A 52,493-nucleotide genomic window follows, 5' to 3' on the forward strand; every position below is an offset into this window, starting at 1 on the left:
TGCATCGCCCCATACCCCGTGGCTCCCCCCTCCTCCTTTCTTTTGTCCGCGGGGGCCTCGCCGAGCCGTGAGGCGGTCAGCCCTTGCGGGTCTTGACCTCCTCGGTCAGGGCGGGGACGACGTCGAAGAGGTCGCCGACGACGCCGTAGTCGACCAGCTCGAAGATCGGGGCCTCGGCGTCCTTGTTGATGGCCACGATGGTCTTCGAGGTCTGCATGCCGGCCCGGTGCTGGATCGCGCCGGAGATGCCGGAGGCGATGTACAGCTGCGGGGAGACCGACTTGCCGGTCTGGCCGACCTGGTTGGTGTGCGGGTACCAGCCGGCGTCCACCGCGGCACGCGAGGCGCCGACCGCCGCGCCGAGGGAGTCGGCGAGCGCCTCGATGATCGCGAAGTTCTCCGCGCCGTTGACGCCGCGGCCACCGGAGACCACGATCGCGGCCTCGGTCAGCTCCGGACGCCCGGTCGACTCACGCGGGGTGCGGCTGGTGACCTTGGTGCCGGTCGCCTTGTCGGAGAAGGACACGTTCAGGGCCTCGACCTCACCGGCGGCCGGGGCGGCCTCTACGGCCGCGCTGTTGGGCTTGACCGTGATGACCGGGGTGCCCTTGGAGACACGGGACTTGGTGGTGAAGGAGGCGGCGAACACCGACTGGGTGGCCACCGGGCCCTCGTCGCCGGCCTCCAGGTCGACGGCGTCGGTGATGATGCCGGAGCCGATGCGCAGCGCCAGGCGGGAGGCGATCTCCTTGCCCTCCGCGGAGGACGGGATCAGCACGGCGGCCGGGGAGACGGCCTCGACGGCGGCCTGCAGGGCGTCGACCTTCGGCACGACCAGGTAGTCGGCGTACTCGGACGCCTCGTGGGTGAGGACCTTGGCGGCGCCGTGCTCGGCCAGGGCGGCGGCGGTGTCACCGGCGCCGCCTCCCAGCGCGACGGCGACCGGCTCGCCGATGCGGCGGGCGAGCGTCAGCAGCTCCAGGGTGGGCTTGCGGACGGCACCGTCCACGTGGTCGACGTAGACGAGAACTTCAGCCATGGGAAGAAAACTCCTTGCGGATGTGCGAAGTCTGAGGGGCGGTGAGCGAGTTGAGCCGCGCGGCTCAGATGAACTTCTGGCTCGCGAGGAACTCAGCGAGCTGCTTGCCGCCCTCGCCCTCGTCCTTGACGATCGTGCCCGCGGTCCGGGCCGGACGCTGGTTCGCGGCCTCGACCTTGGTCCAGGCACCCTCGAGACCGATCTCCTCGGCCTCGATCTCCAGGTCGGACAGGTCCCAGGACTCCACCGGCTTCTTCTTCGCCGCCATGATGCCCTTGAAGGACGGGTAACGCGCCTCGCCCGACTGGTCGGTGACGGACACGACGGCCGGCAGCGAGGCCTCCAGCTGCTCGGTGGCGGTGTCGCCGTCGCGGCGGCCCTTGACGGTGCCGTCCTCGACGCTGACCTCGGACAGCAGCGTCACCTGCGGCACGCCCAGACGCTCGGCGACCAGCGCCGGCACGACACCCATGGTGCCGTCGGTGGAGGCCATGCCGGAGACGACCAGGTCGTAGCCCGCCTTCTCGATCGCCTTGGCCAGCACCAGCGAGGTACCGATCGCGTCGGTGCCGTGCAGGTCGTCGTCCTCGACGTGGATGGCCTTGTCCGCACCCATCGACAGCGCCTTGCGCAGCGCGTCCTTGGCGTCCTCGGGGCCGATGGTCAGGACGGTGATCTCCACGTCGTCGTCCGAGTTCTCGGAGATCTGCAGCGCCTGCTCGACCGCGTACTCGTCGAGCTCGGAGAGCAGACCGTCCACGTCGTCCCGGTCGACGGTCAGGTCATCGGCGAAGTGCCGGTCGCCAGTGGCGTCGGGCACGTACTTAACAGTGACAACGATCCTCAAGCTCACGCCGGCTCTCCTACTGCAATCGTCATTTCGGTGCTGTCCAGTTTCAGGCAGCATAGGCGCCTCAAGCGGCCGATCCCGATCGGGGCGGCCCGCGCTCCGAGCGAAATATTACTCGTCAGTACACCCAGAACGTTCCCGCTAAGCAAGCGCTTTGAACTGTGACCTTTGCAACGCAGCGTAATCGGGATTCGACCACTTCGCAGCGGAGCCGGGGCGTGATCAGTCCCGCAGAGCGTTGAAGCTGCCTTGGTGGTAGAGGAGCGGGCGGCCGGGACCGGTCGGGTCACCGAGGACGACCTCGGCCAGCACGATGCGCTGGTCCGCCGCGGGCACCCGGCCGACGACCCGGCACACCAGCCAGGCCGGGACGTCGTCCAGGACGGGCACGCCCTCGGGGCCCTCGCGCCAGTTGGTGGGCGCCCCGAAGCGGTCGGCGCCGCTGCGGGCGAAGGTGGTGGCCAGCTCCCTCTGGTGCTCGCCGAGTATGTGGACGCCTATGTGCCCGGCCGCGGAGATCGCCGGCCAGCTGGAGGCGCCGGTGCTGATGCCGAAGGAGATCAGCGGGGGCTCGGCGGAGACGGAGGTGAGGGACGTGGCGGTGAAGCCGACCGGCCCGGCGTTCCCGCGCGCGGTGATCACGGCGACGCCCGCGGCGTGCCGCCGGAAGACGGAGCGCAGCAGGTCGGGCGAGGCGAGCTGAGGGGTTCGGGTGCCGAGATCGGGCGTTGCCGTCATGGAGTTGTCCTTCTGGGGAGAGGGGCGAACCGGTCCGTGGCTGCTCAACAGCCCGGACAGCACGCGCTCGCGGTACGCGCCAGATCGACGTGGGCCCGCCCGTAGAGAAGGAGTTCCGAAGGCATACGGTCAGGCTGACGATACGTGGTGCGCACAGTCAAGTACGTTCCGGCATCTGGGAGATGCCTCACCCCGCGGCCACGGACCGTCAGACCGCCTCCCCCAGTGCGGCGATGACGTCGGCCTTGCGCGGCTGGCCGGTGGCCCGCCGGACGACCCGGCCCTCGGCGTCGAGGACCAGCACGGTCGGCGTCTTGAGGATGTCGAGTTCGCGTACGAGGTCCAGGTGGTCCTCCGCGTCGATCTCGACGTGGGTCACGCCCTGGACCAGGCCGGCCACCTCGCCGAGCACGCGCCGCGTGGCCCGGCAGGGGGCGCAGAACGCGCTGGAGAACTGCACCAGCGTGGCCCGCTCACCGAGCTCGCCGCCCAGCTCGGCCGCGCCGAGCCGCTTCCCGTCGTCGCGCCCACGCACGCGTACCCTCCCGCTTCGCCGCCGATGGAGCACTCCGTAGGCGCTCGCCACCACGAGCACCACCGCACACACCACAAGTCCGGTCATCACCTGCACAAGCATTCATGAGACTGCAAAGATTCCCGCCTCCCCACAGCATTTCCGTTGCGGAATGCTTGATTCATGGACATCGATGTGAGGGGCCCCCGGTTCGGGGCCGCCGTGACGACCGTCGTTCTCGCGGTCGTGCTGATCACCGGGAGTGCCTGGCTGCTGGCCTGGCAGACGCTGGCCTTCGCGCTGGGCGCGGCGGGCGGGGTCGGGAAATCGCCGTACGGCTGGCTGTTCCGCAAGGCCGTACGGCCGCGGATCGGGCCGCCGAGCGAGTTCGAGCCGCCGGAGCCGCCGCGCTTCGCCCAGGCGGTGGGACTGGTCTTCGCGGGCGTGGGGCTGGCCGGCTTCGCGCTGGGAGTGACCTGGCTGGGGCTCGCGGCGACCGCGGCGGCGCTGGCGGCGGCTTTCCTCAACGCGGTGTTCGGGTACTGCCTGGGGTGCGAGATGTACCTGGTGGTACGGCGGCTCACTACGTGATGAGTATCTCGCCACTCTCCGGCACCAGGACTGGCCACCCACTCGTTAGTTGGGGCACGATCTGCGCAATGCCGTAAACCTACGGCTGCGTAACTTCCGCGCCGGGAGAACCCTTCCCAGGCAGAGAGAAGGGGCCCGACCCATCCATGGCTGAGCTTGTCTACCGTCCCGTCATCGGCCTTGCCAAAACGATGTTCAAGGCCTGGGACCTCAAGATCGACTGCAAGGGGTCGGAGAACATCCCGCGCTCGGGTGGCGCCGTACTGGTGAGCAACCACATCAGCTACCTGGACTTCATCTTCGACGGGCTCGCGGCCCTGCCGCAGAAGCGCCTGGTCCGCTTCATGGCCAAGGAGTCCGTCTTCCGCCACAAGATCTCGGGCCCGCTGATGCGCGGCATGAAGCACATCCCGGTCGACCGCAAGCAGGGCGAGACGGCGTACGCCCACGCGCTGCAGTCGCTGCGCTCCGGCGAGATCGTGGGCGTCTTCCCCGAGGCCACGATCTCCCAGTCCTTCACCCTGAAGAGCTTCAAGTCGGGTGCCGCGCGCATGGCCCAGGAGGCCGGCGTCCCGCTCATCCCGATGGCGCTGTGGGGCACGCAGCGGCTGTGGACCAAGGGCCACCCGCGCAACTTCAAGCGCAGCCACACCCCGATCACCATCCGGGTCGGTGAGCCGGTGGAGGCGCCGCAGGACCAGTACGCCGGCGCCATCACCCGCCGCCTGCGCGAGCGCGTCCAGGAGCTCCTGGAGGCCGCACAGCGCGCCTACCCCGTCCGCCCCAAGGGCCCGGACGACACCTGGTGGATGCCGGCCCACCTCGGCGGCACGGCCCCGACCCCGGAACAGGTGAAGGCGGCGGAGGCCGGCTGAATCGTCGCGCCCCACCGCCTCACAGCGCGGTGGGGAGCGAGCGCCACAGGTGCTCGCGGTCGTCGGCCGCCCGCAGAGCGTTCAGTACCGCCGGGTGGGGTGCTGCGTACAGGAGCGGGTGGTCCAGCTCGCCGGAATCCGCGTCCGGGGTGAAGGCCAGGCGCTCGCCGTCCAGGGAGAACCGGGCGTCCACGCCCGGTTTGTTGCCGCGCGGGTCCTGGCGGTGCCAGGCGCCGTTGAAGCGCACGGCGACCAGGCCGTGCAGCACGTCGAACTTCTGGTAGCACAGGGCCGTAGGAATGTCCTCGGCGCGCAGCAGGGCCGCGAGCGCGTGCGCCTTGGCGTAGCAGATGCCGGTGCGCTGCTCCAGAACGTCGGAGGCGCGCCAGGTGACCCGCGGATCACCGGAGTCCTGCGAGTGCGGGATGGTGTCGCGTACGAACTCGAACGCCAGACGTGCATAGGCATACGAGTCCGCCGCGTCCTTGGCCAGCTCTGCGGCCGTCTTGCGTACCAGCGGGTGGTCGTGGTCGATGACCTCGTCGGCGGCCAGATAGGCGGACAGGTCGGGGTTGTGCTGGATCAGCTCCATGCCCGCAGAGCATAAGAATGCGATCACTCGGCAGTCAATGACTTTTCGAGCGATCGCATACTTATGCATACTGCGGATCTAGTGCCGCGCCATCTCCTCCTTGAGCGCGGCGACGAACGCGTCCACGTCGTCCTCGGTCGTGTCGAAGGCGCACATCCAGCGCACGACGCCGGCCGCCTCGTCCCAGAAGTAGAACCGGAACCGCTTCTGCAGCCGCTCGCCGACCTCGTGCGGGAGCTTGGCGAAGACGCCGTTGGCCTGCACCGGGTAGAGGATCTCGACCCCGTGCACGGCCCGCACGCCCTCGGCCAGCCGCTGGGCCATCTCGTTGGAGTGGCGGGCGTTGCGCAGCCAGAGGTCCTTGGCCAGCAGCGCCTCCAGCTGCACCGACACGAAGCGCATCTTGGAGGCGAGCTGCATCGACAGCTTGCGCAGGTGCTTCATGTGGCTGACGGCGTCCTGGTTGATGACGACGACCGCCTCGCCGAAGATCGCGCCGTTCTTCGTCCCGCCCAGGGAGAGGATGTCGACGCCGACCGCGTTGGTGAACGTCCGCATCGGGACGTCGAGCGACGCGGCCGCGTTGGCTATCCGGGAGCCGTCCAGGTGCACCTTCATGCCACGCGCGTGGGCGTGGTCGCAGATCGCCCGGATCTCGTCCGGGGTGTAGAGCGTGCCGAGCTCCGTGCTCTGGGTGATCGAGACGGCCTGGGGCATGGCACGGTGCTCGTCGTCCCAGCCGTACGCCTGCCGGTCGATCAGTTCCGGGGTGAGCTTGCCGTCGGGGGTGGGCACGGTGAGCAGCTTCAGGCCGCCCATGCGCTCCGGCGCGCCGCCCTCGTCGACGTTGATGTGCGCGCTCTCGGCGCAGATCACCGCGCCCCAGCGGTCGGTGACCGCCTGGAGCGCGACGACGTTCGCGCCGGTGCCGTTGAAGACCGGGAACGCCTCAGCCGTGGGGCCGAAGTGGCTGCGGACCAGGTTCTGGAGGTTCCCGGTGTAGTCGTCCTCGCCGTACGCGACCTGGTGCCCGCCGTTGGCCAGGGCCAGCGCGGCGAGCACCTCCGGGTGGGCCCCGGCGTAGTTGTCACTGGCGAAACCGCGGACCTGCGGGTCGTGATGGCGACGTGCGTCGGTCTTCGGGGGGTTCACGGCTTCTCGGTCAGCCACAGACGCTTTCCGTTCACATCGGCGGCGGACTTGCTCCAGACCTCGACGATGGCCTCGGCCAGGTCGTCGACGTCCGTGAAGCCCGCGAACTTCGCGTTGGGGCGCTCGGCGCGCATGGCCTCGTGCACCAACGCCTTCACCACCAGGATCGCAGCCGCCGACGTCGGTCCGTCGGCGCCTCCCGCCTTGCGGAAGAAGTCGGCCAGGGCGAGCGTCCACGCCTCGGCGGCGGCCTTGGCGGCGGCGTACGCGGCGTTCCCGGCGGTCGGCCTGGTGGCGCCGGCGGCGCTGATCAGGACGTAGCGTCCGCGATCGCTGCGCTGGAGCGCCTCGGAGAAGGCCAGGGAGGTGTGCTGCACCGTGCGGATGAGCAGCAGCTCCAGGAAGTCCCAGTCGTCGAGGCTGGTCTTGATGAAGGTCTCGCTGCCGCGCCAGCCGCCGACGAGGTGGACCAGGCCGTCGATACGGCCGAACTCCTTCTCGATGTGCTGGGCCCACTCCTTGGTGGCCTCCAGGTCCAGCAGGTCCACGGGCTCGCCGGTGACGGTCGCGCCGCCGGAGGCGTACCGGGCCGCGTCCACGGCCTCCGCGAGCCGTACGGGATCGTTGTCGGCCGCGACCACGGTCGCCCCCGACTCGGCCAGGCGGAGCAGTGCCGCGCGCCCGGCGGGCCCGCCTCCGCCCGCGACCGCGATCACCGCACCGCTGAGAGCTCCGTTCCCCGCCATGGTCTTCGCCTCCTGAGCCACGTTCTCGGTGGTGCGGTCGCTCACGCGGCGACCTGCCCCGCGCTCTCCGCGGTGATGCCCTTCGTGGAGGCAATCACGTTCTTCAGCTTCTTGGAGAGGGCTTCATAGAACATGCTCAGCGGAAACTCGTCAGGAAGCACGTCATCGACGAGCTTTCGCGGCGGCAGCGTCAGATCCAGGGCGTCGGGACCCTTGGCCCAGCGCGATCCGGGGTGCGGGGCCAGGTAGGTGGAGACCAGCTCGTATCCGGCGAACCAGTGCACGAGCTTCGGGCGGTCGATGCCGTCGCGGTAGAGCTTCTCGATGTCGGCGCACAGCTGGTTGGTGACCTGCGGGGCGCGCTGCCAGTCGATGAACAGCTTGTTGTCGGTCCAGCGGACGACGTCGTGCTTGTGCAGGTAGGCGAAGAGCAGCTGGCCGCCCAGGCCGTCGTAGTTGCGCACGCGCTCGCCGGTGACCGGGAAGCGGAACATGCGGTCGAAGAGCACCGCGTACTGCACGTCACGGGCCTGCGGGACGCCGTCGGCCTCCAGTTTCACGGCCTCCTTGAAGGCGGTGAGGTCGCAGCGCAGCTCCTCCAGGCCGTACATCCAGAACGGCTGCCGCTGCTTGATCATGAACGGGTCGAAGGGCAGGTCGCCGTGGCTGTGGGTGCGGTCGTGGACCATGTCCCACAGCACGAAGGCCTCCTCGCAGCGCTTCTGGTCGTGGACCATCGCGGCGACGTCCTCGGGCAGCTCGATGCCCAGGATGTCGACGGCGGCGTCGGTGACCCGGCGGAAGCGGGCGGCCTCGCGGTCGCAGAAGATGCCACCCCAGGAGAATCGTTCCGGCGCCTCGCGCACGGCGATGGTCTCGGGGAAGAGGACGGCCGAGTTCGTGTCGTAGCCGGCCGTGAAGTCCTCGAAGGTGATCCCGCAGAACAGCGGGTTGTCGTAGCGGGTGCGCTCCAGCTCGGCCAGCCACTCGGGCCACACCATGCGCAGCACGACCGCCTCGAGGTTGCGGTCGGGGTTGCCGTTCTGCGTGTACATCGGGAAGACGACCAGGTGCTGCAGGCCGTCCGCGCGGTGCGCGGCGGGCTGGAAGGCCAGCAGGGAGTCGAGGAAGTCGGGTATCTCGAAGCCGCCCTCGGCCCACCGGTCCAGGTCCTTGGCCAGGGCCTCGTGGTAGTCGCTGTCGTGCGGGAGCAGCGGGGAGAGCTCACGCACGGCCTCGACGACACGCCGTACGGCGTCCTCGGCCTCCGCGCGCCCGGGGGCGCCCTTGGCCTCGAAGTCGATCGACCCGTCCTTGGACTGCCATGGCCGGATCAGCTCCACGGCATCCTTGAGCACCGGCCACGCCGGGTGCTCGACCACCCTGGTCGCGGGAGAAACCTGCTCCCCCATAGCCGCCTGCACAAGAATTTCCGTCATGTCCCATCCTCCACGGGAGAAGCTCGCGTATCGAGACCGTATACATACGAGCTTCCTTCCAGCAAGAGGAGCCTCGGGAGATTATCCTGTGCAACCGCATGGTCACCGAAGTTTTTTCTGTCTGACGCGGTGAAGGCCACCGTTCCGGGTATACGTGCCCGCCCCGCGGGTAAGAGCCTGAGGTCAATGTCACGAGGACTCGCCCACCCCAGGGTGACGGCGTGCGCCGGCACGGGCCGGATTCGCCCCGTACGCCACGCCAATCCCCTGTGTACGAGCGGGTTCATCGCGAGACGGGGCCGTTAGGCTGCGGCTCTGCCCGTGTGGCCGTCCGCTCCGGTCCGCGCGCATGCCGAGCCGCCGTCGACGGAAGCGAGTTGAACCTTGAACTTCCTTACCATCGGTCACCGCGGAGTCATGGGTGTCGAACCCGAGAACACCCTCCGTTCCTTCGTCGCCGCCCAGCACGCCGGGCTCGACGTGATCGAACTCGATCTGCATCTGAGCAAGGACGGCGCCCTCGTCGTCATGCACGACACCGACGTGGACCGTACGACCGACGGCACCGGCCCGATCGCCGAGAAGACCCTCGCCGAGCTGCGCGCCCTGGACGCGGGCCGCGGGGAGCACGTGCCGGTCTTCGAGGAGGTCCTGGAGGCGGTCAGGTCGCCGCTCCAGGCCGAGATCAAGGACGTGCAGGCGGCCCGGGCGCTCTCCGAGGTCATGCTCCGGCGGGACCTGGTCTCCAGGGTGGAGGTGTCCTCCTTCCACGACGAGGCGATCACCGAGATCGCCCGGCTGGTGCCCGGCGTGCGGACCGCGCTGATCGGCAGCCGCTACGGCACCGACATCGTGGAGCGCGCCGTCGAGTCCGGCGCCTCGACCGTCTGCCTCAACATCCGCCGGCTGACGCTGGAGATCGTCGAGATGGCCCGCAAGGCCGACCTCAAGATCATCGGCTGGGTGGTGAACACGCAGGACCACCTCCGTCTGGTACGGGCCCTGCAGCTGGACGGCGCGACCACCGATTACCCGGAGATCAAACGCACCGGCCGCTTCACCGCGTGAGGCGCCGCCCGAGGCTCACGCCAGCTCCTTGACCAGCAGCTCGAACTGCAGGTCGGCGCGCTGCGGGATGCCGAAGCGCTCGTCGCCGTACGGGAACGGCGTCATCCTTCCCGTACGGCGGTAGCCGCGCCGCTCGTACCAGGCGATGAGGTCCTCGCGCACGGAGATCACGGTCATGTGCATCTCGCGCACACCCCACGTCTCGCGCGCCGCCCGCTCCGCCTCCGCGATGATCACCTTGCCGAGACCGGCGCCCTGCAGCCGCGGGCTGACGGCGAACATCCCGAAGTAGGCGTAGGCGCCCCGGTGTTCGAGCTGGCAGCAGGCGATCACGGTGCCGTCCCGCTCGACCGTCAGCAACCGGCTGTCGGGCGACTTGATGACGGCGAGGACGCCCTCCGCGTCGGTGCGCTGCCCCTCCAGGATGTCCGCCTCGGTGGTCCAGCCGGTCCGGCTCGAGTCCCCGCGGTAGGCCGACTCGATCAGCGCGACCAGGGCGTCCACGTCGGCGTCGACGGCGTCACGGAACGTCAGTCCGGTGGCGGCGGTGTCCATGGTGCGGCTCTCCGATCTCTGGCGCGGCGCGGGCACCGAAGAGCCTAACGCCGACAGTAGGCTCCGGATGCATGGTGCATGTGCTGAGCAGCAGGACCCTCCTCCAGCCCCGCGACCCCGAGCGCTCGCGGCGGTTCTACGGCGAGCAGCTGGGGCTGGCCGTCTACCGCGAGTTCGGCACGGGACCCGAGCGCGGCACCGTGTACTTCCTGGGCGGGGGCTTCCTGGAGGTCTCCGGACGGTCGCAGGCGGGATCCTCCCCGGCCGTGCGGCTGTGGCTGCAGGTCGCGGACGCGGCAGCCGCGCACGAGGAGCTGCTGGCCAAGGGGGTCGAGATCGTGCGGCCGCCGGTGAAGGAGCCCTGGGGGCTGGTGGAGATGTGGATCGAGGATCCGGACGGGACGCGGATCGTGCTCGTCGAGGTGCCGGAGGACCACCCGATCCGCTACCGGCCCGGCATCTGATGCCGCCACCGGCGGTCGGTACGGGTCAGCTCCCGGAATCCGGCGTCGATCAGCCGGTCGACCTCTGCCGTATCGCCGGCCGACGCGTAGGCGAGGAGACGGTCGACGCCGCACAGGCGGAGCCAGTCGGCCGCCTGGGCGAGAAGGTGCCGTTCCAGGCCCGCCGCCGGTGAGGCGGGGTCGACGTGCAGGTTGCCGATGTCGGCGAGGCCGGTCGCGCGGACGTGCCTCTCGGGCCGGCCCAGCGCCGTGTCGACCTCGATGAAGCCGAGGGCGGCGCCGGTGTCGTCGTACGCCGTGAAGCGGGTGCCGCACTCCCCCACCGTGCGCGTGCGGCTCACGCCCGTGAGGGGTTCGGGCGCCGGCAGGTCCGCGACGCGCGCGATCAGGACGACCTCGGTGTCGCCGATGTGCCGGAAGCCGGAACGCTCGTAGAGGCCGCGTACGTGGGGCCAGTTGCGCGGCAGGCCGTAGACGCCCGGGGCCGGGAGGGCGCCGTCCGCGTACCCGCCCCCGACGTCCCAGCGGGCGAACTGCGCCAGGCAGGCGGCCATCAGCCCCTCGGCAGCTGCCTCGGAGTCCGGCCTGAAGGACGCGGGCGGCCAGTGCACGAACCAGTCGATCTCCGCGGTGTCCCGGTAGGTCGCGCCGACCTCCTCGCCCGCGCGGTAGCGCAGCAGGTGGGCGGCGGCCACGACGGCTCGGCGCTGCTCGGCGACGAGCGTCACGCGCTCGCCGACCCAGGGGTCGGTGATGGCTTCGCCGGGCCGCCGCTCCAGTTCGCTGAGGACGGTGTTGACCGAGACGGAGACGCCGGGCACGACGGCGGCGACGTGCGCGTTGATCAGGTCGGTGAGCTGGTCGCGGTCGTCGCGGCGGAAGGGGCGCACCGTGAACGCGGGCATGCGGGAACCTCCGGGGCAAGGGGGTGGGCTGGAGGCCGCCATGCGGTGCGGTACGGGGCGAGCGTACGGCGGCCGCCCCCGAGTGCGCGAGCGGGTATCGCCGTCAGCGGTGCAGCCGGACGGTCATCTGGACCGTGACCTCGTCCCCGGCCGTGATCTGCCGCGGGCGGCGGACAGCGGCCTTCAGCGGCAGCAGGTAGCCGCCGTCCTTGGGGAAGAGCGAGGTCTCGAAGTCGACGTCGCCGATCCGCGCGGCGACCGGGATCACGCCCCAGCCGTAGGTGGCCGTCGAGGCGACCTCGCGGATGTCAGCCGACTCCTCGTCGGACACGGGCAGGTAGTAGTAGGGTGCCGGGCCGCGCCACTCGATCACCCGGCCGGCGAACGTGAACTGCACGGTCCCCTCCCCCTGTTCGGCACGTCTGTCCCCGTCACGATAGGCCCCCTGGGGCGAGTGGTGTCACCGTGACCTGGTCGACGACCGGGGCGTACGCCGAGCGCTGCCCGTACGCGTTACGGCTCCTGCCGTCGAAGCCGGGGAGTTCGTCGGCGGTGAAGGTCATCGTGTTGGCGCCCTCCTCCAGAGTGACCGGCACCGACAGGTTCCAGAAGTTGTTGAAGTGCAGGGTGGCGGGGAACAGGACGCGATGCGGGGCGCCTCCGGCGACGGTGATGTCCGCGTGGCGGCAGACCGGGTCGGGGTTGTAGTGGGTCGCGGGCGCCTGCTCGCCGTTGGAGTAGCGGATCGTGAGGGCGTGGCGTCCGGCGTGCCGGGCGGTCACGGTCAGGGTGAGCGCGTTGCCGGGGCCCGCGCCGATGCCGTCGACCGCCTTGCCTCCGGTGGCGTTGGAGCGGCCCGTCACGCGTGCGGTGCCGGTCAGGACGCCTTCCTCGGCGGCGGCGACGGACGTGGGCAGCAGCCCGCGGGACGGGCCGACGCGCAGCCGGTCCACGACCAGGCTCTCCGAAGTCCCGGTCACCGTCACCTTGTTGACGCCCCCGGCCAGGAACAGGGGGACGGCCCCCCGTGGCACGCGCCCGAGTTCCTCGCCGTTGACCGTGAGCAGGCCCTCGCCGGCGCCGAGCAGGGCCACGGTGACCGTGGCCTCGCCGTCGTCCGCGGCGTGCACCCAGAAGGTGACGGTGCCGCCGCGCGGGGCGACGACCGCACCGGGGCCGGAGGCTCCTGGCTGGGCGTACGTGGCCCGCGCGCCCCCACCGAGCTCCGCGTACTCGGCCTCGTACACGTCCTCGCGCTCCTCCCGCTGCGCGCGCGGGACCAGGTCCAGCTTGTCGACGACCGCGTCTCCCCTGGTCGTGCCGAGGTCGGGGTCCTGTGCGGCGAGGGTGATGCGGTGCGGGCCCGCGGTCAGCCGGGCCTCGGTGTCGGTGTGGCCCCACACCGCCCACTGGTGGCCGAGCGGCAGCCGCAGCTCGCGAGGGTCGTCGCCGTCGATGCGCAGGAAGACGTTGGTGGGACCGTGCTCGCGCACGGGCTCGGCCAGGTTGTGGGAGTTGGCGAACACCCGGATGTCGTACGTCCCGTCGTGCGGGGCCTCGACGTCGAAGGCGAGCACGACGTCGGAGCCGGTGCGCAGACCCCCGACGTGATGGGTGCCGGAGGTCGCGAACTTGTCGACGGCGGACGGGGATCCCTCGGGGCCGTTCCTCGTGCAGCCGCCGGTGCAGGTCGCGTCCTCGGCCAGGTACGTACGCCGCCGGGCGGCCGGGGGCGGCCCGAGCGTGGCGCCGTTGCCGCCGGGCGCGATGGTCAGCTGGTAGGCGGACATCTCGTCGAGTCCGGTCACCGGCAGCACCACCCGGCCCCCGGTGACCGGCAGTTCGCGGTCGAGGAGTCGCAACGGCTGCTCGCACGCGCCGACTTGGCCGCTCCAGCGGATCTCCTCGAGCCGCACGTGGACGACGCCGCCGAAGACGTCCGCGTCGACCCCTGTGAAGGCGAGGTCCACGGCGCCCCCCGCGCCGCCGAACAGCAGCCGGGCCTGCCGCTTGGGCCGGTCGAGCGTGGCGACGCCCTGGAGCGTGTACTGCACGTTGGGATGGGGCGGGGTGACGCGGACCGTGTGGCCGCTCATCCGGCCGTAGGCGTTGAACAGCCACCACTGGCCGTTGCCCTTGTTGGCCTCCACCGCCGAGTCGTTGAGGTTTCCGGCGATGTTCCAGTACGCCATGTCGGCGTCGACCTTGGACTCCTCGACGGCGGCGATCCACTGGATCATCTGCCCGGGTACGGACAGGTGGTAGTTGTGCGCGTACTCGTTGAGGTTGACGGGCAGCGGGCCGATGCCCAACTCCCGCTCCAGCGCCCGGTACCTGGCGACGTTCGTGCGGACCTCGTCGGGTGAGGACAGTTCGTGCCAGGTGATCACGTCGGGGAGCACGCCGTGGTCCCGCGCGAACTCCAGGAAACCGCGCACCTCGGGGTACAGGACGCAGGTGTTGGGGCCGGCGACGCGCGCCGCGGGGTCGAGGCCCTTGATGAGGCGGTACGTCTCCTGCCAGGCCGCGAAGTAGCGGCGCGGGTCGGTGCGCCAGCAGACGCCGTCGTAGCTCCACTCCCCGTCGCCGAACATGTTGCCCTCGGGCTCGTTGAACGGCACATACACGACATGGGACTTGAGCGCCCCCAGCGTCTGCACCTGGGCGACGTGGCGCCGGACGGCCGCCAAGTGGACGCCGAGGCGCTCCTCGCCGGTCGCGCCCGGCCACTCGTAGGGGAAGCCGCGGTGGATGTCGCTGAGGTAGACGTAGACGTCCTTGCCGCCCGCCGCGACGAAGGACGGCAGGATCTCCAGGGCGTCGGCGCCGGGGTGCTGGACGCCGTCCTGGGCCTTGGTGCTGACCGTGCGGACGTGCATGCCCTCGACGAGGGTGCGGCTCGGCACGCCGTCGCCGTACAGGCCGTAGAGCGTGCCGCTCGCGCCGCCGTGGAAGGGGCCCGTCTCCACGCCCAGGTCGACCGTCAGCGTCCGAGGTGTCACGGCATCCCCTTCACGTTCGACATGTCGTACACCAGTCGGAGATCCGAACCGGTCCGATCGAACGTAGGGAGTGGACGTCGACCACGTCAACGGGTACGCCGCCCGCGGAAGACGCTCGGGTGGTAGCCGGTCAGGCCCGGAGCGCGCCGAGGTGGCCCTCCAGGCGGCCCAGCAACTCGCCGAGCAGTCCGGCCAGTTCGCCCTGGCCCTGCGGGTCGAGCACGGCCAGTACGGCGGTCTCGTAGGACAGCTGCTCGGGCAGGATGCCGTCGACGAGGTCGCGGCCGGCGTCCGTGAGGCGGACATGAGCCACGCGGCGGTCTCGCGCGTCGCCGCGGCGCTCGACCAGGCCGCGCTCGGTCAGCTGCTTGAGGCGCTTGGTGACGGCGGCGCCCGAGGAGAAGGTCTCGCGGGCCAGCTCGCCGGGGGTCAGCTCGTGGCCGGTGCGGCGCAGCGCCCCCAGCAGGTCGAACTCGGGACGGCTGAGCCCCGCCCGGCGCAGCGGCGCGTCCTCGGCCTGCTGGAGCAGCGCCGCACAGCGGTTGATGCGGCCGATGATCTCCATGGGGCCGGTGTCGAGGTCTGGGTGGACGGCCTGCCACTGCCGCACGACCGCGGAGACGGTGTCGCCACCTCTGCCCGCCCCCGCCTGCCGTCCGTTCGGTGCCGTCATGGCCGTACGCCCTCCGCTCTGCCGCTCGGGTGCAGCCCCTGGTGGCGCACCGTAGCCGCGAGCGTACGGTGTCCGGCCTGCTCGGCGCGCACGACCCGCTCCTGGGGCAGGGCGCGCTGCCACCACTCGCCGGACGCGGCGTCGGCGGTGGCGCGCAGCTCGGCCAGGGCGGCGGCCAGCGCGCGTCGGGCGGACTCCACGGCGGCGGGCGCGGGGGCGGGCTCGGCCAGCAGGCGGGCGGTGTGCTCGCGGGCGCGTTCGGCGGCGGTCAGCGCGTGTTCGACGCGGTCGCCGGAGCGGCGGTTGGTGACGGCGACGGCGGCGAGGAAGCCGACCAGGGCGCCGACGACGGTGTCCACGACCCGCTCGGTGATCAGCGGCCCGGGCTCCTGGAAACCGGTGAACTCGGTGATGAGCAGTGCCATCGGGGTCACGCACACGGAGCCGAGCCAGTAGTTGCGGCCGATCAGGGCCTCGGCGCCGAAGTTGAAGGCGAGGCAGCACAGGACGAGCGCCGCCGGGCCGAGGTGGGCGAGCGGGACGACGGCGGCGAAGAGGAGCACGCCGAGGAGGTTGCCGACGACGCGCTGCACACCGCGGGTCCAGGTGAGGGCGAGGTTGGCCTGGTAGAGGGAGGCCGCGGTGACCAGCGCCCAGTAGGGACGGCCGACGCCGAGGGCCAGGGAGGCGTACCCGGCGAGGGCGCAGCCCAGCGCGGTGCGGACGGCGATCGGGGCGAGCGGGCCGAGGCGCGTCCACAACGGGCGGGCCGGGGCGGCGAGTTCGGCCTCCACACCGAGGAGTTCACCGCCGGCCGCCGGGTCGTGGACCTCGGGTACGGGGCCGGCGCCCGTCAACTCGCCCGCCCAGGTGCGCAGTTGCTCCGGATCGGTGTCGGCGGGGGCGGCGAGGGCGACCTCGGCGCGGACGACGAGGCGTTCGAGGCCGCGCCGGCTGCGGGTGTCCCGGGCGGCCAGGAGCGACTGCCAGGCGGCCTGTACGGCGGCGGCCGCCGCGGCCCGGGCGCGGGCGTGGCCGTCTGCGGTGCCGCGGGTGGCGGCGTACCCGGCCGCCGCCTTCAGGGCGCCCGCGGTGGCCCGGCGCTCGGGGCCGTGCGGGCGCAGCAGCCCGGGGGCCATGCCGACGAGCCAGGACCACGCGCCCGCCGCGCAGGCCAGCGCGAGATGGCCGGGGACCTGGCCGAGCGTCTGCGGTGCGAAGAGGGAGGCGGAGGTGATGAAGGTGAGCACCACGTTGCCGGGCGGGCCGACGCGGGTCGCGTCGCACAGCATCTTCTGCACGGCTGCCAGCAGGGCGCCGACCGTGACGAGCACGAGGGCACTGGACGTCAGCGAGGCGGCGACCAGCGAGACGGCGAGGCCGCCGACCATCCCGAGCACCACCCAGGCCAGGACGCGGGCCCGGGCGGCGTAGGGGCGGTTGTGGGCGTACAGCGCGCACAGCGACCCGGCCATGGTGTACATCGCCAGGTCGAGGCGGCCGAGGGCCAGCAGGAGGAGGTTGGGCGGGGCGACCGAGGCGACCACGCTCAGCGCGGGCTTGAACCAGATGTCCGCGGGCCGGCCGAGGCGCAGGACGCCGGCGAGGGGCAGGCGGCGGGTGCGCGGGGCGGGGGTGGAGGTCGCTGGGGTCATGTGACATAACCTTAGCAGGTGTTTTACTCGTAAAAGAAATCTCGGACCAGATCATGGCCCGCCGCTCACCTGGCGTGCTCCCTCGAATGCTCCCCGTGTACACCCTTGCGCTCGCGTGCGCGCCGCATGGCGTGGGAAGCGACTGACTGTCGAACATCGTCGAGCGGGGAGGTGCGCGTGCACGGACCGGCTTCGCCCGGCTGGCTGCTGGTCGCGCTGTGTGCGGCGACCGGGGCCTACTGCCTCGTGCGGATGCGCAGCACGGTCGAGGAGCAGCGCAGGTCCGCGGGCGGCGAGGCGCTGATGGGCTTCGGTATGGCCGCGATGGCCGTGCCGGCGGCGGTGTTCAGCCCGCCGGCCTGGACCTGGCCCCTGTACGCGGCCGTCTTCGGCGCCGCCGCGCTGCGCGCCCTGTGGTCGGCGCGGTCGAGCGCGCACCATCTGCACCATCTGGTGGGCGCCTCGGCCATGGTCTACATGGCGGTCGTGATGGCCGCGTCCCCCGGTCACCACGCCGGGCACGGGACGACGTCCGGGGTGCCCCTGCTCACCGGCGCCCTCCTTCTCTACTTCACGGGATACGTGCTGCTGTCGGGCGTGCGGCTCGTACCGGTGGCGGCGGGCGGCGGAGCCGTCGGGTGGGGCGACCGGCCCGAGCTGGCCAAGGCGTGCCGGCTGTCGATGGGCATCGCGATGGTGGCGATGCTGATCACGCTCTGAGCGGGGGATTCCGGTCAAGCAACCGTTGATTGCGTCACTTTGCGCGACAGACCGTAGGCCGGGCCCGCGTCCGCTTCTAGGGTGAGCGCCATGATGGTCCCCGCGGCACTGCTGCTGCTCGGCGCGCTGACCGCCGTCGTGGCCCCCCGGCTGCTCGCCCGGGCCGACTGGCAGGACCGCGAACCGGTGGTCGCGCTGTGGGTGTGGCAGTGCGTGGTGGCGGCCGTCCTGCTGTGCTGTGCGCTGTCGATGACCCTCAGCGCCGCGGCCGCCTGGCAGGCGGTGCGCGGCCATGTGTTCGCCGGGGCCCCGCACGGTGTCGTGGACGCCTACGCGCTCGGCGCCACCGGCCCCTGGGCCGCGGCCACCGCGGTGACGCTCGCGTCCGCCGGCCTGTGGAGCGGAACCATGCTGGTGAGAGAGGTCCTGCGGGCGCGCGCCGGGCGCCGCCGGCGCCGGGACGAACTCCGGCTCCGCGCCCCGCTGTTGCCCGGCGAGGAGCTCGCGAGCGGCCGGCTGGTCGTGCTGGAGGGCGAGCGGCCCGACGCCTGGTGGCTGCCCGGTGCCGCACCCCGGCTCGTCGTCACCACCGCCGCGCTGCGCCGGCTGAAGGGCCGGCAGCTGGACGCCGTGCTCGCCCACGAGCAGGGGCACGCGCAGGCCCGGCACGACTGGCTGCTGCACTGCTCGGACGCGCTGGCGGGCGGGTTCCCGCAGGTGCCGGTGTTCGCGGCGTTCCGCGCGGAGATGCACCGCCTGGTCGAACTCGCCGCCGACGACATGGCCTCCCGGCGCCACGGCCGGCTCACCACCGCGCTCGCCCTCGTCGAACTCAACGAGGACCGGGGCGTGTTCGGCCCGTCCCCGGCCCCGCAGGCGCACGTTCCGCAACGAGTGCACCGGCTGCTCAGCGCACCCGACCGACTGCCGGCGACCCGGCGTCTGGGACTGACGGCGACCGCCGCACTGGTACCCGTGGTCCCGGTACTGGTGGCCTTCGTGCCGGGGCTGCGGGCACTGGGCTAGGTGCGGGCACTGGGCTAGGTGCGGGCACTGAACTAGGTGCGGGCCGTCTGGACGGCGGCTTCACGCCTCCCCCGGGTACTCCGCCCAGGCTCTGGTTTCACAACTCATCGGGCGGCGAGGATCACCTTATGCACCATTCGCCCGTCGACTCCCCCACCCGCTCGCCGGCCCCTCGCACAGCCGCCCGTGCCGCGGCCGTTCTCGGCGTCTGCTCCGTGTTGCTGCTCGTCCTGGTCGCGATCCGCTGGCATCCGCTCATCGCGGTCGACCGCGACATCTCCCGCACCACGCACCGCTGGGCCGTCGACGAGACCGGCCTCACCCACGCGTTCCGCATCCTGACGGACTGGGTCTGGGACCCGCTGACGATGCGCCTGGCGTGCGCGGCCGCCGTGGTGTGGCTGGTGTGGCGCCGCGCGGCGTGGTGGACGGCGCTGTGGCTGGCGGCCACCGTGGCCCTGGGCGCCCTGCTGCAACAGGGCCTCAAGGCGGCGGTCGACCGCCCGCGCCCGGTCTGGCGCGACCCCGTCGACTCGGCCCACTACGCCTCCTTCCCCTCGGGCCACGCGATGACCGCCACGATCGTCTGCGGCCTGCTGCTCTGGCTCCTGCACCGCCACGGCCCCGGCCGCGCCCTGTGGCGTACGGCGACGGCGGTGGCGCTCGTCTCCGTCGCAGGGGTGGGCCTCACGCGCGTGTGGCTGGGCGTGCACTGGACGTCCGACGTGCTGGGCGGCTGGCTCCTGGGCGCCATGGTGGTGGCGCTGGCGGTGGCGGCCCACCGGCGATGGCAGCCGTGAGCCGACGCCTGCCGAGGGGACGGCGACCGATCCGACGAGCCCGCCCACCCGGGCCCGCGATCTTCTGGGCACGGGGACGCACCCGTAAGATCCACACATGATGATGGCTGTGCTGTTCGACTTCTCCGGCACCCTCTTCCGCATCGAGTCCACCGACTCCTGGCTGCGCGCGGTGCTCGACCAGGCCGGGATCGCGCTCCCCGAGGCCGAGTTGAGCCAGGCCGCCAAGGCGCTCCATGTCTCGGGGGCGCTCCCCGGCGGTCCTCCTCCGGCTCAACTGCCCGACGGCTTCGCCGAGGTGTGGCAGATCCGGGACCGGAGCGCCGAGCTGCACCGGGCCGCCTACACCGGCCTCTCCCGCCAAGTGCCGCTGCCCGACCCGGCGTTGCACGACGCACTGTACGACCGCCACATGACGCCGGCGGCATGGGCGCCCTACCCCGACGCCGCCGAGGTGCTGTACGGGCTGTGCGAGCGCGGAATCGGCATCGGCGTGGTCAGCAACATCGGCTGGGACCTGCGCCCCGTCTTCCGCGAGCACAACCTGGACCGGTTCGTGGACACGTACGTCCTGTCGTACGAGCACGGCATCCAGAAGCCCGATCCGCGGCTGTTCGCGGTGGCCTGCGAGGCGCTGGAGGTCGAGCCGAAGGACGTCCTGATGGTGGGGGACGACCGGCGCGCGGACGTCGGCGCGGCGGACCTCGGGTGCCGGGTGCACCTGGTGGACCACCTGCCCACGAGCGAACGCCCGGACGCGCTGCGGCTGGTGCTGGACCTGGTGGACTGAGCGGCACCCGACCCGGCGTACCGAGCGGCGCGGGACCGGCCGGACGGGCTCAGGCCCGTCCGGTCACCGCCCCGGCCCGCTCCCTCGGGCACTCACGCAGGCACTCACTCCAGATACCCCTCCACCTGCGACGACGAACGTACCGCCGCCTCGTCGGGGTTCTCCCCGTACTCGGCCTTGGCGCGCCGCTGGCGCAGGAGGTCCCAGCACTGATCGAGCTCGCGCTCCAGCTCTCCGAGCCGCTGCCGTTCCGTCGCACTGTCGATCTCGCCGTCCGAGAGGGACGTACGGAGCTTGCGCTCGTTCTCGACCATCTCCGTGATCCTGGCCAGGATCCGCTGGTCCTGTTCCATCTCCGCAGGCCTCCTCCGCTCGGCATTCGTGCCCACTTTAGGGACGGGCGGGCCGTTGTGCGACGGGAGTGCGAAGGCCCGGGTACGATCCGGGAAGTAGCCTCAGGACACCATCTGGGCGAAAACACCGCCCGTCTGAGACGATCCCCCGCGTCGCCCCAGACGGACGGCAGCCCTGACCAGCCCCTACGGAGCATCGATCGTGGACGCTGCTGAGTATAGTTGGCTGGCAGCCAGTCAACGCAGGAGTTAAGCATGTCCCCGCGCAGCGCCTCGGTCAATGAAGAGTTGCGACGGCGTTCCCGGGAGCGGCTTCTGCAGGCGGCAGTCGAGTTGGTCGGCGAGCACGGCTATGAGGCGACGACGCTCGGCGACATCGCCGACAGAGCCGGTTCGGCCCGCGGTCTGGTCTCCTACTACTTCCCGGGAAAGCGCCAGTTGGTGCAGTCCGCCGTGCACCGGCTGATGCACCGCACGCTGGAGGAGGCGGTGGAGCGGGAGCCGCGCAGCGAGGACGGCGGGGAGCGGATGGCGCGGGCCATCGACGCGATCCTGGGTCTGGCCCGGGACCGGCCCGTACTGATGCGCCAGCACATGGCGGGGCTGCTGCAGGCGGAGGGTTTCGTGCAGTGCCCGGAGCAGAAGCGCCTGGCGGAACTGCTGCGCGACGTGGTCGCCCGGCACGGATCGCAGAACGTCGACGTGGACTACCCGATGATGCGGTCCCTGCTGATGGGCGCCGTCTACGCGATGGTGCTGCCGAACGTCCCGATGTCGATCACGACGCTGCGGGCCGAGCTGTTCAAGCGCTACCGGCTCGAGTGGGAGATGGGCACACCGCCGGGCAGCGGCGCGGCGGCGGCCGCGGCCGGCGACTCGGACCTGTCACGGTTCTTCGCGACCGGCGAGGAGCTGGACGATCGGCCGGACCCCGGACAGCGGGCCAACACCCCCGACCAATCGGGTCAGTTGTAGGGATCAGTCGCTACGAGGCGGCTCTGCGGCGTGCATGACGAGGCGTCAGGAAGCCCGAGTCGCGCGCCTGTGAGATCAGCCGGAGCGTCTTGCGGCGGCTGTGGCCGGTCGCGCACATCACCGCGAGAACGGGGTCGGTGCCCTGTCGCTGCGCGCTGCGGTACTCCTGGGCGATACGGCGCTGCCCCTCGATGCCGCGCGGCCAGATGGGCCGGGCCCGCCGGGAGCCCACGGAGGCGAGGTGCCCCGCGGCCGGCTCGGGTTCGGGGGCGCAGGCCCGGAAGAGGGGTTCCTCGATCCAGTCGGCCAGTTCCGCGAGGTCGTCCAGCGACAGTGGTGGCTGCGCCCGGACCTCCTCCAGCGAGACGGCCCCGCCACCCACCACGGCGAGCACGTCGATGCGGGCGCCGTCGCCGAAGCCCAGCCGGACGGTGAACCACGTCGTGGCGCGCTCGTCCTCCCGCACTTCCCACGCGGGCCATACGGACACCGTGCCATCCGTCGGACAACGATCAGAAAGATTAAGAAACGATGCTTCTCGCACACGCGGAACGTAACCACCCGACCACATGGCGCGAGAGCGGACACGCACGTTCACACCCTGCCAGCACCCTGTCAGCGGAGCAGCGGCGGTGCGATGCTTGGGCCGTCCGCGATCTCCTCTCGTAAGGAGTTCCGCCGTGTTGCGTGTCGCCGTCGTCGGCTCCGGGCCGAGCGGGGTCTACACCGCGCAGAATCTCGTCCAGCTCGACTCCGACGTGCGCGTCGACGTCATCGACCGGCTGCCCTGCCCCTACGGGCTGGTGCGCTACGGCGTCGCACCCGACCACGAGAAGATCAAGTCGCTGCAGAACAACCTGCGTACGGTCCTGGAGCACGAGCGGGTGCGCTTCCTCGGCGCGGTGCGTGTGGGCCCCGGGGGGCTGCCGGCGGCGAGGCTGCGGGAGCTGTACCACGCGGTCGTGTACTGCGTGGGCGCCGCCACCGACCGTCATCTCGGCATCCCCGGCGAGGATCTGCCGGGCAGTTGGTCGGCGACGCAGTTCGTGTCCTGGTACAGCGCCCATCCGGACGCCGCCGACGACGGTTTCCTGCAGGACGTCCGGTCGGCCGTGGTGATCGGCGTGGGGAACGTCGCCGTGGACGTCACCCGGATGCTGGCGCGGGGCCCCGCGGAGCTGAGCCCGACCGACATGCCGCAGGCGGCACTTCGCGCGCTGGCCGCGAGCCGGGTGGGCGACATCCACATGGTGGGCCGGCGCGGCCCGTCCCAGGCCCGCTTCACCACCAAGGAACTGCGCGAACTGGGCGGCCTCCCAGGCGCCGGACTCCTCGTGGATCCGGCGGAGTTGGCGCTCGATCCCGGGTGCGCCGACCTCGCCTCGCTCCCGCCGGCCCGGCGCCGCAACGTGGAGGTACTGCGCGGCTGGGCACAGGTGCCGCCCGAGGACGCCCCGCGCCGGATCCGGCTGCGCTTCTTCCTGCGGCCGGTCGAACTGCTCGCCGACGGCGGGCGCGTGGGCGCGGTGCGCTTCGAGCGGACGGAGCCCGACGGGCGGGGCGGCGTGCGGGGCACCGGGCAATTCGAGGACGTGGAGGCGCAGTTGGTGCTGCGGTCGGTGGGGTATCGCGGACTGCCGCTGGAAGGGCTGCCGTTCGACGCGTCGAGCGGCACCGTGCCGCATCGCGCGGGGCGCGTCGTGCGGGCGGGCACCGTCGCGCCGGGCGAGTACGTCGCCGGCTGGATCAAGCGCGGCCCGACGGGCGTGATCGGCACCAACCGTCCGTGCGCCAAGGAGACGGTGCTGTCGCTGCTGGACGACGCTTCCGCGCTCGTACGCGAGCGAGCGCCGCAGGACCCGGTCGCGGCGCTGCGCGCGGCGGGGGCCGAGCCGGTCGAATGGCCGGGCTGGCAGGCGATCGAGCGGGCCGAGGCGGCCCTCGGGGCCTCACTGGGCCGCGGTGTCGTCAAGCTGGCGGACTGGGGATCGCTGCTGGCGGCGGCACGGTCGGCGGGCGCACCGCAGGCGCCGTAGGGGAGTCGGAGGCCGGTAGGTGGACAGGACACACATCGGCAACAGTCCGGACATCAACAAACTGTTCAAGGCCTCTACGGTCTCGTGCTGTCCGGATGTCCCCCTTCGGACGCCCCGTCCGGATGCCACCGTCCGGATTCACCGCCCGGATGTCCCCTCCCCCGTCGCTCTGGAGTGCCCATGACCACCACCGCCCCCGTCCATCCGGTGGACGAGGTCCCACCCGTACGGCAGTTGGCCGCCTTCGGTCTGCAGCATGTGCTCGCCATGTACGCGGGCGCGGTGGCGGTGCCGCTGATCGTGGGCGGCGCGATGAAGCTCTCGCCCACGGACCTGGCCTATCTGATCACCGCCGACCTGCTGGTGTGCGGGATCGCGACGCTCATCCAGTGCGTGGGCTTCTGGCGGTTCGGCGTCCGGCTGCCGATCATGCAGGGCTGCACCTTCGCCGCGGTGTCGCCGATGGTGCTCATCGGCACGACGGGCGGCGGACTGCCCGCGATCTACGGCTCGGTGATCGTCGCGGGGCTCGCGATCATGCTGCTCGCGCCGGTCTTCGGCAAGCTGCTGCGCTTCTTCCCGCCGCTGGTCACCGGCACCGTCATCCTGATCATCGGCGTCTCGCTGCTGCCGGTCGCGGGCAACTGGGCGGCGGGCGGCGCCGGTTCGAAGGACTTCGGCGAGCCGAAGAACCTGGCGCTGGCCGCCTTCGTCCTGACGGTGGTGCTGGGTGTGCAGCGGTTCGCGCCGGCGTTCCTGAGCCGTATCGCGGTGCTGATCGGCATCGTGGTGGGCCTCGCGGTGGCCGTGCCCTTCGGGTTCACCGACTTCGGCGGGGTCGGTGACGCCGACTGGCTGGGCATCAGCACGCCCTTCCACTTCGGCACGCCCACCTTCCATGTCTCCGCGATCGTGTCGATGCTGGTCGTGGCGCTGGTGACGATGACCGAGACGACCGGTGACCTGATCGCCGTCGGCGAGATGACCGGGCGCACGGTCGAGCCGCGCCCGCTCGCGGACGGCCTGCGCGCCGACGGCCTCTCGACCGTCCTGGGCGGCGTCTTCAACACCTTCCCGTACACGGCGTACGCGCAGAACGTCGGCCTCGTCGGCATGACCCGGGTACGCAGCCGCTGGGTCGTGGCCACGGCGGGCGGCATCCTCGTCCTGCTCGGGTTGCTGCCCAAGCTGGGGGCCGTGGTCGCGGCGGTACCGGCGCCCGTCCTGGGCGGTGCGGGTCTGGTGATGTTCGGGACGGTGGCCGCGAGCGGCCTCAGGACCCTGGCGCGGGTGGACTTCAAGGACAACCACAACCTCACGGTCGTGGCGGTGTCGGTGGCCGTGGGCATGCTGCCGGTCGGGGTGCCGACGGTCTACGCGAAGTTCCCCGACTGGTTCCAGACGGTGATGAACAGCGGCATCAGCGCGGGCTGCCTGACGGCGATCGTGCTGAACCTGCTCTTCAACCACCTTCCGGCGAGGGGGACTTCAGCCGCCGAGGCGGACGGCCTGCCGGACGGCGGCGGCGAGCAGGGCGTCGAGGAGTCCCGGGAAGAGGTCGTCTAGGTCGTCCCGGCGCAGGCCGTTCATCTTGGCCGTGCCCCGGTAGCACTGCCGGATCACCCCCGCCTCGCGCAGCACCCGGAAGTGGTGCGTGCTCGTGGACTTGGTCACCGGCAGGACGAACTGCGAACACGTGAGCTCGTCGCCGTCGGCGGCGAGCTCACGCACGATCTGCAGCCGCATCGGGTCGGAGAGCGCGTGCAGCACGGCTTCCAGCCGGATGTCCCCGGTCGCGGGGTGCGGCAGGTCGCGGCTGCTGGTGGCGGGGGCGGTACTCACGGAGTCATTGTACGAGAGTCATCGTAGTTTGACATCTCACGTACTACGATGGTTATCGTACGAACCGTCCTGCGGTCCCCGCGAGAACGGAGCAGCTCCTCATGAGCGCCCTCTTCCAGCCCTTCACCCTGCGTGGCGTGACCATCCCGAACCGGGTCTGGATGGCCCCGATGTGCCAGTACTCGGCGGAGCCCGAGGGACCCGGGACCGGGACTCCGAACGACTGGCACTTCACACACCTCGCGGCCCGCGCGGCCGGCGGCACGGGCCTGATCCTCACCGAGGCCACGGCCGTCTCGCCCGAGGGCCGGATCTCCCCGTACGACCTGGGCATCTGGAACGACGCGCAGGTCGAGGCGTTCCGCCGGATCACCCGCTTCCTGGTCTCCCAGGGCACGGTGCCCGGCATCCAGCTGGCGCACGCGGGCCGCAAGGCCTCGACCGACCGCACCTGGACGGGCGGAGCGCCGCTGGGGCCGGACGCCCGCGGATGGCAGCCGCTCGCGCCGAGCGCGCTCGCGTTCGACGAGCGGCACGCGGCGCCGACTGAGCTGACGGCCGATCAGATCGGGGAGATCGTCGGGCAGTTCGCGGACGCCGCGCGCCGCGCGCTCGCAGCCGGTTTCGAGGTCGCCGAGATCCACGGCGCCCACGGGTACCTGATCAACGAGTTCCTCTCCCCGCACTCCAACCACCGCACCGACGCCTACGGCGGCTCGTACGAGAACCGCACCCGCTTCGCGCTCGACGTCGTGGACGCCGTCCGCGAGGTGTGGCCGCAGGACAAGCCGGTGTTCTTCCGCATCTCGGCGACCGACTGGCTGGAGGAGGACGGCTGGACCGCCGAGGACACGGTCCGCTTCGCCGCCGACCTCCAGGCGCACGGCGTCGACCTGCTCGACGTCTCCACCGGCGGCAACGCCGCCGGCGTCCGCATCCCGACCGGCCCGGGCTACCAGGTACCGTTCGCGTCGCGGGTCAAGGCCGGTACGTCGCTGCCGGTCGCGGCCGTCGGCCTGATCACCGAGACCGAGCAGGCCGAGAAGATCCTCGCCAACGGCGACGCGGACGCGGTGCTGCTCGGCCGCGAGCTGCTGCGCAACCCGTCGTGGGCCCGGCACGCGGCCCGCGAACTCGGCGCGGACGTCCACGTGCCGGACCAGTACCACCGGTCGGTGTGACCCGCCCCCTCACGGACACCCCGTCTCGCGAACCGCCGCACCGCCCCCCCCCGGCGGTGCGGCGGTCGTCGCGTTTCCTCCGGGCGTCGACGTAGTCCGGGAGCGCTCCCGCGCATCCTCACGCTCCACCCCAGAGAGCCCTTGCCTCTGACCAGGCCTTGCCGAACAACCTCCGCGCAGAGGTTGACCAGAAAGCGCTTACCCTCTACGTTCCGTTCAGCGATGTGACCAACAGGCGCCACAGACGGGCCCGTTGGGGCGCTCCGCCCGGACGCGGTGTTCAGCACGACGTACGACATTCACGTACACGATCGAGCAAGAACTCCTGAAGGGACGCGCCCGCATGCGCACACACCCCCCACGTGCACACCCACAGAGATCGGTTCTGGTGGCGGCCGCCTCGTCCGTCGTCGCCTCGGTGACGTCCGGCGCGGGCGCTGGAAAGACCTGACCAACCCCCCAACCGGAAGAAGGCATCGGGACATGGCTTCCCCCTTACCCGCAGGCACCCGCCGGCGCGCCCTGAGCGCCGCGCTGGCCTCCCTCGGCCTCACATCTGTCATGATCATGACTGGTGGCGGACTGACCCCGGCGAGCGCCGCCACCTGGCCCACCGCCAACGGCAGCCAGGCCGTCACCGCCACCATCTCCGTGTCCGGCACCGAGGACTACGGGATGAAGCGCCTCTACGGCAGCGGCGACCTCGGCACCGGCGGCCAGAGCGAGGACCAGGACCCCCTCCTCGAACTGGCTCCGGGCGCCGTCGTGAAGAACGTCATCATCGGCGCGCCCGCCGCCGACGGCATCCACTGCCTGGGCGCCTGCACGCTGCAGAACGTGTGGTGGGAGGACGTCGGCGAGGACGCCGCGACGTTCCTCGGCTCCTCGTCGTCCAACGTGTACACCGTCTCCGGCGGTGGCGCGAAGGAGGCCAGCGACAAGGTGTTCCAGTTCAACGGCGCCGGAACGCTCAACGTCTCCAACTTCGCCGTGCAGAACTTCGGCAAGCTGGTGCGCAGTTGCGGCAACTGCAAGACGCAGTACAAGCGCACCATCAACCTCAACACCATCGAGGCGACCTACAAGGGCAGCGCGCTGGCCGGGATCAACACCAACTACGGCGACAGCGCGACCCTGAAGAAGATCACCATCGTCGGGGACGGCAGCAAGAAGATCGTGCCCTGCCAGAAGTACATAGGGAACAACACGGGTGCGGAACCGCCGAAGAACGGCTCGGACGCCGACGGGACGTACTGCAAGTACTCCTCGTCCGACATCACCTACAAGTAGGCCCCCTTCCCCACCGGGGAGCAGAGAGGGCCGCCCTCCACGGCGGAGGGCGGCCCTCGCCGGCTTCAGGGTGTACTGAGGGAGTTGCGGCCAGGCGTCGAACCACGGTGCAGATGTCACGACTTGGGCACACGCCCTTCACGAACTATGCACATCTGCGCATCATGCACGCCTGCACCAACACTCAGGGGGCCCACATGAACGACGACGACCTGCTCAGATTCCACAACGGCGACACCCTGCACAACATCCCCGTCGTCCGGGACGAGAAGCCCCGCGCATTCCCCTGGCGGGCCGTGGGGACCGTGGCGGGTATGGCCGCCCTCGTCGGCGGTGTGATCGGCCTGTCCTTCGGCCTCGGCGACAGCCACCACTCCTCGCAGACCGTGGCCGCGGCCACCGACACCCCGGCCCCCGCGACGACGACACCGTCCCCCTCACCGTCGGTCGTGACCGCCACGGCCACGGTGCAGGCCCCCACCCAGACGCAGACGGTGTACGCCGCGCCCGCCGGAGGCACCGACGCCGACAGCTCGACCGCCGAGACCGTGGTCCAGCAGTACTACGCCGCCGTCAACGCGCAGGAGTACCAGACCGCCTGGGAACTCGGCGGCCGGAACATGAGTACCTCCTACGACGACTTCGTCGCCGGCTACGCCGACACGATGTACACGCAGGCCCAGGTCACATCCACGGACGGCGACACCGTGCACGTGCGCGTCGACGCCGAGCGCTACGACGGCAGCACCGCCGCCTACACCGGCAGCTACACGGTCGACACGAACCAGTACGAGATCACCCGCGGCACCCTGACTCAAGTCGGCTGAGGCAGCGCATTGTTGGACCCGCCACGGTGAACCCGGCGGGTTCAGCGCCCGATCGCCCCGGTGATCTCCCGCTGGAAGTCGGCGTAGGCGGACCGCAGTTGTGCGCCCGGCCAGTCAGGGGGCAGGAGTTCGGGCGGCAGCACGGGGTCGGCCAGCAGATGACGTACGACCGCGGCGAAGGCGGTGAAGCGGTCGGCCGGGAGGTGGGCGTCGGCGACATGGGCGTGCAGGGCGCGGGCCGTGGCGGCCCATGCGTCCAACGGCCATAGTTCGGCGGCCAGTTCACGTGCCGGACGGCCGGGACGGGCGGCGTACGTCTGGGCCACCTGCGTCAGGTCCTCCGGCAGGCTGCGCCGGAGGTTGGCGGGGCGCAGCCACACCCCCTCGCGGAGTTCGGCCAGCCGCAGTGTGGTCAGCCGGCCGCGCAGGTCGGCGCGTTCGGCGGGGCCGCGGCCGGTGGCCGTGATCACGACCATCTCCCAGTCGCCGTCCCACGCACGCGTGCGCGCCTCCACCGCCTCGTCCTGGCGGCGCTGGCGCGCCAGCAGCCGGTCGCTGAGGCCGTAGACGGCGTCGGTGCGGCGGAGATCGCCGGCGGCGACCATCCGGCTGAGGGCGGCCCGCAGCGTGGAGCCGCCGACGCCGAAGGGCTCCACCGCGCGGACGAGCTCCTTCACCGGGAGCTCGGGCGGATGCGTGCCCAGCAGCAGGCTCAGTACGACCGACCGCGCGGACAGCGGTGGCAGATCGGCCTCGCCCACCTGCGGTGACACGTTCATGGGCCGGTACTTTACGTGCGCCGGATTGTTGCGTCATTGCTACGGCTGTAGAAAAGGTGCAACATGGCGGTATGGCCTCGACACCCTCGCCCGCGCAGCCGCGGGACCAGTACGCGACCCACGCCGTCACCAACCAGCCTCCGGACCTGGCGCCGTACGACGCCTCCGAGGACACGGCCCTGCTGGAGGGGCTGCGCCGCGAGGGCGCCGGCTGGGCCGAGAAGGACGTCCGGCGGCTGGGGCTGCGGGCCGGCAGCGCGGAGGCGCAGGAGTGGGCCGAGCTGGCCAACGTCCACGAGCCCGTGCTGCGCACCCACGACCGGTACGGCAACCGCGTCGACGAGGTCGACTTCCACCCGAGCTGGCACCACCTGATGCGGGCCGCTGTCGCCGAGGGCCTGGCCGGAGCGCCGTGGGCGGACGAGCGGCCCGGCGCCCATGTCGCCCGTACCGCGGGCGGCCTGGTGTGGGGGCACACCGACGCGGGGCACGGCTGCCCGACCTCGATGACGTACGCGGCCGTACCCGCCCTGCGCGCCCAGCCGGACCTCGCGAAGGTGTACGAGCCCCTGCTGACCGGCCGGGAGTACGAGCCGGAGCTGCGGGTGCCGACCGACAAGGCCGGTCTGCTCGCCGGCATGGGGATGACCGAGAAGCAGGGCGGTTCCGACGTCCGGACGAACACGACCACCGCGTGGCCGACCGCCGAGCCGGGCGTCTACCAGCTGCGTGGGCACAAGTGGTTCACGTCGGCGCCGATGTGCGACGTGTTCCTGGTGCTGGCGCAGGCCCCGGAGGGCCTGTCCTGCTTCCTGGTGCCGCGGATCCTGCCCGACGGGACCCGCAACACCTTCCGCATCCAGCGCCTGAAGGACAAGCTCGGCAACCGGTCCAACGCCTCCTCCGAGCCGGAGTTCGACGGGACGGTGGCGTGGCTGGTCGGGCCCGAGGGCCGGGGCGTCAAGACGATCATCGAGATGGTCAACTGCACGCGCCTGGACTGCGTGATGATGTCGGCCACCCTGATGCGCAAGACGCTCGTGGAGGCCGGCCACCATGTGCGCCACCGCAGCGCGTTCGGCGCGCGGCTGATCGACCAGCCGCTGATGCGCAACGTCCTGGCCGACCTCGCGCTGGAGTCGGAGGCCGCGACGACGCTCACCCTGCGGCTGGCGGGGGCCGCGGACCGTGCGGTGCGCGGGGACGCCGATGAGGCCGCCTTCCGGCGGATCGCGACCGCCGCCGGCAAGTACTGGGTGACCAAGCGGGGCCCGGCGTTCACCGCGGAGGCCCTGGAGTGCCTCGGCGGCAACGGCTACGTGGAGGAGTCGGGCATGCCCCGCCACTACCGCGAGGCGCCGCTGCTGTCGATCTGGGAGGGCTCCGGGAACGTCAACGCCCTCGACGTGCTGCGGGCGTTGCGGCGCGAGCCCGCCACCGCGCAGGCACTGTTCGACGAACTCGCCCTGGCGCAGGGCGCGGACGCCCGGCTCGACGCCGCCGTGACCCGGCTCAAGGACCAGCTGGCGGCCGGGTCCGAGACCGGGGCGCGCCGGCTGGTGGAGCAGATGGCCCTGACCCTGCAGGCCTCCTTGCTGGTCCGGCACGCCCCGGCCGCCGTCGCCGACGCCTTCTGCGCGACCCGGCTGGGAGGCGACTGGGGGCATGCCTTCGGCACCCTGCCCGAGAGCGCGGATCTGGACGCGGTCATGGAGCGGGCACTGCCGGACGTGCGGTGAGACCGCGCGTTTCCGGCCACCGGACAGCGGGCGGCCAGGTGGCACGGCCCGGCCGCTGCGGACCGATCACACGGCATCACTGCACGTGAGAGCGGTGGGCGCGGGCCGTACCGGCGGGTGAACCGCGGGCGAATTCTGGCCCATCCTCCGGTCAGGAGGCGGTCAGGTGCGCGATCACGGCCGCGGGGCCTGCTTAGGATCGTTCGACGCCGCCTCGTTCGCACACCTCCAGGAGGCCGGGCATGCCCGAAGCCGCAGTCGGCGCCGCAGCCGAGACCGGCTCGGCGCCGCCCCCGCCCCGTCCCGGGCGGCGGCGTGCCGTCCTGCTCGCGGGCGGCGCGCTGGCCGTCGCGGCCGCCGTGGTGGCCACGGCCCTGGCGACCGGCGGCTCCGGCGGGGACCGGCACCGGGCTGCCCCGGCCGACGGCCTGCGGCACACCACCGTCGAGATCACCTCGGCGGCCTGCGGCCGCGGCTGGACCCACCCCGCCGCCGGACACCAGGTCTTCGACCTGCACAACACCTCCGGCAGCGCGGAGGAGGTCTACCTCACCGCCCCGGGGACGGGCGCGGTCTACGGCGAGGTCGAGGGGCTCGCGCCGGGCACCCAGCGCCCGCTGCGGGTGACCCTCGGCAACGGCAGCTACGCCTTCAAGTGCGTGGCCGACGACGCGGACGCCGTCACCGGCCCCACCGTGCGCGTCACCGGCGGCACGGTGAAGAGCGGCCCGGCCGCCGTACCGGTCACCCAGCAGGACCTGATCCCGCCCACGCTCGCGTACCAGCGGTGGATCCAGGCCCGTACGGTCGAACTGGCGCGCAAGACCGGCGTGTTGCGCGACGCGATCGACCGCGGGGACCGCACGGCCGCCCGCCGCGACTGGCTCGCCGCGCATCTGGTCTACGAGCGGATGGGGGCCGCCTACGGCACCTTCGGCGACGCGGACGCGGCGATCGACGGGACCACGGCGGGCCTGTCCGGCGGGGTGCACGACGCGGGCTTCACCGGCTTCCACCGGGTGGAGTACGGGCTGTGGCACGGCGAGTCGGCGAGCAGCCTGCGCGCACCGGCCGCCCGGCTCGTCAAGGCCGTCGACGACCTGCGCGACCGCTGGCCCGACGAGCGGATGGATCCGGCCGACATCGGCCTGCGGGCGCACGAGATCCTGGAGAACACCGTGCAGTTCGAGCTGACCGGCCGTACCGACTACGGCAGCGGCACCAACCTCGCCACCGCCCGCGCCAATCTCGACGGCACCGGTGAACTGCTGGGCCGGCTGCGGCCGTTGCTGAAGTCGCGTGCCGCGGGCCTGTCCGGCATCGACTCCTGGACGGCCCGCACCCGGCGCACCCTCGACGGCTTCGACCACGACGGCCGCTGGACCCCGCTGGACCGGCTGACCCGCGCCCAGCGGGAGAAGCTCGACGCGGACCTGGGCGAGCTGGTCGAGCGGCTCGCCGACGTGGCCGCCCTGACGGATGTACGGAGGACCGCGTGAACCCGGTGAACCCTGTCGGACGCCGGGGCTTCCTGGCCGGCGCGGCGGCCGTGGCCGGCACCGGCCTGGTGGCCGCCGACCACGGCGCCGCCTCGGCCGCCGGGCAGTCCGGCGACCGCGCGCGGGTGGCCTTCCACGGGCCGCATCAGGCCGGCATCCTCACCCCGGCGCAGCGCGCCACCGCGTTCGTCTCGTTCGACAGCACCGCCGAGAACCGCGGCGAACTGGCCGATCTGCTGCGTACGTTGACCGACCGGGCCCGGTACCTCACCGCGGGCGGCAGTCCCGAGGAGCTGGGCATCACCGCCCCGCCCGCCGACTCCGGCACGCTCGGCCCCGACGTGCCCGCGGACGACCTGACCGTCACGGTCGGCGTCGGCGCCTCCCTCTTCGACGGCCGCTACGGCCTGGCCGCGCGCAGGCCGCACCGGCTGACCGCGATGCCGTCGTTCCCCGACGACGACCTGGACGCGGCCTGGTGCCACGGCGACCTGAGCGTGCAACTGTGCGCGGGCCACCAGGACACGGTGCTGCACGCGCTGCGTGACATCGCCCGGCACACCCGCGGGGGCATGCAGGTGCGCTGGCGCATGGACGGCTTCGTCAGCCCGTCGCGCCCCTCCGGCACGCCCCGCAACCACATGGGCTTCAAGGACGGGATCGCCAACCCCCATGTTGGCGACGCCCGTTCGATGGACCGCCTGGTGTGGGTGGGCGCCGGGACGGGCGAACCCGCCTGGGCCACGGGCGGCAGCTACCAGGTCATACGGCTCATCCGCATGCTGGTGGAGTTCTGGGACCGGGTCTCGCTCACCGAGCAGGAGCGGATGTTCGGCCGCGCCCGGGACTCCGGCGCGCCCCTGGACGGCCGGCACGAGAAGGACGTGCCCAACTACCCGCAGGATCCCCAGGGTGACGTGATCCCGCTGGACAGCCACATCAGGAGGGCCAACCCGCGCACCTCGGCCACCGCCGACCAGCGCATCCTGCGCCGCGCCTACAACTACGACCGCGGCACGGACTCCAACGGCAACCTCGACATGGGCCTGCTGTTCTGCTGCTACCAGCAGGACCTGGCCCGGCAGTTCGCGACCGTGCAGAAACGCCTGGCCGGCGAGCCGCTGGTCGACTACATCACCCCGTTCGGGGGCGGCTACTTCTTCGCCCTGCCCGGCGTCCGCGACGCGTCCGACTGGCTCGGACGCGGCTTGTTGTCCTGAACCCATCTGACAGATTCCGGTCAAGAGCTGACCAAAATACGATGAGAAATTCCTGACCGAAGATTCGCTGCGGCGTCATTGCCGCTCCCCCACCCCGCCGCCACCATTGCCCAGGATCGGCAATCGATGTCATGGCCACGAATGCCGTGGCAGTGGAACTCGGTTCTCCCGGAAGGCGAGACAGCATGATCGGCACAGGTAGAACATCAACGGCGAGCCGCCGGCTGGCCCGTGCGGGCGCCCTGCTCGGCGCGGCCGCCCTGGCGGGTGCGGGTGGCGTCCTCCCCGCCTCGGCGTCCCCCGCGCACGGCGGCCACGGCCACCACGGCACGCACACCGCGACGCCGATCAAGCACATCGTGGTGATCTACGACGAGAACAACTCGTTCGACCACTACTTCGCCACGTACCCGAAGGCGGCCAACACCGACGGCACCAAGTTCACGGCGGCGCGGCACACCCCGAAGGCCGACAACCTCCTCAACGCCGGGCTGCTGGAGAAGAACCCGAACCTCTACAAGCCCAAGCGGCTGGCCAGTTCGCAGGCCATGACCTGCGACCAGAACCACTCCTACGGCCCCGAGCAGTACGCGGCCGACGGCGGCAAGGCCGACAAGTACGTCGAGAACACCGAGGTCAACAAGTGCAGCGGGCTCTTCGGCGAGCCCGGCCTGGTGATGGACTACTACGACGGCAACACCGTCACGGGTCTGTGGAACTACGCCCAGCACTACGCGCTCAACGACCGGTCGTTCAGCTCGGTCTACGGGCCCTCCAGCCCCGGTGCGATCAACGTGATCTCCGGCAACACCCACGGCGTGATCTCCGTCGACCCGTCCACCGGGACGGAGAACCCGCAGCAGACCTCGAAGCCGGACCCGTACACCGTCGTCTCCCCCGACGCCAAGGGCGTCGGCACGATGATCAACGACCCGGACCCGGCCTTCGACGACTGCTCGGACAAGGACCACACCGCGACCAACGCGCTGGCGGTCATGCAGGGCAGGAACATCGGTGACCTGCTCAACGCCAAGGGCGTGAGCTGGGGCTGGTTCCAGGGCGGCTTCCGGCCGAGCACTCCGTGGGACGGCAAGCAGGGCAGCTACGCCAAGTGCGCCGGCACCACGCACACCAACATCGGCGGCGCCGCGTCGGAGGACTACAGCCCGCACCACGCGCCGTTCCAGTACTACAGGTCGACGGCCAACCCGCACCACCTGGCCCCGAAGAGCGTCGCGGAGATCGGCCACGCGGGCCGGGCCAACCACAACTACGATCTGACGGACTTCGACGCCGCGCTCCAGGCCGGCAACCTGCCCGCGGTCAGCTTCCTGAAGGCCGCCGAGTACCAGGACGGCCACGCCGGCTACTCGGACCCGATCGACGAGCAGCACTTCCTGGTGAACGAGATCAACGCGCTGCAGAAGTCGCCGCAGTGGAAGAGCACCGCGGTCGTGGTCGCCTACGACGACTCCGACGGCTGGTACGACCACGTCGTCTCGAAGGTGCTGAACGGCTCCAAGGACTCCACCGTCGGCTCCAACGGCAAGGCGACCGACAGCCCCGCCTGCCAGTCGGGTCCGGCCGCCGCGGGCGGCTACGCGGACCGCTGCGGCCCCGGCCCCCGGCAGCCGCTGCTGGTCATCTCCCCCTACAGCAAGGTCAACTCGATCGACCACACCGCCACCGAGCAGACGTCGATCACCCAGTTCATCGAGGACAACTGGGGGACCGGCCGCATCGGTGACGCCTCGTTCGACCGCCGGGCGGGCAGCCTGGGCGGCATGTTCGACTTCCGGCACCCCAACAACAAGCAGGTGCTGCTGAACCAGGACGGCTCGGTCAAGTCCGTGACGGGCATCCCGCACCACGGCACCACGGCCGCCTCGACGTCCGCCAAGGGTGCCTACGCGCCCTACGTGCAGGACCTCAAGGCGCAGAACGTGGCGGACAGCAGCCCCGCCTCCCCGGCCGTGCCGATCGCCGTCGCCGCCGGTCTGCTCGCCGCCGGTGCGACCGGCACCGCGTTCGCCCTGAACCGCCGCAGGCGGGCCGGGCAGATCAGCGCGTAGCGGCGGTACCACGCAGGCGAAGGGGCCGCGGGCACGGTGCCCGCGGCCCCTTCGCGCCGTCCGGGACGGTCAGGACTGGTCGGACCCGGACGTGGGCTCGGGGACCCGGCCCGGTTCGAGTTCGTCCTCGGCGACCGGCAGGAACTTGGAGATGAACAGCCGGTACACGGCGGCACCGATCACGCCGCCGACCAGCGGCCCGACGATCGGCACCCAGAAGTAGAGGTTGCCGTACTGATCTCGCCAGGCTGTGCCGTACCCGGTGAGGTAGCTGGCGAGCCGTGGCCCGAAGTCACGGGCCGGGTTGATGGCGTAGCCCGCGTCGGTGCCCCAGGCCATGCCGATCGCCACCACCAGGAAGCCGATGATCAGCGGGGCGAGGTTGGCGCCGGGCGGGGTGTTGAGCAGGTCGGTGATGGCGAAGATGAGCAGGACCAGGATGGCGGTGCCGATGATCTGGTCGCGCAGGGCGCCGAGTTCGCTCACCGGCAGGGTGCCGTTGCCGGGCAGGGTGGAGAACACGCCCTGGGTCTTGATGGTGTGCCCGGGGTCGGCCTTGGCCAGCACCTCGGTGTAGTTCCAGCGCACCAGCAGCGCGGCGACGAACGCGCCCGCGGTCTGGGCCAGGCAGTACGGCGCCACCTTCCTCCAGGAGAAGCCCGCGAAGGTGGCCAGGGCCACGGTCACGGCGGGGTTGAGATGGGCACCGCTGAGACGGGCGGCGATGTAGACGCCGAGGGTGACACCGAAGCCCCAGGCCCAGGCGATGCTGTCGTGGTCGCCGATGCCCGCGGCCACCACCTGGGCCACCACGCCGCACCCGAACAGGATGAGGACCATGGTGCCCAGGAATTCGGCCGACAGTTCGCCGGCCAGTCTTCTTCTGGAAGCCTGCTCCGCCATGAGGCACCGCCTTCCGCCAGAAATGTTTGTATTCGCGAGGGTAGTTGTCCGACGCGAGGCGTCCAGAGGCCCAGCATCAACTGGAGTCACCGCCACCACTTACACCCTGGCCGGACGCGCACACTTCCGCACACGCCCGTTCCAGGCCTCGCCTGCGACGGGTCAAGGTCTCACCAAAGACGATGGCACAGGGGCCGTGCGCGCGCAGCGCGACAGCCTCCCGCGGGTGTCAGAGGGTGTTGCGGCCCCAGCGCGGCCCGAAGCGGGCCCATTCGGCGTCCCACTGGCTCATGCGCCGGCGTTCCAGCCGCCCGCACAGCACGCGGCCGCCGACGAAGGGCACCGCCGCGGCGCTCAGCCCGACCAGGACGCCGATGAGCGAGGACCGCATATGGGCCTGGGCAGGGGTGGGCGGCTTCGTGACCAGTTCGCCCTGCGGGTCGGTCCAGACGGTGACGGCGGTGCCGGCGGCGCTGCCCGGTCCGACCCGGACCTGGCCGGTGTGCCGTGAGCCGTCCGGCGCGAACCAGCCCACCTTGCCCCACACCTGTTCCCCGGACGCCTTGACCGGGTGGCCGGCGGCCTTTCCGGGCGCCTTCTCGGTCAGCAGCGCCACGATCTGGCGCCACTCGACGCGCTCGCGGGCCAGCCCCTGCTCGACGGCTCCGGTGGCCGCCAGGCCGGCGATCACCCCGGCCGCCAGGGTGACCAGCCAGGCACCGATCACGACCCACGCCTCGACCACGTCGACCCCGCGTTTGAGCGGGTTGCGCCGCCAGCGCCACAGCCAGGCCTTGGGACCACGGAACGCCATCGAAGGCATCCTCCTCATGAGCGCACGACCTTCCCGAACCGCCATCCCATACGAACCAGGGCCATGGGATGCTCAGGCCGACTCCCCTGACTCGACGGTCGCACGAGTACCCCCACTCGCGCAGCCGTTGCCGTCAACGGGGCCGGTTCTCGCCGCCCCGGGCCGACCCCGCCGCCCTGACCTGCACGGATCGTCACTGCGGAGGTCACTGTCAGTGGCGGGGTGCAGACTGGCCGGTGTCTGGGACGAAGACGTCACGGAGGTGATCGGCATGACCGAGGTACTGCTCGCCGTGGGCACCCGCAAAGGCCTGTTCATCGGGCGCCGGCGCGGGGGCACCTGGGAGTTCGACGAGAGTCCGTATTTCAACGCGCAGGCGATGTACTCGGTGGCGATCGACACCCGCGGCGACCGTCCGCGGCTGCTGGCCGGCGGCGACAGCGCGCACTGGGGACCGTCCGTGTTCCACTCCGACGACCTGGGCCGCACCTGGACCGAGCCGGCCCAACCCGCGGTCAAGTTCCCCAAGGAGACCGGGGCTTCGCTGGAGCGGGTCTGGCAGCTGCACCCGGCGGCCGCGGAGGACGACGTGGTGTACGCGGGCACGGAACCGGCCGCGCTGTACCGCTCGGAGGACCGCGGGGAGACCTTCGAGCTGGTGCGCCCGCTGTGGGAGCACCCCACGCGCTCGAAGTGGGTGCCGGGAGGCGGCGGCGAGGGACTGCACACCGTGGTCACCGACAGGCGGGACCCGCGGGCGGTGACGGTCGCCGTGTCGACGGCCGGCGTGTTCAGGACGTCGGACGGCGGCGCGAGCTGGGCCCCCTCCAACTCCGGTGTGGCCGCGGTGTTCCTGCCGGATCCCAACCCGGAGTTCGGGCAGTGCGTGCACAAGGTGGCCCAGGACGCGGCGACCCCGGACCGGCTGTATCTGCAGAACCACTGGGGTGTGTACAGAAGCGACGACGCGGGCGCCCACTGGACCGACATCGGCGGGGGACTGCCGTCCACCTTCGGCTTCGCGGCGGCCGCCCACCCGCACCGCGGCGACACCGCCTACGTCTTCCCGATCAACGCGGACTCGGACCGGGTGCCCGCCGACCACCGGTGCCGGGTCTTCCGCACGGCCGACGCGGGCAAGAGCTGGGAGCCGCTGTCGGCGGGCCTGCCGCAGGAGGACCACTACGGCACGGTGCTGCGGGACGCGATGTGCACCGACGGCGCCGACCCGGCGGGCGTGTACTTCGGCAACCGCAACGGCGAGGTGTTCGCGTCGGCCGACGACGGCGACAGCTGGCAGCAGCTGGCCGCGCACCTGCCGGACGTGCTGTGCGTACGAGCCGCGGTGGTGGGATGAGTCCTGCGGGGGGAGCGAGCGGCCTTGGCCACCGGTTGATCTCCGCTGCCCGTACGGCAGTAGGGTGACGCCCGTGGCACCACGACCGTTGCATGAGATCGTCGAAGCAGGCTGGGCGAAGGCCCTGGAACCCGTCGCCGGACGGATCGCCGAGATGGGCGACTTCCTCCGCGCGGAGATCGCCGCGGGGCGCACCTACCTGCCGGCCGGACCGAATGTTCTCCGGGCCTTCCAGCAACCCTTCGACGACGTACGGGTCCTGATCGTCGGTCAGGACCCCTATCCGACGCCGGGACATGCGGTGGGGCTGTCCTTCTCGGTGGCGCCCGAGGTGCGCCCGCTGCCTGGCAGCCTCATCAACATCTACCGCGAGCTGCACACCGACCTGGGTGTGCCGGAGCCCTCCAACGGCGATCTGACGCCGTGGACCGAGCAGGGCGTGCTGCTGCTCAACAGGGCGCTGACCACCGCCCCGCGCAAGCCCGCCGCGCACCGGGGCAAGGGCTGGGAGGAGGTCACCGAGCAGGCCATCAGGGCCCTCGCCGGACGCGGGAAGCCCCTGGTGTCCATCCTGTGGGGCCGCGACGCCCGCAATCTGCGCCCGCTGCTCGGCTCGCTTCCTTCGGTCGAGTCCGCCCACCCCTCCCCCATGTCGGCCGACCGCGGTTTCTTCGGCTCGCGCCCCTTCAGCCGGGCCAACGACCTGCTGATCGGACAGGGCGGACGGCCCGTGGACTGGCGCCTGCCGTGAGCGGCGCGGAGGACGGAGTCCTCGCCGTCGACTCGGGGGGCTCCGGACTGCGTGTCGTCATCGCCGGCCAGGGGCGCGGTCCGCTGGGCCAGCGGGAGTCGCGGGAGCCGGTGCACACCGGGCCCCGGGGGATCGATCCCGGCCATTTCATGGCCCAACTGGCGCCACTGGTACGGGAGTTGAGGGCCGAGAGCGGGGTCGGCGCGCTGCGTACGGCCGCCATCGGCGCCGCGGGGCTCGCCAGCCTGGGCGAGGGGCTGCGGGCCGAGCTGCCCGGTGCGCTGGCGCGGGAGTTCGGCATCCACTCGGTCGCTCTCGTCGCCGACGCCGTCACCGGCTATGTGGGCGCGCTGGGGCCGCACCCCGGTGCCGTGGTGGCCGCCGGCACCGGACTGATCGCCGTCGGCACCGACCTGACGCGCTGGCGCCGCGCGGACGGCTGGGGCCATCTGCTGGGCGACTGCGGCGGCGGCGCCTGGATCGGGCGGGCCGGGCTGGAGGCGGCGCTGCGCGCGTACGACGGCAGACCCGGCGGCTCGGCCGGGCTGCTGGCCCGCGCCGAGGAGATGTTCGGGCCGATGCCGGGGCTGCCGGGGCTGCTGTACCCCCGCCAGGATCGCCCCGCCGTCCTCGCCTCCTTCGCGCCGCAGGTGGCCGCCCTCACGGACGACGACCCGGTCGCCGCGGGCCTCCTGCGCTCCGCCGCCCGGCACATGGCCGAGTCGGCCGCCGCGGTCTGCCCGGACGCGGGAGAGCCCCGGGTGGCCGTCACGGGCGGCCTGCTGAAGATCGGGGACCCGCTGCTCGTCCCGCTGCGCCAGGAGTTCGCCGAGCGGCTGCCGCACGCGCCGCTGGTGCCCGCCGCCGGGGACCCGCTCGCGGGCTCGGTGCGGATCGCCCTCGACCTGGCCGCAGGGGCGCTCACCCTCCCGGGCGACGCGGCGATGCTGAGCGTGGTGACCAGCGCGGGCGACTAACCCCGGCAGGGTGGTGGGTTCCCCACCGTACGTAACTCATCAGACAAAACCGGACGGATACCGCTCACCTGCACCCTCCCCGAACAGGGGAGCCCAAGAAGCCAGTAACATGCGTCGCCATGAGCTCTGCCACTGGACCCGCGTCCGGCCTGCCAGTACGAATGCCGCGACCTCGCCAGCCCGGGCGGCACCGCCGACCCGAGCCGCTTGCGGCTCCCGAGGGCGCGCCTGCGCTCGTTCTCGCGGTGCCGGGCACTCCCGCTGCCGCCACGCGCAGCCTCGCCGAGGAGGTCGTGAGCATCGCGCGCTCCGAGCTGCCCGGCCTGGACGCCCGGATCGCGTACCTGGACGGGGACGACACGGAGTTCCCGACGCTCCAGGCCGTGCTCACGCACGCCGCCGAGGAGCGCACGGCGCGCTACGAGCAGGCCAAGGCCGCCGGTCTGGACGTCAAGGAGCCCGACGGCCCCGTCGCCGTCGTCGTGCCGCTGCTGGCCGGCCCGGACTCCGCGCTGCTGCGCCGCATCCGCCAGGCCGTGATGGACAGCCGTATCGCGGCCGACCTGACCGATGTGCTGGGCCCGCACCCGCTGCTCGCCGAGGCGCTGCACGTGCGTCTGTCGGAGGCCGGTCTGGCCCGCGCCGACCGTGCCCGCCTGTTCACCGTGGCCACCGCGGCGGACGGCATCATCCTGGCATCGGTGGGCGGTGACGAGGCCGTGCAGGCTGCCGGGATCACCGGCATGCTGCTCGCCGCGCGCCTCGCGGTGCCGGTGATGGCGGCGGCGCTCGACCAGGACGGCTCGATCGCGGCCGTCGCCGAGCAGCTGCGCAACTCCGGTTCGCAGCAGCTGGCGCTCGCTCCGTACCTGATAGGGCCGGAGATCGAGCCGGGCCTGATCGACGAGGCGGCCAAGGAGGCGGGCTGCTCCGCCGCCGAGGCGCTCGGCCCCTACCCGGCGATCGGCAAGCTCGCGCTGGCCAAGTACACCTCGGCACTGGGCATCGCTCCGCCGCAGCCGCAGGGCACGCCGGTCCGCTGACGCGGCCGACGGCACCGTAACGCACGTAGAAGGGCCCGCTCCCCGTCCGGGAGCGGGCCCTTCCGCGTCTGGGCCGTCGTCGGCGCCGGTGCTCAGCCGAAGACCACGCAGGATGCGGCGGGGACGCCGAGCGCGCCCTCGTAGCGCGGCAGGCCGGTGTCCGGGTCGACGGCGAACCAGGCCACCTCGCCGGAGCGCTCGTTGGCGACGTAGAGGAATCCGCCGGACTCGGCGATCGCGCGGGGCCAGTGACCGCCGCAGGGCACCGTGCCGACCAGCCGCAGCTCCTCGCCCTCGACGGCGAAGGTGGACAGGACGTCCTCACCGCGGGTGGCGGTCCACACGAAGCGGCCGTCGGGGGAGACGGCGATGCCGGAGGGGTAGGCGTCGCCGGACGGGGCGCCGGGCAGCACGTGGCCGACGGTGAGCGGTTCCAGGAGGCCGGCGGCGGCGTCCCAGCGGCAGACGGTGACGGTCGGTGTCAGTTCGCCGAGCACGTACGCGCGCGTGGCGTCCGGGTGGAAGGCCAGGTGGCGTGGTCCGGAACCGGGGCGCAGGGGGATCTCGCGGTGGACCTCGAGGCGGCCTCCGGCCAGGGTGCAGACCCGGACCGAGTCCGTGCCGAGGTCGACGCTGACGATCCAGCGGCCGCTGGGGTCCGGCTGCACCTGGTGGGCGTGCGGCCCCTGCTGGCGCAGGCTGTGCGGGCCCGAGCCCTTGTGGGCCAGGACGTCGGACGCGGCGCCCGTGAGCGTGCCGTCGGTGCGGACGGGTACGGCGGTGACGGAGCCGGAGCCGTAGTTGGCGGTCAGGACGTGGCCGTCGTGGACGCTCAGGTGGGTGGGGCTGTCGCCGCCGACGGGCACGGGTGTGCCGGCCTTGACCGGCCGCTCCCCCGTCACCCGGAACGCGGCCACCGCGCCCTCGGCGGTCTCGCTGACCGCGTAGAGGGTCCGGCCGTCGGGCGCCAATGCCAGGTAGGACGGGTCCGCCACGGAGTCCACCCGGCTCAGGGCGGACAACGCGCCGCTGTCGGCGGCCACGACCGCCGTCACGATCCCCGGCCCACCGGCCGCCGTGAACGACCCGATGAAGGCCCGCTGCCGCCGCCCGCCGCCATCTACCACCACGGTCCCCTCTCGCTCCTGTACCTCGGGCCGACGTTAGCAGTCGATCATCTGCGGTCTAGACCAACCGTCGGGATTGACCGGCCTCGGAGCACCGCTGGCGCGACCGGCCGGGCGCGATCCGCGGACGCCGTCGCCCGCCGATGAGGGGTGAGTCGGACGGTGTGGGCGGGGGCGCCGCACAGTCGGCCAGGATGACCTCGGCCCAGACGAACCGTCCGCGGCCCGCTCGGAGGACGTCGCACGCCGACGAGGGGCGCGTCGATCGGTGCGCGCACGGGCGCCGCCCGGCCGGCGAGGGCGCCCCCGGCCCGGGAGACCGGCCACGACCTGCCGGACGGCACCCCACGCCGACGACCGGCGAGCCGAGCGGGGTGCGCAACTGCCACCCGCGCCATGCGGCCGCCATGCATCCACAGACCATCCACGATCCGCCCGACGGCATTGCGCGCCCACAGCGGGCAGGCCCGACGCGCAACTGTCACCCACGCCATCGGGCCGGCCTCGGCCTTACGGACCGTCGACGCCCGGCCGGACGGCATCTCGCGCCCACGGCGGGCGAGCCGAGCGGGGTGGGCAAGGCCCCCGCCCAGCCGGCACAAAGGCGACCTCAGCCCCCGCAGACCGACCGCAACCCGCCGAACCCCATCGCGCGCCCACGGACGGCGAGCCGCGCGGGAGTGCGACCTCCGCCCGCGCCACCAGGCCGCCCCTGGCCCCACGGATACCCGCGACCCGCCGGACGGCAACCCGCGCCGACGGCCGGCGAGCCGTGCGGGGGGCAAGGCCCCCGCCCAGTCGGCACAAAGGTCACCTCAGGCCCCGTAGACCGATCGCGAACCGCCGGACGGTGTCATGCTCCGACGAGTGGCGAGCCCGACGGTGTGCGCAGTGGGGTTGCCAGTTCTGCGAGGGCTCGTTCCAGGCCGTGGAGGTGGGCCAGGGCCGGCTCCGTCCCGGGTGGCTGGGGGGTGGCCGTGACGTGGTCGTCGCCGCCGGTCAGGGCCTCGACCGCCGCCTCCACGCGCCAGCAGGCCGCGGCAAGGCGGGCGTCGTGGGAGGCCTCCGGGTCGGCGGCCACGGCGACCAGGCCACGGGTCTCGCGGGCGCAGTCGTCGAGCAGGGCCAGCACCTGGCGGGCACGCCGCTTGCGGCCGAGCATCGGGTTGAGCGGGTGGACCAAGGGCGCGACCGACATCCGTACCCGCCCGAGCAGCACCTCCAGTTCGGCGATCCGGCGCGCGGGATCGGCGTCCGCGGAGCCGGCCAGCCGCGCCGCCGCCTCCGCCGTGCACGCGTGGACGCAGCGCAGCGCCCGCTGGATCCAGTCGTGCGTGACGGCGTGCGTGGTGACGGGCAGGACGAAGAGCACCGCGAGCGCGGCCCCGAGCGCGCCGACTCCCGTCTCCGCCACGCGCAGGGCCAGCAGTCCCGGGGTGAGCACGCCCAGCAGGCCGTAGAGGAGCTCGGCGAGCAGTGTGACGCAGAGCATCATCCAGGTGTAGGACACGGCGGCGGAGTAGAAGATGCCGAAGACGCAGGCGGCGAGGAGGACGGCCGACGGGATCGCCGCCGCGTGCAGGGGGACGGCGATCAGCACGCCCAGGCCGATGCCGATCACCGTGCCGAGGACCCGGCGGAAGCCGCGGACCAGGGTCTCGCCGCGCGAGGCGGTGTTCACGAAGACCCACCAGGTGGCGCCGACGGCCCAGTACCAGCGCTGTCCGGACACCAGCTGGCCCACGACCAGGGCGAAGCCCGCGCCGGCGGTGACCTGGAACGCCTGGCGCGTGGTGACGCGGGCCAGGCCGGTGCCGGCCGGCGGTGCGGGCACGGGCGCCGGCGGCAGCTGGGCCTCGTAGCACCACAGGCCGAAGCGCACGGCCGAGGTGGTGAGCAGCGACAGCACGACGGCGGCGTACAGCTCGGGCAGCCGGTCGGTGGTCGCGTGCAGGAACTGCGCCATGAAGAAGGTCATGAACGCGAACACGCCGAGGCTGTGCCCGCGCGGGCCCCAGCGGCGCGCGTACACGCCGGCCCCGGTGATCGCGAGGAAGGTGAGGTCGCGGGCGACCGGGACGTCGTGCAGGACCGCCGCGGCGGCGAGCACAGGGAGGCCGACGGCGGGCAGCAGCGCCGTGGTGACGGCCTGCCCGCGGATCGTGGCGTCGGAGACCGTGAACAACGCGAGCAGCGCGGCCAGGCCGCCGATGACGGTGCCGACGAGGGAGAGGCCGGCCAGGCCGCAGACGACGACCGCGAGGCCGATGCCGAGCACGGCACGGCCGGCGAAGCGCAGCCGTATCCGCCCCGGGTCCGGAGCCACGAACACCCTCTTCAGCAACTGCTTCCCGCCCCTCGCACCACGGCATGAAAAAGGCGCCGCGGGGTTCCGCAGCGCCATCGACACCCCCATTGCAGCATCTCGCCCGCTGATGGCTCAAGCGAGCTCGCATATGCTGGGCCATTGGCACAGTCAGGTCGGTCCGGCAGGGGCCACGGGCGTGCCATCGGACCACACGCTGACGGGGTCGCACGGGAGGAGGCAGGCGCCATGGCCGTCGACGAGCTCGACACCCGCATCCTGCGGCTGCTTGTGGAGCAGCCGCGCACCAGCGTGCGCGAGTACGCCCGCATCCTGGGCGTCGCCCGCGGCACCCTCCAGGCCCGGCTCGACCGGCTGGAACGGGACGGCGTGATCACCGGCACGGGCCCGACGCTCTCGCCGGCCGCGCTCGGGCATCCGGTGCTCGCGTTCGTGCACATCGAGGTCACGCAGGGGCATCTGGACGAGGTGGGAGACGCGCTGGCCGCGGTGCCGGAGATCGTCGAGGCCTTCTCGATCACGGGTGGCGGCGATCTGCTGACCCGGGTGGTGGCCCGCGACAACGAGCATCTGGAGGACGTGATCCAGAAGCTGATCAGCCTGCCCGGCGTCGTCCGCACCCGCTCCGAGGTGGCGCTGCGCGAGCGCGTCCCGCACCGGCTGCTCCCGCTGGTCGAGTCGATCGGCCGCGCGGCCCGCACATGACCTTTGCCATGCTGGGGCCATGAGCAAGCTCGGCGGCACCGCGGTCATCTTCGATCTCGACGGAACGCTCGTGGACAGCGAGCCGAACTACTACGAGGCGGGCCGGCGGACCCTCGCCGAGCACGGCGTCCCGGACTTCACCTGGGCCGAGCACGAGCGGTATGTCGGTGTCAGCACGCAGGAGACGGCCGTCCTGTGGAAGCGGGAGTACGGCCTCGCCGCCTCGGCCGAGGAGCTGCTCGCCGACATCGACCGCCGCTATCTGGAGCTGGCCCGCACGGCCACGCGCGCGTACCCGCAGATGCGGAAGTTCGTGGAGCTGCTCGCCACGGACGGCGTGCCGATGGCCGTGGCCTCGGGTTCGTCGCCGGAGGCGATCGAGGCGATTCTGGCCGGCACCGGCCTCGGCGCGTTCCTACGCACCACCGTCTCGGCCGAGGAGGTCCCGCGCGGCAAGCCCGCCCCGGACGTCTTCCTGGAGGCGGCCCGGCGTCTCGGCGTACCGCCCGCCGACTGCGTGGTGCTGGAGGACGCCGTGCCCGGGGCCGTCGCCGCGCACGCCGCCGGCATGCGCTGCATCGCGATCCCGTACGTCGCCGAACAGGCCGGCGCCCCCGGCTTCGCCACCGCGGACCTGCTGTTGTCCGCCGGCCAGGACGAGTTCACGGCACACGCCGCCTACGACTGGCTCCTGCGCTCGGCCCACCCCGCCTGACCCCCCGCCGCCCGGGGCGCGCCGGTTCCGAGCAGGTGCAGATACATCGTGGTCACGTCGTGTACGGCCGCGTCGTACGTCTCGGGGCGCGCCGCGACCCGGCGGGCGAACTCGGCGCACATGCCCCCCACCGCGCGGGCCACGGCGAGCGGTTCCACCACCGGGGACGCCTCGCCCCGGTCGGCGAGGCGGCGGATGTAGCGGGCGTGGCGCCGGACGGGCCGTTCGCGGATCTCCTCCCACAGCTGCCGTACGTCCGGGTCGGTGCGGGCCTGCTGTTCCAGCAGGACGAGCAGGGGCTGGTGGCGGGCGCAGGCGGCGATGAAGGCGCCGACGGACGCCTCGGCGACGGCGTGCGTGTCGTCGCCGTCGACGCCCGGCACCTCCTGAGCGGCGAGGAAGGCGTCCCGTACGCGCCCCGCGAGGACGCGGAAGATCTCCTCCTTGGAGGAGAAGTACACGTAGAAGCCCGCCCGGGAGACCTCGGCCTGGGCGGTGATGTCGGCGACGGTGGCCGGGCCGAGTCCGCGCCGCGCGAACACGGCCTCGGCCGCGTCCAGGAGCCTGGCGCGGGCCGGGGCCTCGGTGCGGTCGCGGGCGGTGCGGACCGCCCAGGCCTTGTGCGTGCGTGCCATACCGGGAGCGTATTGACGTTGACGTCAATGTCAATGAGCATGACGGGGCCGGTCGACCGTGCGTGGCGGGGCCGGTCGCCGACGTCCTGGAGAGGTGCCCGCATGAGTGCCGTACTCGTCGCCAACCGCGGAGAGATCGCCGTACGGCTCCTGCGGGCCGTGTCGGAGGCGGGGCTGCGCTCGGTCGCGGTGTACGCCGACGGCGACGACGCGCATGTGCGGATGGCCGACGAGGCCGTACCGCTGGGCAGTTATCTCGACGTGGACGCGCTGATCGCCGCCGCCTCCGCGACCGGCTGCGCCTACCTGCACCCCGGTTACGGCTTCCTGAGCGAGGACGCGGGCTTCGCGCGGCGGTGCCTGGCCGCCGGTGTCACCTTCGTCGGGCCGGCGCCGGAGGTGCTGGACGTCTTCGGGGACAAGGTGCGGGCGCGTGAACTCGCCCTGGCCACGGGCGTTCCCGTGCTGCCGGGGGCACACGGCGGGCTGGAGGAGGCGCGGGCGTTCCTCGCCGGGGGCCCGATGATGGTCAAGGCCGTCGGCGGGGGCGGCGGCCGCGGCATGCGGGTCGTGCGGCGGGCGGAGGAGCTGGACGAGGCGTGGGAGCGGTGCGCCTCGGAGGCCGAACAGGGCTTCGGCCGGAGCGAGTTGTACGCCGAACGGCTGCTGGAGGGGGCCCGGCACGTGGAGGTGCAGGTCGCCGGGGACGCCATGGGAGCCGTCACACATCTGTGGGACCGGGACTGCAGCGCCCAGCTCCGCCACCAGAAGCTGATCGAGATCGCGCCCGCGCCCGGACTCCCGGACGCCGTACGGGAGAAGATCCTCGACAGCGCGCTGCGGCTGGCGCGGGCCGCTCGCTGTTCGAGCCTGGTCACCTTCGAATTCCTGGTCCTGGACGACCGGTTCCACTTCATCGAGGCCAACCCCCGCCTCCAGGTGGAGCACACGGTCACCGAGGAGGTGACGGGGCTGGACCTGGTCGCACTGCAGCTGCGGCTTGCCGCGGGCGCCACGCTGGAGGAGCTGGGGCTGTCGGGACCTCCCGCCCCGCCGCGCGGGTTCGCCGTGCAGGCGCGGGTCAGCGCCGGGTCGACCGGGCGGATCACGCGCTTCGACCTGCCGACCGGGCCCGGGGTACGCGTCGACACGGCCGTGCGGGCGGGGAGTGACGTCGGGTCGCGGTACGACCCGTTGCTGGCGAAGGTGATCGCGCATGTCCCGCACGGCGGGGTCGATGCGGCCGTCGCGCGGGTGCGGCGGGCGCTGGGCGAGTTCGGCGTGGAGGGGGTGCGGACGGGAATTCCCCTGCTGCGGGAGGTTCTTGCGCGGCCGGAGTTCTGGGCGCGTGCGGAGGCGATCGAGCAGGTCACCGCACGGGAGGCCGCGGGGGCGGATGGCACGGTCCTCGCGCCGCTCGGCGGCACCGTCGTCTCCGTGGACGTCTCCCCCGGTCAACCGGTGCGCGCGGGGCAGCAGTTGCTGGTGCTGGAGGCCATGAAGATGGAGCACGTGGTGCGGGCGCCCGGCTCCGGGGTGGTGCGGCTGCTGCACGCGCGCGTGGGTCAAACGGTGGGTGAGGCCACGGCGTTGGCCGTCCTGGACGGCGTGACCGGTGCGCCCGATGACGGGCCAGAGGTCGAGCGGGTCGACCTGGACGTCGTGCGCCCGGACCTCGCCGAGGCGGTGCGCCGGCACTCCTTCGGGCTGGACGAGCACCGGCCGCAGGCGGTCGCCAAGCGGCACGCGCTCGGCCGGCGTACCGCCCGCGAGAACATCGAGGACCTGTGCGACGCGGATTCCTTCACCGAGTTCGGCGCCCTGGCGATCGCCGCCCAGCGCCGGCGCCGCTCGCTGGACGACCTGATCCGCTCGACACCGGCGGACGGCCTGGTCTGCGGCACCGGGCGCGTCGGCGGCGAGCCGTGCGTGGCGATGTCGTACGACTACACCGTTCTGGCCGGCACCCAGGGGCTGCAGAGCCACCGCAAGACGGACCGGATGCTGGAGATCGCCGAGGAACGGCGGCTGCCCGTGGTGCTGTTCGCGGAGGGCGGCGGCGGGCGGCCCGGCGACACCGACACCACGTCCGTGGCGGGTCTGGACGTGACCACCTTCCAGCGGATGGCACGGCTCAGCGGGCTCGTGCCCCTGGTCGGCATCGCCTCGGGGCGATGCTTCGCGGGCAACGCGGCGCTGCTCGGCTGCTGCGACGTGGTGATCGCCACGCCGGAGGCGACGATCGGGATGGGCGGCCCCGCGATGATCGAGGGCGGCGGGCTCGGCGTGTACCGGCCCGAGGAGGTCGGGCCGCTGTCGGTGCAGGTGCCCAACGGGGTCGTGGACATCGCCGTCGCCGACGAGGCGGAGGCGGTGCGCGTCGCGCGGCGGTACCTGTCCTACTTCCAAGGTCCGCAAGGGAGTTGGGAGGCGCCGGACCGGCGGCTGCTGCGGCAGGTGGTGCCGGAGAACCGGCGGCGGGCGTACGACATGCGGAGCGCCGTCGCGGGGTTCGCGGACACGGATTCGGTGCTGGAGCTGCGGCCCGGGTTCGGTGTCGGCGTCCTGACGTGCCTGGTGCGCGTCGAGGGGCGGCCGCTGGGGCTGCTCGCCAGCAACCCGGCGCATCTGGGCGGGGCGATCGACCGGGACGCGGCCGACAAGGCGGCCCGCTTCCTGCAGTTGTGCGACGCCTTCGGGCTGCCGGTGGTCTCGCTGTGCGACACCCCTGGGTTCATGGTCGGCCCGGAGGCCGAACGGACCGCCACCGTACGGCACTTCGCCCGGCTCTTCGTGACCGGCGCCAATCTGCGGGTGCCGCTGGTGAGCCTGGTGCTGCGCAAGGCGTACGGGCTGGGGGCGATGGCCATGATGGGCGGCTCGACGCGGGCGCCGCTGGCCACGGCCGCCTGGCCGAGCGGGGAGTTCGGCGGGATGGGCCTGGAGGGCGCGGTGCGGCTCGGCCACCGCAAGGAGCTGGAGGCCATCGCGGACCCGGCCGAGCGTCACCGTGTCTTCGAGGAGCGGGTCGCCGAGTTGTACGAACGCGGGAAGGCGGTCAACGCGGCGGCCGCGCTCGAGATCGACGCGGTCATCGACCCGGCCGGGTCGCGGGACTGGGTGGTGGCGGCGCTGGAGCGGTGCCCCGTCCCCCGCCCGGGGCACCGCCCGTTCATCGACGCCTGGTGAGCAAGGCGCCGGTGAAGAAGGCACTGGTGAGCAAGGCGCCCGCTCGGCCGGCCACTTGGCGGATGTGGCCTGCGCCCCGGCCCGTCAGCTGGGCCGGATGTTCTGATTCAGCCGGAACACGTTGTCCGGGTCCAGTTCGGCCTTGATCCGGGCCAGCCGCTGGTAGTTGGAGCCGTAGCTGGCGCGGACGCGCTCCTGGCCCTCGTCCATCATCATGTTCACGTAGGCGCCGCCCGCCGAGTAGGGGTGCAGGGCCTCGGAGTAGTCGACCGCCCACCGCTTGATCAGCTCGGCGTTGGCCGGGTCCGGATCGACGCCGGCGTACACGGTCGACCAGCGGGCGCCGCGGTAGCCCCAGGGGGTCTCCTCGGGGCCGACGTCGTGGGCGGCTCCGTCGATCGGGTAGAGGTGCATCGTCGACTGGACGGTGGGCACCTCGGCGCCGAACTTGGCGTGCAGCTCGACGGCTTCGTCGGGGACCTCGTTGACGAAGTCGGCGCGCCAGTACCACTGGTGGCCGGGCGGGTAGAGCCCGTCGAACATGGACTGCAGGTCCGGGTGCGGCATCGGGGCGGTGAAGTGCAGCATGGGCTCCGGCAGCGCGTCGAGCAGCGGGGCCATCTCGCGGGCGGCCGCCTCGGGGTCGCTGCCCGCGTAGCACCAGACGACCCCGGCCGTCTTGCGCAGCTGGATCTCCTCGGGGAACGGCGGGGCGGGCGGGACCGTGCCGTAGAGGAAGAAGGCGTTGACCTCGCGAGGCGCGTTCGGCAGGAAGTCCCGGTAGGCGGAGAGGACTTCGGCGCTGATCTCGACGGGCCAGAAGGTGGGTCCGGCGACGACCGTGCCGACCTCGTGCAACCGGAACTCGAAGGCGGTGGCGACGCCGAAGTTGCCGCCGCCGCCGCGGATCGCCCAGAACAGGTCGGTGTTCTCGTCGGCGCTCGCGCGCACCTGGCGGCCGTCGGCGAGGACGACGTCGGCGGCGAGCATGTTGTCGATGGTCAGCCCGCACTTGCGGGTGAGGTGGCCGAGTCCGCCGCCGGTCGCGATGCCGCCGACGCCGGTGGTGGAGACGATGCCGCTGGGTGTGGCGAGACCGTGCGGGTTGGTGGCGCGGTCGACCTCGCCCCACACACAGCCGCCGCCGACGCGGACGGTGCGGGCCGCGGCGTCGACCTGGATGTCCTTGAGCGGGGAGAGGTCGGCGACCACTCCCCCGTCGACGGTGCCCAGCCCGGCACCGTGGTGGCCGCCACCGCGCACGGCGAGCGGCAGGTCATGGGCGCGGGCGAAGCCGATCACGCGGGCGACGGCATCGGCGTCGCCGCAGCGTGCGACGAGTGCGGGGCGCCGGTCGATCATGGCGTTGTAGACGGCGCGGGCCTGGTCGTAGCCGGCGTCCTCGGGTCCGATCAGCTCTCCGTTGAGTCCGGAGAGTTCACTGCGGGCGGCCTGTGCGGGTGTAGTGGACATGCGATATCCCCCGTTTGATAGGAGACGGGCCGATCTGCACGTTCTACTCGTGTTGCGCGGGTACCTGCATCCGTGGCCGTCACCTAGCTCGGGCCCGGCGGCTACCTACGTTTCGCCGTCGAGGCGGAGTCCGAGCCGTGCCGCGCGGTCCGCGACATGGCGGCGGGTGGGCGCGTCCAGCTTCTCCAGGACCGCGCGCACATGGTTGTCGACGGTCCGCACGGACACGACGAGCCGGTCGGCGATCTCGGCGTTGGTCAGGCCCCGCGCGAGCAGCCGCACGACCTGGAGCTGGCGCTCGGTGAGGCCGGCGGGGTTGCCGCGGGTGGCTGCGACGGGGCCGCGCGGGATGCGCCTTACGCCCAGCCGGCGCAGCTCGGCGCGGATCAGCCGGGCCAGCGGCTCGGCGCCCAGGGCGTCGAGTGCGGCGAGCGCCTCGAGTTTGTCGGCGGGGTGCGGGCTCTCCGCGAC

At 72.3% G+C, this 52,493-nt stretch carries 50 protein-coding genes; 25 read left to right on the plus strand and 25 right to left on the minus strand.

Features of this window, described 5'->3' with window-relative positions; genetic code table 11:
• Positions 1-76: 76 nt before the first annotated feature.
• From ACFU97_RS40670 to ACFU97_RS40685, 4 genes are all read right to left on the minus strand, one after another.
• Positions 77-1,039 carry an electron transfer flavoprotein subunit alpha/FixB family protein gene (locus tag ACFU97_RS40670; protein ID WP_384266847.1) on the minus strand — a complete coding sequence of 321 codons (963 nt, stop codon included), beginning with the start codon at positions 1,037-1,039 and terminating at the stop codon, positions 77-79.
• A gap of 64 nt (positions 1,040-1,103) precedes the next feature.
• Positions 1,104-1,892, minus strand: a complete 789-nt coding sequence (locus ACFU97_RS40675; RefSeq protein WP_384266850.1) for an electron transfer flavoprotein subunit beta/FixA family protein — start codon at positions 1,890-1,892, stop codon at positions 1,104-1,106.
• A 219-nt stretch (positions 1,893-2,111) separates the two neighbouring features.
• Positions 2,112-2,627, minus strand: a complete 516-nt coding sequence (locus ACFU97_RS40680) for a flavin reductase family protein (RefSeq protein WP_384266852.1) — start codon at positions 2,625-2,627, stop codon at positions 2,112-2,114.
• Positions 2,628-2,835: 208 nt separating this feature from the next.
• Positions 2,836-3,249, minus strand: coding sequence for a TlpA family protein disulfide reductase (locus ACFU97_RS40685; RefSeq protein ID WP_384266963.1), 414 nt, complete (start codon positions 3,247-3,249; stop codon positions 2,836-2,838).
• A gap of 75 nt (positions 3,250-3,324) precedes the next feature.
• Here ACFU97_RS40685 and ACFU97_RS40690 point away from each other — a divergent pair, with 75 nt between their 5' ends.
• Entirely contained in the window at positions 3,325-3,732 is a 408-nt protein-coding gene (locus tag ACFU97_RS40690; RefSeq protein WP_384266855.1) for a DUF4395 domain-containing protein, read from the plus strand.
• Positions 3,733-3,878: 146 nt separating this feature from the next.
• Positions 3,879-4,607, plus strand: a complete 729-nt coding sequence (locus ACFU97_RS40695) for a lysophospholipid acyltransferase family protein (RefSeq protein WP_384266857.1) — start codon at positions 3,879-3,881, stop codon at positions 4,605-4,607.
• A 19-nt stretch (positions 4,608-4,626) separates the two neighbouring features.
• On the opposite strand, the gene ACFU97_RS40700 is transcribed toward ACFU97_RS40695, so the two are convergent.
• From ACFU97_RS40700 to ACFU97_RS40715, 4 genes are all read right to left on the minus strand, one after another.
• Positions 4,627-5,199 (minus strand): transglutaminase domain-containing protein, encoded by a 573-nt coding sequence (locus tag ACFU97_RS40700; RefSeq protein WP_384266860.1) that lies wholly within the window; start codon positions 5,197-5,199, stop codon positions 4,627-4,629.
• Between the two features lie 78 nt (positions 5,200-5,277).
• Positions 5,278-6,351, minus strand: coding sequence for a threonine aldolase family protein (locus ACFU97_RS40705; RefSeq protein WP_384266862.1), 1,074 nt, complete (start codon positions 6,349-6,351; stop codon positions 5,278-5,280).
• Positions 6,348-7,097, minus strand: coding sequence for an SDR family NAD(P)-dependent oxidoreductase (locus ACFU97_RS40710; RefSeq protein WP_384266965.1), 750 nt, complete (start codon positions 7,095-7,097; stop codon positions 6,348-6,350). Before ACFU97_RS40710 ends, ACFU97_RS40705 begins: the two co-directional genes overlap by 4 nt.
• 41 nt (positions 7,098-7,138) lie before the next feature.
• Positions 7,139-8,536: a DUF6421 family protein gene (locus ACFU97_RS40715; protein ID WP_384266865.1), complete on the minus strand. Its 1,398-nt coding sequence runs from the start codon at positions 8,534-8,536 to the stop codon at positions 7,139-7,141.
• A gap of 384 nt (positions 8,537-8,920) precedes the next feature.
• Here ACFU97_RS40715 and ACFU97_RS40720 point away from each other — a divergent pair, with 384 nt between their 5' ends.
• Positions 8,921-9,604: a glycerophosphodiester phosphodiesterase gene (locus tag ACFU97_RS40720; protein ID WP_384266867.1), complete on the plus strand. Its 684-nt coding sequence runs from the start codon at positions 8,921-8,923 to the stop codon at positions 9,602-9,604.
• A gap of 15 nt (positions 9,605-9,619) precedes the next feature.
• On the opposite strand, the gene ACFU97_RS40725 is transcribed toward ACFU97_RS40720, so the two are convergent.
• Positions 9,620-10,159 (minus strand): GNAT family N-acetyltransferase, encoded by a 540-nt coding sequence (locus ACFU97_RS40725; protein WP_384266869.1) that lies wholly within the window; start codon positions 10,157-10,159, stop codon positions 9,620-9,622.
• Between the two features lie 71 nt (positions 10,160-10,230).
• Here ACFU97_RS40725 and ACFU97_RS40730 point away from each other — a divergent pair, with 71 nt between their 5' ends.
• Positions 10,231-10,623: a VOC family protein gene (locus ACFU97_RS40730; protein ID WP_384266872.1), complete on the plus strand. Its 393-nt coding sequence runs from the start codon at positions 10,231-10,233 to the stop codon at positions 10,621-10,623.
• On the opposite strand, the gene ACFU97_RS40735 is transcribed toward ACFU97_RS40730, so the two are convergent.
• From ACFU97_RS40735 to ACFU97_RS40755, 5 genes are all read right to left on the minus strand, one after another.
• Entirely contained in the window at positions 10,605-11,528 is a 924-nt protein-coding gene (locus tag ACFU97_RS40735; protein WP_384266874.1) for a GNAT family N-acetyltransferase, read from the minus strand. The two genes, ACFU97_RS40730 and ACFU97_RS40735, sit on opposite strands and share 19 nt — an antisense overlap.
• Positions 11,529-11,631: 103 nt before the next feature.
• Positions 11,632-11,925, minus strand: coding sequence for a DUF1905 domain-containing protein (locus ACFU97_RS40740; RefSeq protein ID WP_384266876.1), 294 nt, complete (start codon positions 11,923-11,925; stop codon positions 11,632-11,634).
• 34 nt (positions 11,926-11,959) lie between these two features.
• The gene (locus ACFU97_RS40745; RefSeq protein WP_384266878.1) at positions 11,960-14,530 is read right to left on the minus strand and encodes a cellulosome protein; all 2,571 of its coding nucleotides are present in this window, start codon (positions 14,528-14,530) and stop codon (positions 11,960-11,962) included.
• Positions 14,531-14,660: 130 nt separating this feature from the next.
• Positions 14,661-15,203: a MarR family winged helix-turn-helix transcriptional regulator gene (locus tag ACFU97_RS40750; protein WP_384266881.1), complete on the minus strand. Its 543-nt coding sequence runs from the start codon at positions 15,201-15,203 to the stop codon at positions 14,661-14,663.
• Positions 15,200-16,858 (minus strand): FUSC family protein, encoded by a 1,659-nt coding sequence (locus ACFU97_RS40755; protein ID WP_384266883.1) that lies wholly within the window; start codon positions 16,856-16,858, stop codon positions 15,200-15,202. The genes ACFU97_RS40750 and ACFU97_RS40755 overlap by 4 nt, the downstream gene beginning before the upstream one ends.
• 177 nt (positions 16,859-17,035) lie before the next feature.
• Here ACFU97_RS40755 and ACFU97_RS40760 point away from each other — a divergent pair, with 177 nt between their 5' ends.
• The 4 genes from ACFU97_RS40760 to ACFU97_RS40775 all read left to right on the plus strand — a co-directional run bounded on the left by ACFU97_RS40760 (position 17,036) and on the right by ACFU97_RS40775 (position 20,194).
• A complete protein-coding gene (locus ACFU97_RS40760) occupies positions 17,036-17,578 on the plus strand; it encodes a DUF5134 domain-containing protein (RefSeq protein WP_384266886.1) in 543 nt (180 codons plus the stop codon).
• A 90-nt stretch (positions 17,579-17,668) separates the two neighbouring features.
• On the plus strand, positions 17,669-18,604 hold the full coding sequence (locus tag ACFU97_RS40765) for a M56 family metallopeptidase (RefSeq protein ID WP_384266887.1): 936 nt from the start codon (positions 17,669-17,671) through the stop codon (positions 18,602-18,604).
• A gap of 128 nt (positions 18,605-18,732) precedes the next feature.
• Positions 18,733-19,404, plus strand: a complete 672-nt coding sequence (locus tag ACFU97_RS40770) for a phosphatase PAP2 family protein (RefSeq protein ID WP_384266889.1) — start codon at positions 18,733-18,735, stop codon at positions 19,402-19,404.
• Positions 19,405-19,504: 100 nt separating this feature from the next.
• Entirely contained in the window at positions 19,505-20,194 is a 690-nt protein-coding gene (locus tag ACFU97_RS40775; RefSeq protein WP_384266967.1) for an HAD family hydrolase, read from the plus strand.
• A 104-nt stretch (positions 20,195-20,298) separates the two neighbouring features.
• On the opposite strand, the gene ACFU97_RS40780 is transcribed toward ACFU97_RS40775, so the two are convergent.
• Positions 20,299-20,547 carry a DUF2630 family protein gene (locus ACFU97_RS40780; protein ID WP_384266892.1) on the minus strand — a complete coding sequence of 83 codons (249 nt, stop codon included), beginning with the start codon at positions 20,545-20,547 and terminating at the stop codon, positions 20,299-20,301.
• 255 nt (positions 20,548-20,802) lie between these two features.
• Between ACFU97_RS40780 and ACFU97_RS40785 the strand changes: the two genes are divergently transcribed.
• A complete protein-coding gene (locus ACFU97_RS40785; protein ID WP_384266894.1) occupies positions 20,803-21,522 on the plus strand; it encodes a TetR/AcrR family transcriptional regulator in 720 nt (239 codons plus the stop codon).
• Between the two features lie 10 nt (positions 21,523-21,532).
• Here the strand turns inward: ACFU97_RS40785 and ACFU97_RS40790 are convergent, their stop codons facing one another.
• Positions 21,533-22,012: a DUF6214 family protein gene (locus tag ACFU97_RS40790; RefSeq protein WP_384266896.1), complete on the minus strand. Its 480-nt coding sequence runs from the start codon at positions 22,010-22,012 to the stop codon at positions 21,533-21,535.
• 190 nt (positions 22,013-22,202) lie between these two features.
• On the opposite strand from ACFU97_RS40790, the gene ACFU97_RS40795 reads away from it, so the two are divergent.
• Both ACFU97_RS40795 and ACFU97_RS40800 read left to right on the plus strand, forming a co-directional pair.
• Positions 22,203-23,558, plus strand: coding sequence for an FAD-dependent oxidoreductase (locus ACFU97_RS40795; protein ID WP_384266899.1), 1,356 nt, complete (start codon positions 22,203-22,205; stop codon positions 23,556-23,558).
• Positions 23,559-23,738: 180 nt separating this feature from the next.
• Positions 23,739-25,124, plus strand: a complete 1,386-nt coding sequence (locus ACFU97_RS40800) for a nucleobase:cation symporter-2 family protein (RefSeq protein WP_384266901.1) — start codon at positions 23,739-23,741, stop codon at positions 25,122-25,124.
• Here the strand turns inward: ACFU97_RS40800 and ACFU97_RS40805 are convergent.
• Positions 25,047-25,400 carry an ArsR/SmtB family transcription factor gene (locus ACFU97_RS40805; RefSeq protein ID WP_384266903.1) on the minus strand — a complete coding sequence of 118 codons (354 nt, stop codon included), beginning with the start codon at positions 25,398-25,400 and terminating at the stop codon, positions 25,047-25,049. The genes ACFU97_RS40800 and ACFU97_RS40805 overlap by 78 nt on opposite strands.
• 101 nt (positions 25,401-25,501) lie before the next feature.
• On the opposite strand from ACFU97_RS40805, the gene ACFU97_RS40810 reads away from it, so the two are divergent.
• From ACFU97_RS40810 to ACFU97_RS40820, 3 genes are all read left to right on the plus strand, one after another.
• Positions 25,502-26,581: an NADH:flavin oxidoreductase/NADH oxidase gene (locus ACFU97_RS40810; protein ID WP_384266906.1), complete on the plus strand. Its 1,080-nt coding sequence runs from the start codon at positions 25,502-25,504 to the stop codon at positions 26,579-26,581.
• Positions 26,582-27,064: 483 nt separating this feature from the next.
• Positions 27,065-27,871 (plus strand): pectate lyase, encoded by an 807-nt coding sequence (locus ACFU97_RS40815; RefSeq protein ID WP_384266908.1) that lies wholly within the window; start codon positions 27,065-27,067, stop codon positions 27,869-27,871.
• Positions 27,872-28,068: 197 nt separating this feature from the next.
• The gene (locus tag ACFU97_RS40820; RefSeq protein WP_384266909.1) at positions 28,069-28,698 is read left to right on the plus strand and encodes a hypothetical protein; all 630 of its coding nucleotides are present in this window, start codon (positions 28,069-28,071) and stop codon (positions 28,696-28,698) included.
• A 41-nt stretch (positions 28,699-28,739) separates the two neighbouring features.
• Here the strand turns inward: ACFU97_RS40820 and ACFU97_RS40825 are convergent, their stop codons facing one another.
• Positions 28,740-29,477 carry a PaaX family transcriptional regulator C-terminal domain-containing protein gene (locus tag ACFU97_RS40825; protein WP_384266911.1) on the minus strand — a complete coding sequence of 246 codons (738 nt, stop codon included), beginning with the start codon at positions 29,475-29,477 and terminating at the stop codon, positions 28,740-28,742.
• 71 nt (positions 29,478-29,548) lie between these two features.
• On the opposite strand from ACFU97_RS40825, the gene ACFU97_RS40830 reads away from it, so the two are divergent.
• From ACFU97_RS40830 to ACFU97_RS40845, 4 genes are all read left to right on the plus strand, one after another.
• Positions 29,549-31,216, plus strand: a complete 1,668-nt coding sequence (locus ACFU97_RS40830) for a DNA alkylation response protein (protein WP_384266912.1) — start codon at positions 29,549-29,551, stop codon at positions 31,214-31,216.
• Between the two features lie 242 nt (positions 31,217-31,458).
• Complete coding sequence (locus ACFU97_RS40835; RefSeq protein WP_384266913.1) at positions 31,459-32,715, plus strand: EfeM/EfeO family lipoprotein; 1,257 nt, start codon at positions 31,459-31,461, stop codon at positions 32,713-32,715.
• On the plus strand, positions 32,712-33,935 hold the full coding sequence (gene efeB / locus ACFU97_RS40840) for an iron uptake transporter deferrochelatase/peroxidase subunit (protein WP_384266915.1): 1,224 nt from the start codon (positions 32,712-32,714) through the stop codon (positions 33,933-33,935). The genes ACFU97_RS40835 and efeB overlap by 4 nt, the downstream gene beginning before the upstream one ends.
• Before the next feature lie 185 nt (positions 33,936-34,120).
• Positions 34,121-36,007, plus strand: a complete 1,887-nt coding sequence (locus tag ACFU97_RS40845) for a phospholipase C (RefSeq protein WP_384266918.1) — start codon at positions 34,121-34,123, stop codon at positions 36,005-36,007.
• 69 nt (positions 36,008-36,076) lie between these two features.
• Here ACFU97_RS40845 and ACFU97_RS40850 read toward each other — a convergent pair whose 3' ends face one another.
• Complete coding sequence (locus ACFU97_RS40850) at positions 36,077-36,910, minus strand: MIP/aquaporin family protein (protein ID WP_384266920.1); 834 nt, start codon at positions 36,908-36,910, stop codon at positions 36,077-36,079.
• Positions 36,911-37,139: 229 nt separating this feature from the next.
• The gene (locus ACFU97_RS40855; protein WP_384266923.1) at positions 37,140-37,724 is read right to left on the minus strand and encodes a hypothetical protein; all 585 of its coding nucleotides are present in this window, start codon (positions 37,722-37,724) and stop codon (positions 37,140-37,142) included.
• Positions 37,725-37,995: 271 nt separating this feature from the next.
• Here ACFU97_RS40855 and ACFU97_RS40860 point away from each other — a divergent pair, with 271 nt between their 5' ends.
• From ACFU97_RS40860 to ACFU97_RS40875, 4 genes are all read left to right on the plus strand, one after another.
• Entirely contained in the window at positions 37,996-39,081 is a 1,086-nt protein-coding gene (locus ACFU97_RS40860) for a WD40/YVTN/BNR-like repeat-containing protein (RefSeq protein ID WP_384266925.1), read from the plus strand.
• 73 nt (positions 39,082-39,154) lie between these two features.
• A complete protein-coding gene (locus ACFU97_RS40865; protein WP_384266927.1) occupies positions 39,155-39,832 on the plus strand; it encodes a uracil-DNA glycosylase in 678 nt (225 codons plus the stop codon).
• Positions 39,829-40,809, plus strand: coding sequence for an N-acetylglucosamine kinase (locus ACFU97_RS40870; RefSeq protein ID WP_384266930.1), 981 nt, complete (start codon positions 39,829-39,831; stop codon positions 40,807-40,809). Before ACFU97_RS40865 ends, ACFU97_RS40870 begins: the two co-directional genes overlap by 4 nt.
• 119 nt (positions 40,810-40,928) lie before the next feature.
• Positions 40,929-41,852: a sirohydrochlorin chelatase gene (locus ACFU97_RS40875; protein ID WP_384266932.1), complete on the plus strand. Its 924-nt coding sequence runs from the start codon at positions 40,929-40,931 to the stop codon at positions 41,850-41,852.
• Between the two features lie 92 nt (positions 41,853-41,944).
• Here ACFU97_RS40875 and ACFU97_RS40880 read toward each other — a convergent pair whose 3' ends face one another.
• Positions 41,945-42,979, minus strand: coding sequence for a lactonase family protein (locus ACFU97_RS40880; RefSeq protein WP_384266969.1), 1,035 nt, complete (start codon positions 42,977-42,979; stop codon positions 41,945-41,947).
• Positions 42,980-43,832: 853 nt separating this feature from the next.
• Positions 43,833-45,323, minus strand: a complete 1,491-nt coding sequence (locus ACFU97_RS40885; protein WP_384266934.1) for an FUSC family protein — start codon at positions 45,321-45,323, stop codon at positions 43,833-43,835.
• Between the two features lie 210 nt (positions 45,324-45,533).
• Here ACFU97_RS40885 and ACFU97_RS40890 point away from each other — a divergent pair, with 210 nt between their 5' ends.
• A complete protein-coding gene (locus tag ACFU97_RS40890) occupies positions 45,534-46,010 on the plus strand; it encodes an Lrp/AsnC family transcriptional regulator (RefSeq protein ID WP_384266937.1) in 477 nt (158 codons plus the stop codon).
• 19 nt (positions 46,011-46,029) lie between these two features.
• On the plus strand, positions 46,030-46,725 hold the full coding sequence (locus ACFU97_RS40895) for an HAD family hydrolase (RefSeq protein WP_384266940.1): 696 nt from the start codon (positions 46,030-46,032) through the stop codon (positions 46,723-46,725).
• Here ACFU97_RS40895 and ACFU97_RS40900 read toward each other — a convergent pair.
• The gene (locus ACFU97_RS40900; RefSeq protein WP_384266942.1) at positions 46,689-47,360 is read right to left on the minus strand and encodes a TetR/AcrR family transcriptional regulator; all 672 of its coding nucleotides are present in this window, start codon (positions 47,358-47,360) and stop codon (positions 46,689-46,691) included. The genes ACFU97_RS40895 and ACFU97_RS40900 overlap by 37 nt on opposite strands.
• 102 nt (positions 47,361-47,462) lie before the next feature.
• Between ACFU97_RS40900 and ACFU97_RS40905 the strand changes: the two genes are divergently transcribed.
• A complete protein-coding gene (locus ACFU97_RS40905) occupies positions 47,463-50,549 on the plus strand; it encodes a carboxyl transferase domain-containing protein (RefSeq protein WP_384266944.1) in 3,087 nt (1,028 codons plus the stop codon).
• An 84-nt stretch (positions 50,550-50,633) separates the two neighbouring features.
• On the opposite strand, the gene ACFU97_RS40910 is transcribed toward ACFU97_RS40905, so the two are convergent.
• The gene (locus ACFU97_RS40910) at positions 50,634-52,022 is read right to left on the minus strand and encodes an FAD-binding oxidoreductase (RefSeq protein ID WP_384266946.1); all 1,389 of its coding nucleotides are present in this window, start codon (positions 52,020-52,022) and stop codon (positions 50,634-50,636) included.
• A gap of 105 nt (positions 52,023-52,127) precedes the next feature.
• Positions 52,128-52,493: response regulator transcription factor (locus ACFU97_RS40915; protein WP_384266949.1), on the minus strand; the 366-nt coding region annotated here is incomplete at its 5' end.

This window comes from Streptomyces sp. NPDC057616, assembly GCF_042800575.1.
Lineage (GTDB): Bacteria > Actinomycetota > Actinomycetes > Streptomycetales > Streptomycetaceae > Streptomyces.

Coding starts and splice junctions, on each gene's coding strand:
- ACFU97_RS40670 (WP_384266847.1), bottom strand. CDS start 1,039: ATGGCTGAAGTTCTCGTCTACGTCGACCACGTGGACGGTGCCGTCCGC.
- ACFU97_RS40680 (WP_384266852.1), bottom strand. CDS start 2,627: ATGACGGCAACGCCCGATCTCGGCACCCGAACCCCTCAGCTCGCCTCG.
- ACFU97_RS40685 (WP_384266963.1), bottom strand. CDS start 3,249: ATGACCGGACTTGTGGTGTGTGCGGTGGTGCTCGTGGTGGCGAGCGCC.
- ACFU97_RS40690 (WP_384266855.1), top strand. CDS start 3,325: ATGGACATCGATGTGAGGGGCCCCCGGTTCGGGGCCGCCGTGACGACC.
- ACFU97_RS40695 (WP_384266857.1), top strand. CDS start 3,879: ATGGCTGAGCTTGTCTACCGTCCCGTCATCGGCCTTGCCAAAACGATG.
- ACFU97_RS40700 (WP_384266860.1), bottom strand. CDS start 5,199: ATGGAGCTGATCCAGCACAACCCCGACCTGTCCGCCTATCTGGCCGCC.
- ACFU97_RS40710 (WP_384266965.1), bottom strand. CDS start 7,097: ATGGCGGGGAACGGAGCTCTCAGCGGTGCGGTGATCGCGGTCGCGGGC.
- ACFU97_RS40715 (WP_384266865.1), bottom strand. CDS start 8,536: ATGACGGAAATTCTTGTGCAGGCGGCTATGGGGGAGCAGGTTTCTCCC.
- ACFU97_RS40725 (WP_384266869.1), bottom strand. CDS start 10,159: ATGGACACCGCCGCCACCGGACTGACGTTCCGTGACGCCGTCGACGCC.
- ACFU97_RS40730 (WP_384266872.1), top strand. CDS start 10,231: ATGGTGCATGTGCTGAGCAGCAGGACCCTCCTCCAGCCCCGCGACCCC.
- ACFU97_RS40735 (WP_384266874.1), bottom strand. CDS start 11,528: ATGCCCGCGTTCACGGTGCGCCCCTTCCGCCGCGACGACCGCGACCAG.
- ACFU97_RS40750 (WP_384266881.1), bottom strand. CDS start 15,203: ATGACGGCACCGAACGGACGGCAGGCGGGGGCGGGCAGAGGTGGCGAC.
- ACFU97_RS40755 (WP_384266883.1), bottom strand. CDS start 16,858: ATGACCCCAGCGACCTCCACCCCCGCCCCGCGCACCCGCCGCCTGCCC.
- ACFU97_RS40765 (WP_384266887.1), top strand. CDS start 17,669: ATGATGGTCCCCGCGGCACTGCTGCTGCTCGGCGCGCTGACCGCCGTC.
- ACFU97_RS40770 (WP_384266889.1), top strand. CDS start 18,733: ATGCACCATTCGCCCGTCGACTCCCCCACCCGCTCGCCGGCCCCTCGC.
- ACFU97_RS40775 (WP_384266967.1), top strand. CDS start 19,505: ATGATGGCTGTGCTGTTCGACTTCTCCGGCACCCTCTTCCGCATCGAG.
- ACFU97_RS40780 (WP_384266892.1), bottom strand. CDS start 20,547: ATGGAACAGGACCAGCGGATCCTGGCCAGGATCACGGAGATGGTCGAG.
- ACFU97_RS40785 (WP_384266894.1), top strand. CDS start 20,803: ATGTCCCCGCGCAGCGCCTCGGTCAATGAAGAGTTGCGACGGCGTTCC.
- ACFU97_RS40800 (WP_384266901.1), top strand. CDS start 23,739: ATGACCACCACCGCCCCCGTCCATCCGGTGGACGAGGTCCCACCCGTA.
- ACFU97_RS40810 (WP_384266906.1), top strand. CDS start 25,502: ATGAGCGCCCTCTTCCAGCCCTTCACCCTGCGTGGCGTGACCATCCCG.
- ACFU97_RS40815 (WP_384266908.1), top strand. CDS start 27,065: ATGGCTTCCCCCTTACCCGCAGGCACCCGCCGGCGCGCCCTGAGCGCC.
- ACFU97_RS40820 (WP_384266909.1), top strand. CDS start 28,069: ATGAACGACGACGACCTGCTCAGATTCCACAACGGCGACACCCTGCAC.
- ACFU97_RS40825 (WP_384266911.1), bottom strand. CDS start 29,477: ATGAACGTGTCACCGCAGGTGGGCGAGGCCGATCTGCCACCGCTGTCC.
- ACFU97_RS40830 (WP_384266912.1), top strand. CDS start 29,549: ATGGCCTCGACACCCTCGCCCGCGCAGCCGCGGGACCAGTACGCGACC.
- ACFU97_RS40835 (WP_384266913.1), top strand. CDS start 31,459: ATGCCCGAAGCCGCAGTCGGCGCCGCAGCCGAGACCGGCTCGGCGCCG.
- ACFU97_RS40845 (WP_384266918.1), top strand. CDS start 34,121: ATGATCGGCACAGGTAGAACATCAACGGCGAGCCGCCGGCTGGCCCGT.
- ACFU97_RS40850 (WP_384266920.1), bottom strand. CDS start 36,910: ATGGCGGAGCAGGCTTCCAGAAGAAGACTGGCCGGCGAACTGTCGGCC.
- ACFU97_RS40855 (WP_384266923.1), bottom strand. CDS start 37,724: ATGGCGTTCCGTGGTCCCAAGGCCTGGCTGTGGCGCTGGCGGCGCAAC.
- ACFU97_RS40860 (WP_384266925.1), top strand. CDS start 37,996: ATGACCGAGGTACTGCTCGCCGTGGGCACCCGCAAAGGCCTGTTCATC.
- ACFU97_RS40875 (WP_384266932.1), top strand. CDS start 40,929: ATGAGCTCTGCCACTGGACCCGCGTCCGGCCTGCCAGTACGAATGCCG.
- ACFU97_RS40890 (WP_384266937.1), top strand. CDS start 45,534: ATGGCCGTCGACGAGCTCGACACCCGCATCCTGCGGCTGCTTGTGGAG.
- ACFU97_RS40895 (WP_384266940.1), top strand. CDS start 46,030: ATGAGCAAGCTCGGCGGCACCGCGGTCATCTTCGATCTCGACGGAACG.
- ACFU97_RS40900 (WP_384266942.1), bottom strand. CDS start 47,360: ATGGCACGCACGCACAAGGCCTGGGCGGTCCGCACCGCCCGCGACCGC.
- ACFU97_RS40905 (WP_384266944.1), top strand. CDS start 47,463: ATGAGTGCCGTACTCGTCGCCAACCGCGGAGAGATCGCCGTACGGCTC.
- ACFU97_RS40910 (WP_384266946.1), bottom strand. CDS start 52,022: ATGTCCACTACACCCGCACAGGCCGCCCGCAGTGAACTCTCCGGACTC.